The sequence below is a fragment of the Roseixanthobacter glucoisosaccharinicivorans genome (assembly GCF_043195095.2).
In the GTDB taxonomy this organism is placed as follows: Bacteria; Pseudomonadota; Alphaproteobacteria; order Rhizobiales; family Xanthobacteraceae; genus NCEH01.
In genome coordinates, this window is sequence record NZ_CM195538.1 from 3,170,284 (window position 1) to 3,224,621 (window position 54,338).

Genomic DNA, 54,338 nt, shown 5'->3' on the forward strand with positions numbered 1-54,338 from the left:
ACTGTCGGAGGGCACGCCCGTTGCGGCTAAGAGCTTGCTTCACCTTGGCAATCGCGCCGCGGTGGATCAGGCCCTGTCGCGTCTGGCCGAGCGGGGGCAACTGATCCGGGCCGGACGCGGAGTCTACCTCCTGCCGGTTACGAGCCGGTTTGGGACCAGGGCGCCGTCGGTGGAACAGGCCGTCGAGGCGCTCGCCGCCCAGCGCGGCGAGGTTATCGTCTCGAGCGGTGCTGCTGCCGCCAATAGCCTCGGGCTGACCACGCAGGTGCCGGTCCGGTCCGTCTATCTGACGTCGGGGCGCACCCGGAAAATGAGCCTTGGCAAGCAGACCGTCGAGCTTCGCCACGCACCTCGCTGGCAGCTCGCAATGCCGCATCGGCCAGCGGGTCAGGCGGTGCGAGCACTCGCCTGGTTGGGGCCGGAGAAGGCCGAGGCGGCCCTCAAGACCCTGAAACGGAAGCTGCCGCCCGCCGCCTTCAGCGAGCTGGTGGCGGCGGCACCGCAGCTTCCGACCTGGCTCGCGCAAAGCGTGGGAAAGGTCGCGCATGGCTGACGCCTTCCTGCTCCTTCCGGCCGAGGATCGCCGGGAGGCCTTGAGCGTCGCGGCCGACCGTTCGGGCCGACCAGCACACCTTCTGGAGAAGGACGCATGGGTGGTGTGGGCGCTGGCGACGCTCTACGGCTCGCCGCTTGGAGAACATCTCGTCTTCAAGGGCGGCACGTCGCTCTCAAAGGCCTATCAGATCATCCGGCGCTTCTCCGAGGATGTCGATCTGACTTACGACATCCGTGCGCTCGCCCCCGACCTCGTTGGAGACAATGGCGAGGCGCTACCCAGAACGCGAAGCGAGGAAAAGCGCTGGACCAGCGCAGTGCGCGAGCGCCTGCCGCAATGGGTGACCGGGGCCGTTCAGCCGGTCATCGCCGAAGCCCTGGCGAGCGGCCCCCTGTCTGCGGCGATCCGGGTCGATGGCGATAAGCTCTTCATCGACTATGAGGCGACGACGGCAGGGTCAGGCTACGTTGCCCCTAGCGTCATGCTCGAATTCGGCGCCCGCTCAACGGGCGAGCCCGCGAGCCTACGAGATGTCACTTGCGATGCGGCCGGCCTGATCGATGGCGTCGACTTTCCAACGGCTCGGCCGAGGGTCATGCATGCGGAGCGGACCTTCTGGGAGAAGGCGACCGCGATTCACGTCTTCTGCCTTCAGGAACGGCTGCGCGGTGATCGTTTCGCCCGTCACTGGCATGACGTCGTGCGCCTTGATGAAGCCGGCTTTGCGACCGCCGCTTTCGCGGATCGCGAACTGGCCAACGCCGTGGCGCGCCACAAGGCGATGTTCTTCGCCGAGAAGGCCGTAGACCGCTCTCAGATCGACTATGGCGCAGCCGTAAGGGGCGGCTTGCAGCTCGTCCCGGCTGGCGACGGGGCGAGCGCCCTCGCGGAAGACTATGATCGGATGATAGACGATGGGCTCCTCCTCGAGGAAGCCGAACCGTTCGATGTGCTCATGGCGCGCTGCGCCGAAATAGCTGCAAGAGCGAATGGAGCGGCAAACATAGAAGGGGGAGGTTGATGCGGATCAAAGGGGTCGAAATCGAAAACTTCCGACTTCTGCGAGATGTCGCAGTGGGCTTGGAAGATCGCACTACGCTGATCGTAGGACGAAATAATAGCGGGAAGACCTCGATAGCAGAGCTGTTCCGACGACTCCTCGGCGACAAGTCACCCTCATTCAGGGTGGAGGATTTTTCCCTCGGTTGCCACGAGCGCTTCTGGACAGCGTTCGAAGCCTTTCAGGCGGGAGCCTCTGCGCCAGACGTCATTATACTCCTCCCATCGATCAAGGTCACGATCGACATCAGCTATGATGTCAACGCTCCTGATCTCGGCCCGCTGAGCGACTGCATCGTCGATCTCGATCCGAACTGCAGCGAGGCAAGGCTGATCCTCACCTATGGTCCTCGGCCAACCGCGCCGGCAACGCTTTTCGCTGACCTGGCGGTCGGTGAGGATGTTGCGGCCAACCGTTTAACCTTGTTTCGGGCGTTGGGTAGTCGCGTGCCAGGTGCCTACGCGGCGTCATTGGAGGCTGTTGATCCCAATGACCCGACCAATCGAAAGTCGCTGGAGCCGAAAACGCTCACGTCGCTGGTTCGGGGCGGCTTCATCAACGCACAGCGCGGCCTCGACGACGACACGCACCGCGAGCGGGATGTGCTCGGAAAAGTCGTTGAGGTGCTCTTTCAGTCGGCTCTCACCGATCCTGTCGATCCCGAGAAGCGGACGACGGCCGAACAGCTCAAGGCGGCCGTTGAGCAAATTCAGGGTGATCTGCACGCCGGCTTCAACGCGAAGCTCACCTCGCTTCTGCCGACGTTCGACCTGTTCGGCTACCCCGGACTCTCCGATCCCGGCCTCGTTACCGAGACCAGCTTCGACGTCGATAAGCTGCTGAACGATCATACCAGGGTTCGCTACGTCGGCGTCAACGGCATGACTCTGCCCGAAACCTACAATGGGCTCGGCGTGCGCAATTTGGTCTACATGCTACTCCAGCTACTGCGGTTCTTCCGCGAGTATCAGGCCACACCGACGGCCGCTGGCGTGCATTTGATCTTTATCGAGGAACCGGAAGCGCACCTGCATCCTCAGATGCAGGAGGTCTTCATCCGGCAGCTTGATCAGATCACTAGCGCCTTTGTCACTCAACTCAATGAGAACAAGCCCTGGCCGGTCCAGTTCGTCGTAACCACCCACTCTCCGCATATGGCGAACGAAGCGCGCTTCGAGGCCATGCGCTATTTCCTCTCTGTACCGGATGGGGCCGGAATGCGCCGTTCGGTCGTGAAGGATTTGCGTAAGGGCATGGGTGGCGCGACCGAGCCCGATCGCGAATTTCTGCATCAGTATTTGACCTTGACGCGGTGTGATCTCTTCTTCGCCGACAAGGCGGTCCTGATCGAGGGCACGGCAGAGCGGATTCTGCTCCCCGCAATGATCCGCAAGACCGACAGCGAGGCCGCTGGTCAACCGCAGCTCGGAAGCCAGTATCTCACGGTGATGGAGGTCGGCGGCGCCTATGCGCACCGCTTCTTCGATCTCCTATCGTTCCTAGAACTGCGTACTCTCATCATAACGGACATCGATGCAGTGAAGCCGAACGACGGCGGAAAGCGTGTGGCCGTGCCTGTGGCGGAGGGCGTGTTCACCAGCAACGGGTGCCTGAAAACCTTGTTTGGCGACGACGTTTCGCCGGAGGCTCTGCTGGGAAAGACTGCGGCTGAGAAGACAACTGGCATTCGGCGCATCGCCTTTCAGATACCGGAAGACCAGGGCGGACCGTGTGGCCGGAGCTTCGAGGACGCCTTCATCTTGGCCAATCCTGCACGCTTCCTCCTTGGCGACGGCGACCGCGCGCTTGCGGCCTATGCGCTGGCTAGTGACCAGAAGAAGTCTGCCTTCGCGCTGGAGCACGCGATCGAGCAGACTGAATGGAATGTTCCCCGATATATTGCCGAGGGACTGCGCTGGCTGGCGGAAGGAAATCCCGCCCCCGCGGATCCGGTTCCGCTGGTCGCGGTCGAGATCGTTGCTGACGCCGCAGGCGTCGCGGTAAACGTGGCCGAGGTTGGCGACAATGGCTGAGGAAGCGGAAAATCCCGCAGACGCCGCCGGGCGCGTCGCCCTTGAGCGGATGTTCGCTTGTCTCGATGAGGGGCGCAGCTTTCGACTGGAGGCAGGCGCTGGTGCTGGAAAAACCTACTCGCTCGACAAGGCGCTTCGTCGCCTGATCGATCGCCGGGGCTCCGAGCTTCTTCGCCGCGGTCAACAAGTCGGCTGCATCACCTACACCAACGTCGCCAAGGACGAGATCATCTCCCGCATCCAGGCTCATCCGGCGGTGCGCCCTGAAACGATCCACGGCTTTTGCTGGTCCATTCTGCAGGACTTCCAATCAACGCTCCGCGCTCTTGTGCCCGCTCTTGAGGGTTGGGCGGAGCGTCTCGAACCTGTTGGTGGCATCGGAGCGCGCCGAGTCCACTACGAGCTGGGATACCCCAGCGTCGGCGACCAGCAGGTGACACTTCGGCATGACGATGTTCTGGCGCTGATGATGCAGGCGCTTGCCTATCCGAAGTTCCGATCGGTCCTCACGGCGCGTTATCCCATCCTGCTCATCGACGAATACCAGGACACTGACGCCGGTTTCGTCGATGCGATCAAGGCGTGGTTCCTGGACATGGGCCAGGGTCCGCAGCTCGGCCTGTTCGGCGATCACTGGCAAAAGATCTATGGCGAGGGCTGCGGGCTGGTCGAGCACGCAGCGCTGGAAGTGATCGACAAGAACGCGAATTTCCGATCCGCCGACCCGATCGTTCAAGTTCTCAATCGAATGCGACCGGCGCTGCCCCAAATGGTGCGTGATCCCGCTTTGCCAGGCGAAGCGCGCGTGTTTCACACCAACCTCTGGCCCGGGGTTAGACGGACCGGGCAAGGGGGTGGGCACTGGACCGGAGATACAAGCGCCGAGGCCGCAAAGGCGTATTTCGCGCACATCAAGCATCGGCTTGCGGCGGAGGGCTGGGACCTGGCGGTCGGGAAGACGAAGATTCTCATGCTCAGCCACAGCGTCCTCGCTCGAGAACAGGGCTATTCGAGCATTCCGCCAATCTATGGCCAGTTCAACGATCCCTGGCTGAAGAAGGACGATCCTCATATCAAATTTCTGGCCGACCACTTGGAGCCGGCTTGTGCCGCCTTCGAGGCAAAACGCTATGGTGAAATGTTCGGGTGCTTCGGAACCGTGACGCCCAAAATCCACAAGCACGCGGACAAGGTGGCGTGGACGCAGGCCATGACCGCTCTGATAGGGCTGCGAACGTCGGGGACGATCGGCGAGGTCGTCGACTTCATCGCCGCTCAGCCGCACATGCGCCTTCCAGAGCCTGTGGAAGAAGCCGAGCGGCGACTCGCTAATGCCGGCCCCGAGCCGGTGGAAGGAGAGTCGCGTCGCATTACCCAGCTTCGGAAGCTGCGAGCAGTCCCTTATACGGAACTGATCGCCCTCGACCGCTTCATCGATGGGCATACCCCTTTCGCCACCAAGCATGGTGTCAAGGGCGCAGAGTTTGAGAACGTGCTGGTGATCGTCGGTCGCGGATGGAACAAATATAATTTCGGCCAGATGCTGGAATGGATGGAGCCCGGTCCGCCCGCCGACAAGATTGAGTTCTTCGAGAACAATCGCAACCTGTTCTACGTGGCGTGCTCTCGGCCAAAAACCCGGCTGGCTTTACTGTTTACGCAGGTGCTCTCTCAGAATGCGATGGCGCGACTTACGAATTGGTTTGGCGCCGCGAACATTGTAGCCCTCCCTACCGACCCTCAAGCGCCATCCTGAGCGTCACCCCATAAGCTTTTGCGCGTTTCTCCCGAAGCTTGTTTGCGATGGGAGCCCGCTCATGGCAGGTAGCAATGCCGTGGAGAATTCGGGAATCCAGCCCTTTGGCCCTGGTGGTATTGCAGTTGGTATGGGTTCGGAGCCTGACCAGAAAGCTCAATATTTACAATGCGAAATTTAGCCTGTTGACCATCGAGTGGGAATGATTTTTGCCTATCCGGGCGTATCCAAAACTACGCTAGTAGCACGATCTAACTCACTGATAAAAATAAATAATTCTCTCGGCATCTATCGGCGTCTATCGGTGGGCAGAGATCCAAAGCGGCGGCCCGGTTGACGGCCCTTGCCCATATTGATTACGGAGAAATTTGAAAGTACCGTCAGAGCAGATGAGGCTCCTGACGGTACTTTTTCTACACTAAACTGCTGACAATACGCAGACTTTTCCGACGAGAGCCCCCCAAAACCGCGTGACGGTACTTTTTTGGAGGTGGCATATCATGTTTGACGGACGCGGCGCTCAAGGCGCTGAAACCACAAGATAAAATCTACAAAGTGACGGACCGCAACGGCATGTATGTGCGCGTTGCGCCATCGGGCGCGCTCTCGTTCAGGCTGGACTATCGGCTCAACGGACGGCGCGAGACGGTCTACCTGGGCAAATACGGGCGAGATGGAATCTCGCTGGCGCGGGCACGGGAGCTGTGCCTAGACGCACGGCGGGCGATCAGCGAAGGTCGTTCACCGGCCATTGAGAAGCAGCGCGAGAAACGTCGTATCAAGGAGGCGAAGAGCTTCGGCGAGTTCGGCGAAAAGTGGCTGGTGAATGCGTCGATGGCCGACAGCACCCGAGCGATGCGTCGCTCCATCTTTGAACGAGAGCTACTTCCGGTTTGGCGCAACCGTCTGCTTACCGAGATCACGCCGGACGATCTTCGCGCGCAATGCGGCAAAATTGTCGATCGCGGCGCGCCAGCAACGGCGATTCACGTTCGGGACATCCTGAAGCAGATCTACGGCTTCGCGATCTTGCATGGCGAGAAGGTTGCCAATCCGGCCGATGACGTCGGACCAGCATCGATCGCGACGTTCACGCCAAAAGATCGGGCTCTGTCGCCAGCGGAAATTCGAGTGATGTTGAAAGAGCTGGAAAAGGTCGCGACGTTGCCGACGATCCGGCTCGGAATGCGGCTCTTCTTGCTGACGATGGTGCGCAAGAGCGAGTTGCAGGACTCGGTGTGGGATGAGGTCGACTTCGAGAACGCCGTTTGGACGATACCCAAGGAGCGAATGAAGCGCTCGAAGGCGCACAACGTCTATCTGTGCCGCCAGACCCTCGACATCATGATTGCGCTCAAGACCTGCGCTGGAGCAAGCGATTGAGATCGCGAACGACACCGAATACGGCCTCGCCGGATATGTCTATTCGGCGGAGCGAGCGAAGGCACGCGAGGTCGCGATCCGGATCCGTGCCGGGCAGGTCTCGATCAACGGTAGTCCGCTGGACAGGACAGCGCCCTTCGGCGGTTTCAAAATGAGTGGAAACGGACGTGAGTGGGGCGACTATGGCTTCCACGAGTTTCTGGAAGTCAAGGCGATGCCCGGCTGGGCGTAACCGCTTATAGGCCGGTCTCGTCCCAAACGGCCGCGGGTCCGGGCGCATGCGTGCGCCCGGACACTTTTGTTCGGCGACGCGCGTCGGGCTGACGTCGCAAAGGAAGAAGAGAAATGCACGCTACCCACGATATCGACGCGCCTGCCGCGTCCCCGATTACGTTCGATAGTTTCCTTGCAGTCGACATCCGCGTCGGCACGGTCGTGAGCGCCGAGCCGCTTGCGGGCGCGCGGAAGCCCGCGCTGAACTTCGTCATGGATTTCGGTCCTACGATCGGTGAGCGGAAGACGAGTGCGCAGATCACCGAGCGCTATACGCCAGAGGCTATGCTCGGCCGCCAAGTCGCGGCGGTTGTGAATTTTCCGCCGCGCCAGATCGGGAAATTTATGTCGGAGGTTCTGACGCTCGGCTTTGCCGATGCTGAGGGCGCGGTTGTATTGTTCCAGCCCGATAGCCCGGTGCCGAACGGCGGTCGGCTGTTCTGACGGCCCGCCGCATACCTGATGTCGCCGCGGGCCTATCGGAGCGTGTCGAGCGTCAGGGCTTCGTGCAAATGGCTTGGATCAGCGCCGCGCGTCCCTCGCTGAGGTTGCGTCGAAGATTTACGGTCGAGAGACCGAACTCGGGCCCCATCACGGCCTGAAGCCCGAATGCCGGCGGCTTTACGGATTCAGCGCGCTCGCGCTCCCGCTCGAGGAACCAGGTGATGCCGGCCTCGGTGCTGTCGGTCCACGACTCGATGCGGAAGCCTTGCGCGGTTAACTGTTCGCGCATCTCGTCGGCGGTGACGAGGAAGCTCGAGTCCGGCGCGCTCGCCCAAGGAAGCGGAAAATGCAGCGGCTCGACAGAGGCCGCTACGACATCGAACATGGCAAAGCGGCCACCGGGGCGCAGGACGCGGGCGGCCTCGCGGTAGAGCGATGCGCGATCGGCGATGTTCATTGCGTCGTGCTGCGTCCATGCGACGTCGAAGGCATCTGGCGAGAACGGCAGCGAGAGCGCATTGCCGTGTTGGTAGCGGACCTTCCCCTGGAGTCCTGACCGCTCGGCCAGGAAGCTCGCGGCATCGACGAAGGACTGGCTGAGGTCGACACCTTCGACGGTGCAGCCATATTTCTCGGCGAGATAGCGCGACGGTCCGCCGAGGCCAGATCCGATGTCGATCACATAGCTCTCCTCGTTGAGGGAGAGCGCCTCCGCGAGTTCGATGGTCGCCGCCAAACCGCGAGAATGGAATTGGTCGAGAGGGGCAAGGTCCTTGGCAGAAAGCTGCCGATCGCCGAGCCCGCTCGCGTCCAAGGCATTGCCGAGGAATTCGACCAGGCTTGACCGCTCGTAGTAATCAGTCTTCGCTGCTGCATCGTTCATTGCTGTTCTCCTTGACGGTCACTGGGTGGAATATGCGTATGGACATCGGACTTTTACATTGTCGTAAATGCCAATCTTAGGTCCGTTTGCGCCAGAGATGGTGTGGGCAGACGCGAGCGTCCCTGGATGAACGAAGCCCGCCGGCCCGGTTGGGTCGGCGGGCTGATCCGGCATGAAGTCGGGCGCTCGCGGCCGCGAGAGTTAGATTGAGGCCTTCGTATAGCGTTCCGCCGGCGCAGAGCGGGACAACTCCTGGAAAAAGGGCTTGGCGGGACTGCTCGAAAGCATCCCATTGGGCCTTGTCGACCAGAGACGGTGCGGTCGCGAACTCGCCCTGATCGAAGCCGGCAAGAGCAGCATCGACCATAGTCTCCGCCGTCATCACCATTTCCTTGGGAAGGTTCTCGACGGGCATGCCGTTGTTCGCCCAGCTATCGGTCGCGACCACGCCCGGCAGCACCACCTGGATACGGACACCCTTGTCGGAAAGCTCGTTCCTCAGCGACTGGCTGAAGGCAAGGACGAAGGCCTTGGAGGCGCTGTAAACGCCGTTCAGCATTTCGGGGCCGATGGCCACGCCTGAAGAGAGATTGATGATCGAGCCGGAGCCGCGTTCCACAAACTTCGGCGCAGCGGCGTAGGTGAGCCGCATCAGGGCATCGATGTTGACCGTGACGACGTCGCTCATCGCGTCGACGTTGGAGTTGAGCAGCGGGGCGACTGGACCGAGGCCGGCATTTTTGACGAGGAGCGTGATGCGCGCGTCATTGCGCAGGATGTCCTCAATCCGTCCGAGATCGGCACGGTTGGCGAGATCGGCGGCCACGGTTTCGACCTTGCGGCTCGTTTCGCGCGTGATGCGATCCGCGATCGACTTAAGAAGGTCGGCGCGGCGGGCGACGAGGATGAGGTCGTAGCCGCGGCGGGCGAGCCGGTCAGCATAGACCGCACCGATGCCTGCGGAGGCGCCCGTAATCAGCGCGAAGCCCTTGTTGTGCTCAGTCATTCAAATCTCTCTCTTTCATTAGGCGGGAGCATTGGGGCACCTCGCCGAGGTTTCCGGGGAGTTCCCGGCCGCACGGCGACGTGGAAGCCGACAGGTTTGGAGGTTTAAATTCGCAACCTATCGACAAAGTGGGCCTCAAGGTTTAAATTTGCAACTGTGATCGGGTTTGCTTTTGGAGGTTTTTCGTGAAGGGCAGAAGGACAGACCTCAGCCAGAACGCTTGCGCCGCGTCTCGCGCCCTCGAGGTGGTGGGCGATTGGTGGTCGCTGCTCATTGTCCGCGATGCTCTCGTGGGGATGGAGAGGTTCAGCGAGTTCCAAAAAAGCATTGGTCTGGCGAAGAACATCCTGTCGTCGCGGTTGAGGAAGCTGGTTGATGGTGGGGTCCTTCAGCTCGTGCCCGACGATGCGGCGCCGAATCGCCACAGGTATCTCTTGACCGACAAGGGCAAGGCACTGGCGGTGGTGATCACGGCCATCTGGCAGTGGGGCGAAGAAAACTGTTTTGAGCCTGGAGAGTCCGTGCCGTTGCTGATCGATAAGGCTTCGGAACAGCCGCTGGCCAAGCTCGAAATCAAGACGACGGATGGCCGTGTAGTCGAGCCCCGCGATCTGCAAATGGGACTGGTCGAGCGGCGGGCGTCGGCGCCGGCCGACGCATAGTTGTCGCCCCGGGGAGCGCCGCCATGGCCGCGATAGCTGTTCCAATCCATCATGTGTGTCATCGACTATCTCCTTTTTGGGGATTCAAGGCGGCGGCCGGCATCAGCGTAATGTCGGGTCGGTTTGGCGAGGCGCGGTTCGGTTTGGCGAGGCGCGGTAGCGCCCTGCCGAGCTAAGGCCGTCGTCAATGCAGGGCTTGTCGTCGCGGCGCCCACGCGCCGTGGAGGATGTGGGCGAGTTCGCGTCCTTCCGGGAAGAGCTTGCCGCTGTTGCGTGCGCGTGTCGGATAATGATTGGCCCGAGGCGTCTGGAGGATCGTCGGAATGGCGAGAATCCCGATCATCTCGCCAGAGTCGACGGGATCCAGCGGGTCGACCCGGAACGCTTCGGGCGTTGCGAGTCCGTCCTCCGACGCTCCGGCCTTCCAGCCGGTCGCGCGCTCCAGCGCTGGCGGCATGGCCAGCCCCTCCGCCTTCAGGTGCAGAGCTTCGGTCGCGGAGCGGTAAGCTCTGACCGTGAACGGCAGGAATGGATCAGCGCAGTCGAGCGCCGCACCATGGGCCGCGTCGATCCTCCGAGCGACCTCGTCGAAGACGGATTCATGGCTGCAGGCGATCGAGACGAGTCCGATCAACGCATCGCAGGTGCTCACCGGATGGCGGGCCCGCGTCAGCGCACCCTCGTAAAGGCCGACCACCTCCGGCCCAAACGCTGCGGCGGACCGCACCGAGGCGGCTGACAGCCAGAGCGTGCGCTCGCGCGAGAGCGACACGGTCGGAGTCCTTCACCCACGCAACGGTCTTGGCCATGTCCGCAAACCATGGACGCCCGTCCGGCGGGCTCGCCAATAACAGGAGGTGCGCGCATGTCGAAAGGAGGCTGTAGTAGTTCGTCAGCGCCTCACAGCCGCCACGCTTTGCTGTCGGCACCACCCGCAAAGCGCCGTCGCGCAGCGTCTGCACGACATCAATCAGGCGCGTCGCCAGTCGGTAACTGACCACGATGGTAAGCGGCATCCAGTGGGCGATGGCCTCGAATTCCTTGCGGTTCGGAATGCGGGCAGGCTCGAACAATGGTCGCAGGACCGCCTTCGCAGCGCCCAGCATCTGGCTCCAGGCGGCAGAGAGTTCAGCCATGAGGAGCGGCTGTTCGGTGCGAACTTGCTCCAGGGTAATCGAGCGTCCGACCGGGTCGAAGACGGGCGTGGTTCGCCCGTCCGATGCGACCAAAAGGCCGCCGTCCGTCCCGCTGAAGCGAAAGGTGATCGGCTCGTCCGGCTCCGCGACCGCGAATGCACGAAGAGCCGTAACGAGGGCGAGCGATTTCCGCTGGCCGAGAGCCATCCCGAGCGCGACGGCTTCCTGAAGGCTGTAGAGATCAGGCTGGGTCGCCTCGAATGCTGCGATCTGATGCGGCGTGAACATATTCATCGTGCTGCCCGACGGGAACGTGCGTCGAAGCTAGCGCCATGAAGACAACTCCGATATCGTCGCAAATGCCAATTATAATGTCATTCGCGCCATCTACACCGCATCCGTAATGTGCTTGCTTCACCTCAGGTCCGCGCGAAGATCCCGCACGCCTCGTCCCAGACGCTCGCGCAGCAGGGTTCGAAGCGTCGCCCCGTCCACGTATCCGACCTCGGCGGCGATCGCATCGACATCTAGGCCGCTGCCGTGAAGGAGAGCCTGCGCGCGCTCGACCCGCAGGTCCTGGAAATAGGCGAGCGGCGACTTGCCAAGGACGGCCTGGCATCGCCGCTGCAGCGAGCGCGCGCTCGCCCCCAGCGCCTTTGCGGCCTCCTGCAACGAAAAACCCTCCTGCAGGTGTTCGCGAGCCCAGCGTTCGAACTTGAGAATGAGGGGGTCTGCCTGGGCGAGATGGTTCGGAATTATGTAGTAGGCTTGGGATGACCGGATGTCCGCCAAGAGGTAACGCGAGACGAGCGCCGCCAATTCCGGGCTGGCCTGCCGGATGAGCCATAGAGCCAGATCGAGATGACCCATTGCGGCGCCAGCGGTCACACCAATGTCCGACGGCACCAGCATACGGGTCTCGTCGAGCGAAACCTTCGGGTAGCGTTGCCGAAAGAACGGTGCGAGCGACCAGGTCGTCGTCGCCTCCTTCCCGTCGAGAAGGCCGGCGTCCGCGACGAGGAACGTGCCGATGCAGGAGGCGCCAATCTTCGCCCCCTCGGAATGCCATTGCACGAGTTGGGCTTTTGCCTGGCGCACATCCGGCCGCTCGAGCGCGGGCGCCAATGTGGCGGGTGTCGTCACCTTGAGCGCGGGCACGATCACCCAGTCGGGCTTCAGATCGGCGGTGATCGCCTTCACGGGTATGGTCAGGCCTTGCATGGAATGGACCTTGCGGCGGACGCCAACGACGGTGACGTCGAAACGCGGCGCCCCTGACATCAACGCTGCGCCAAGCCCGTTGGCGGTCGAAAACGCGTCCAAGGTGACCGCGAAACCTGAGTCGAAAACCCCTTCCAAAGCGAGCACCGCAATACGCATGTCGTAAATGACCTCAAAGTTGGCGTTTGCGACAATAGCTACATTTCGAGGCTCTGGCTAGGGTCCTTGCAGTCGAACAAAAACTTGCGGCTGGAGGCCCAGTACAAATGACCCGTCCACCAATCCTTATCGCTGGCGCTACCGGACACACCGGACGCGTCGCCACCCAGCTCCTGCTCGAAAAGGGCTTCCCCGTCCGCGCTCTGGTGCACAAAGATGATGAGCGCTCTGCAAGGCTGAAAGACCTCGGCGCAGAAATCTTCGTCGGCGATCTACTCGACCTCCGCGCAGTCCGCCGAGCATTCGATGGAATGAAGCGCGCGTACTTCGTCTATCCGATCCTGCCGGACTTGGTGCAAGCCACGGCGACATTCGCGCAAGCGGCCGTCGAGGCGAAGGCGGAATTCATTGTCAATCTCTCACAGAGAACGGCTCGCGAGGACGCGTTGAGTGATTCAGCGCTTCAGCACTGGCTGGCGGAGCGGGTTCTCGACTGGGCGGGGACGCCGGTGACGCATCTGCGGCCGGTGATCTTCAACGAGTGGCTCTTGTTCATGCAGAAGGGCATTCGCGAAGGCCACTATCGGGTTCCTTTCGGTACGGAGGGCAAGTTCGCGCCGATCTCGACTGAGGATCAGGGGCGCGTCATCGCGGAGGTTCTCGCCGATCCGGAACCGCACGTCGGCAAGACTCACTTGCTGCTGGGACCGGTCGAACTGACGCCGCCCGAGGTGGCAGACATCGTGAGCAAGACCCTCGGCAAGCCGGTGCGCTACGAGCAGATCACCGGCGCGGAATGGGTCAAGGAAGTCTTCAACAGCGACATGGCGTTCGGCGTCCAGCATGTCACCGCGATCGCGGAGATGCACGCGCTCGGACAGATGGCGGGCACCAACGATGTGGTCGAGACGATCACGGGCCGGCGTCCGCAGACCGTCGCGGAGTTCGTCGAACAGCATCGGGCCGCCTTCCAATAAGCCACCTCGGCACGGCAGGCCGACCATCCCCTCTGTTTGATGATGAAAGAGGATCGATAGATGCATGACCTCGTGAAGGCCGCGATCGCGGCGCATGGCGGCCTCGAAGAATGGACCTCGGTTCGCGAGGTGTCCGCCGCTCTCGATGTCTCGGGTCTCGGATTCAAGCAGAGGGGCCCGATCGGCGACGCGGTCGCTGCGCTGCCCATGCGCGTGACGGTCAATACGCGCGACCAACAAGCGCGCTTTGAACCATTCGCCGCCGTAGGCCAGATCGGCAGTTACCAGCCCCATCGAACCGTGATCCACTCGGCCGCCGGGGTGGAGATCGAAGCGCTCGGGAATCCTCGCGATGTGCTGAAAACCATCCCGCTCGGAACGCCATGGACCGCGCCCCAGGTGCTCTATTTCCTGGGCTATTCGATGTGGATGTACTTCACACTGCCGTATTCGTTCTTGGAGAACGGAGTGGTGTGCGAGGAAATCGATCCTTGGCACGAAGGCGCCGAAACCTGGCGCGCCCTGAAGGTCAGCTACCCTTCCTCGTACCCCTCGCATTCCACCGAGCAGGTTCACTACTTCGATGAAACCGGCCTCATGCGGCGTCAGGACTACACAGTCGACGTTCGACAGAACCTCGGTGCCGCACACTATCTGGACGATCATCAGGTCTTTGACGGGTTCGTCTTCCCGACCAGGCGCCGCATCTATGCGCGCGGGGCTGATGGTGTCGCGGCAAAGGACCGACTGCTGATTTCAGCGGACCTGAATGATTTCGAGATCTCCCGTGCGACCCGCTGATTGATAGGAGAAAGCAGAATGAAGAACAGCTTCATCGCGGGCGCTTTTGCACTGATGCTGTGCGCCGTACATCCCGGAACGAGCCGCGCACAGACCGCGATTCCGTCCGTGCCGACCACGAAGATCCTTGCCATCGGGAGTGTTCCCGCTGGCGTGGAAAGAGAAAGAGTTCTCGCGATCTTGCCGGAGGAAGTTCGACAGACGGTCGAGCTCTACTTGGCCGGTAAGATCGACCAATGGTATTCGCCGCAAGGGCGACTGGGCGTGATCTTCGTCTTGAACGTCACAGACGAGGCTGCCGCGCGGGAAATGCTCGACAAGCTTCCGCTCGGCCAAGCCCATCTCATGACGTTCGAGCTGATCCCTGTCGGGCCGCTCAATCCGCTCCGCTGGCTGCCGGGGATGAACCGGGGGCAACCTGGGGGTACAGCGCGTTAGAGCCGGCAAGATAATCCATCTTGCCGAGCGGCACGCCCCGGCTACGCATTAGGCCATAGGCCGTCACGACGTGGAACATGAAGTTCGGCAGAGCGAATTGGAATACATAGTCCGTGGCAGTGAAGGTCATAGGGCGGCGCGCGAACCTCAGTTCGATGATGCGGCCCTCATTGCCGTTAACCTGTTCCGGCGTCACCGAGTTCACGAATGCGATTGTTTTCGCGAGCCTCTGCTTCAACTCGGGGAACGTCACTTCCGTATCCGGAAAGCTTGGAACCTCCATGCCCGCGAGCCGGGCTGCGGCGCCTTTGGCTGTGTCGCTAACGATATAGATTTGACGGGTCAGTGGGAACATATCCGTGGCCAACCGGGTGTCGGCGAGGCTTTCGGGCGAAAGGCCGGACTCGCTTGACCAAGACTCGGCCTTGTCGAGCAATGCGGTTAGATTTCGCATCATGTTCACGAACACAGGTATTGTAGCGTCATAGATTTCGATCGACACGCACTTCTCCTTCCGCGTTCTGAATTTCCATTGGTGGACGCCAGCATTCGGGATCTCCCGCGATGAACGGTGGAGTGCCCGAGTCGCTAGACATTCTCAGCGCGAACGCGCCAAGTCAATGACGTGAATGACCCCAAAGTTGACGTTTACGACAATGGCGCACAACGGGGGCGTTGGTTAGGGTTTCCCTCGTCCACCCCCGATTTCGAAGAGGAGAACACCATGAAAGTTCTGGCTATTGGCGCGATCATCAAGCCCGTTTCCGACGAACAGCGCGCGGAAATTATGCCGAAGGAAGTTCCGCACACCCTGCAGATGTATCTCGACGGCTCGATCGAGCAGTTCTGGTTCCGCCAGGACAAGCCCGGTCCCGTCTTCCTGATGAACGTCGCTTCGATCGAGGAAGCGAAGGCCAAGATCGACGCCATGCCGATCGTCGGCGCCGGCTTCGCCGCCTACGAGTTCATCCCGGTCGGCCCGCTCGCGCCGCTCGGCATGCTCATCCAGGGCAAGTAAGCGCTGGAGGCCCCGTCGACCATGAACAACCCCATCTTGATCGCCGGGGCCACTGGGGCGACCGGCAAGGTCGCCACCCAGCTCCTTCTGAACAAAGGCTTCTCAGTTCGTGCTCTCGTCCATCGGGACGACGCGCGGTCTCAGGCGCTCGCTGACGCGGCGCTGAGATCGTCCTCGGCGATCTGCTCGACTTTCGTGCCGTGAGGCGCGCCTTTGAGGGTGTGAGCCGCGCCTATTTCGTCTTTCCGATCCGGCCGGGCATCGTTCAGGCCACGGCCCATTTCGCGCAGGCGGCGCGCGAGGCGAAGGCGGAATTCATCGTCAATATGTCTCAGAAATCATCGCGCGAGGATTCGAAAAGCGATTCTGCGCTCCAGCATTGGTTGGCGGAGCGCGTGTTCGATTGGGCCGCGACACCGGTAACCCACCTTCGGCCGACCTATTTCGCGGACTGGCTGCTGTATATGCGGAACATGATCCGCGAGGGCCGGATGTCGGTGCCTTTTGGCACCACGGGCCGCCATGCGCCGATCGCCGCGGAGGATCAGGGCGCCGTCATTTCCGCGATCCTCTCTGACCCCCGGGGCCACGAGGGAAAGGTCTACCCACTGTTTGGCCCGGTGGAATTGACGGCCCCGGAGATTGCTTTGGAGGTCGGTCGCGTCCTGGGGCGCGAGGTCCGCTACGAGCAGATCTCCTCGGAGCAATGGGCGCGCGAGGTGACGGGACACGAGATCCCATTCCTCGCCCAGCATCTCCACGAGGTGGCGATCGATCACCAGAATGGCGTCTTCGCCGGCACGAACGACGTCGTCGAGAGGCTCACCGGCCGCCGTCCGATGACGGTCGCCGAGTTCGTTGAGAAGCATCGTGCAGCCCTGAGCTGACCTTTCCGGCTTCGAGCCGACAGGCGGGGCGCTCAGTCCTGCCTGCCGACATTCAATCAGAAAATGGCAACCTCGACGGAAGACCTTTCAAATGGATCGACGACTCCTTGTACTAGCCCTCGGGATGTTCGCGCTCGGAACCGACAGTTTCGTGATGGCGGGCGTGCTCCCTGAAATCGCCCGAGCGTTCGGCGTCAGCATCGGCGCTGCGGGGCAGATGACGACTGTCTATGCCGTAACGATCGCTGTGCTCGCGCCGATCATCGCGGCCATCGCTGCACATGTGCCGCGCAAGCAGTTGCTGCTGATAAGCCTCGCGATCTTCGTGATCGCGAATCTGGGGACAGCGCTCGCTCCCACTTTTGAGGTCGCTTTAGCGACACGCGCTCTAGCCGGCCTTGGAGCGGCGATGTTCGCGCCTACCGCGACGGGTTCGGCCGCCTCAATCGTCGCCCCCGAGCGCAGAGGTTTCGCGCTCGCGCTCGTCGCTACGGGAATGACCGTGTCCACGGCGCTTGGCGCGCCGATCGGAACGTTGATCGGCGGCTTGGCTGACTGGCATTGGACCATGGTGTTAGTGTCCGCGCTTGCCGGCGTCTCGTTCGTGGGCGTGGCGATCTTCTTGTCGCATATTCCTATGCTGCCGCCGATTTCGCTCGCGAAGCGGCTCGCACCGCTCGCGGACGCGCGAATCGGTCTTTCGCTCGCCACGACTTTGCTGTTCTTCAGTGCGGCATTCACCATCTACACCTACTTCGCCGTCGCGTTTGGTCGCGCGATTGCAGGCAATGCCTCGGTTCTTGCGGGGCTACTCGTCGCCTGGGGACTCGCTGGGACGGTCTCGAACCTTGTGGCAGGCCGGCTGAGCGACAGCCTAGGTTCGCGCAGGGTGCTCATCGCGATGATGGTATTGGTGACCGCCAACTTCCTGCTGCTGCGTTGGACCGGCGCCAGCCTTTGGACGGCAATTCCGGCCGTCGTGCTATGGGGGGCTTGCGGCTGGGGAAGCACAATCCCTCAGCAGCACCGCCTTGTTCACATCGCTCCGCACATCGCCCCGATCCTACTTGGTCTATACAGCTCCTTTGTATTCCTGGGCACTACGGTGGCCGGCGTTATCGGTGCGACCGCCATCGAGATCGTGGGTGGCGAAAATCTTGGGTACGTCGCCGCTGCTCTGACCTTCGCCGCGCTCATCGTTTCCGAGCTCGCTGATCGGAAGATCGCTGCCGCTCGCCTCGAGACTCAAAGCGTGGAAGCGGCCGGTTCGACCGTCGGTGGACCGCAGCGCGCCGAAGCCTAGACGATCGTGGAATAGTCAGAAGGAACGCGGGGCGGTTGCGGCTTCCAACGGCTGGGGCCGCCGCCACTCGCGGACAAACATTCGGGCCAAAGGCCTGACCCGCTAAGGCCGGCGCGCCGTGAGAGAGTCGTGGGGCCGGTGGCGGGATTGCTGTTTGAAGGGAATGGGGGCGCGCTCACAAAGATGGTGGGACCGAGCTGTGGTGGAGTGGCTGCAAAGCCATCGGACGACTGTACCGAGAAATTCGGGTGCTTGCTTCGTGTCCGAGACCGCATTTGATCTCCGATACCTGAAGTACGCCTGGCTGGTTGCCGAATATGGCAGCTTCCGGAAGGCTGCGGAGGCGCTCGATGTCTCGCAGTCGACGCTCAGTCGCCGCATCCACATCCTTGAGAGGAGACTGGGAATCTCGTTGTTTGAGCGAGGGAGCGCGGGTTCGCGTCCAACCCTGGTAGGCGAACGGTTCCTCCGCGACGCCTCGGTGGGTGCGATGCACCTCCAGGACGCCGTCAACCACATGGTGCTGACGCGGCGTGGCGAGGCTGGTGAGGTCAGGATCGGCCTGATGGCCTCGCTCGCGGATGGCTTTCTTGCTGAATTGCTCGCCAGCTATCACGCCAGATATCCGAACATCGAGGTCAAGTTCGAGGAAGCGACCTCGCGCGACAGCGCCGCCGGCATCCTCAATGGCAAGCTCGATGCCGCGTTCATACCTGGCGATCCGCGGCTTCCCGGATGCGAAGCCAAGTGCCTTTGGGAGGAACGGATCTACGCGGTGCTCCCGGAGCGGCATCATCTCGCCTCCCTGTCGGAGGTGAGCTGGCACGACATCCGGCACGAGAAGTTCCTCGTGACTGCCGGCGGAGCCGGCCCGGATATCGAGGATCACCTTGTCCGCGAGCTGTCGACGCCGGGCTTCAGGCCGCGCATTCTGGTGCAGCGTGTCGGCCGGGAGAACCTTCTCAACCTCGTGGCGAAAGGCTTCGGGATCACGCTCACGACCCATTCGACGCTTGGGGTTACGTACCCGGGCGCAGCGTTCCGACCTGTTGGCGGCGGCGGCGAAGTGATCCGATCCAGTGTCGTTTGGTCCGAGAGCAACCGGAATCCCGCCCTAAAGCGGCTGCTCGACCTTGCAGCTCAGGTGCAGCGGCGCCGAGTGTCAGCCGTGAAGCCTATCCGATCTGGCTCCTGAACAGATCGCGATTGGATCGGCTTAGCTGCTACCCCTGAGGTCGCGTTTGGCCTTTGCGAAGCCTCGATCGGTCGCGATGAAGCGTTCGATCATCGGCGCTATGAGCTTGGACGGGTCCTGCGCGGGAGAGCCCGTCTGGCGGCCATGGACTTCCGCATAGGCCACCAGGTCACGATGCACGGCAGCGGGTATCTCGACGGTCAGCTTGATTGGCTTGTCGTCGGCAAGCGCGCCGAGGGAGCCCGGATTATTTCACCAGGCATGCACCTCCGAAGTATCCGGAAGATCTTACGGAACACGAGGCAATCCTTTATCGTTTCGTGACTTCGGGGAATTTTAACAGGTGGGAATTCATACGTGGCAAGCGGGAATACACGGTAGATATGAAAGGGCGGGTGATCGTCAACGATCGTTTGGCTCTCATTTCGCTGACCCGCAGGGGTTTGGGGCTCGCTTATGTTGCGGACGCCGAAGCTCGAGAAGACATCGCGTCGGGCAGGCTAGTCTCAATTCTCAGAGATTTCGTCCCCGCGGACTCGGGGCTGTTTTTGTACTTTCCTGCGCGAGCGCAAACCCAGCCTAAACTACGAACATTCATCGACCTTGCCACGAAGCACGCCGCCCGTCGGACGCTTTGAGCTGGTCGCGCGCTGCGTAGCAGTAGCAGAAATTGATGTCGTCCGAGGAGCTTAAAGCTCTCTTCTGAGGTCTTGCGGGATATCTGCCTTGGCGACGACATCGATGCAATTAACTGTGGGACGTCGAGCTGACCGACGTCCCGTGAGTGACTTCCTGCGTCTGCTGCTGTGGCTCCACGCCTCCGACGCTCTCGATCAGGCGGCGAGGAGTGCCCCTTGCCTGGCGAGATGGGCTTGGAAGCGCTCGCCGTAGTCGGAGCCGACGGCGGCGATGACGCTGGGCCGAACTGCGAGGGCAGAGCGCCACGCCGACATGCGTGGCAGTCCGGCGAAAAATGCTTCACCGACACTTTGATCGAGCACATCGAAATACCGGAAGACTGGCGCGGTGACCGCATCGACCATGCTGAAATTCGTCCCCTCAAAGAAGGGGCCGTCACCCAGCTCGCCCTCAAGGCGCTCGAGTCTATCTCGCAATGCCGAGCCCTTCGAAGAAGCTGTGTCATCGTCCTTGGCGTTTAAAAATCCCCATGCCTCGCTCAGCATCGAGGAGATGAATTCGATCCAAGAGCGGTGGCGCGCGCGATCAAGGGGATCGAGGGGGTGAAGCCGCGGCCCTGATTGGCTCTCCTCCAGATACTCACAAATGACCATGCTCTCGAAGAGGACCGCCATGCGGCCGTCATCGCGGGCGACCTTGAGCACCGGCACCTTGCCCATGGGACTGAGCGCTAGAAACCAATCCGGCTTATCAGCCAGATCGATGTTGATCCGCTCGAATGGCACGTCCTTTTCGCCGAGCACGATTGCTGCGCGCTGCACAAAGGGACAAAGCGCATGACTGACGAGGGTGAGTTTGGACATGGTCACACCAGGACCTCCATTGAGGGCAGGAGCGCCCGAACTTCGGGGCGCGCGGGATGCGGCGTGTCAGAGATCGCCCTTGAGGAAGGCGGCGGTCGTCAGGGGGCGGCCGTAGAAGGGCGCGATGTCATTGACGAATGAGGTTTGCTGCTCGCGGGTGAAGGCGGCCGAGGCGTCGTAGATAACGCTGGCGTTGTAGCCGAGGTCATGGGCCTGGCGCAGGGTCGACTCCACGCACAGGTGCAGCGCATAGCCCATCAGGTAGATGTCCTCGATATGGTTGTTGCGCAAATAGCTGTCCAGCGTGGTGCCGCCAAAGGCGCTGCTGCCGGTGCGCTCGCGGATAACATATTCGCCCTCGCGCGGCTCGAAGCCCGGGAATATTTCCGCCTGCTTTCCGAGGAACGATTTGTACTGCGGCATCGTCGCGCGCAGTCCGTATTTTGCTTGACCCAGGACCTTGAAGCTCGGATCGAGCGTCATCGTGACATAGATTACCTCCATGCCGCGGCGATGCGCCTCGTCCAGCACCTTCCTTGCGTTCGCCTTGGATGCGTCGAACTGGGCGCGGTCCTTGAACTGGGCGTTGATGCCGCCGTCCGGCGCCATCCAGTCATTCTGGAATTCGATAAGGACCAATGCGCTCTTGGGCTGCGTTGGAGTGTGGGCGATGGCGGGGGCTGATATGGAGATCATGGCTGCGGTTAATAATCCGATCAGGAATTTGGTCATTGCTCTTCTCTTGAATTGAGGAGGATGAATTTCCAGCTCAGCCATTGAGGGTGCGGCCGCCGTCGACGACGATCTCGGCGCCCAGCGTCCAGCGGGACTCGTCGGAAGCGAGGTAGAGGACCGCATTGGCGACTTCCTCGGGCGTGCCGAAGCGGCCCGCAGGGATGGTCGCGCGAATGTCGCTGTCGACCTGCGCGCGGTAGGCGTCAGGGATGCCGAGCTTGTCGTAGAGCGGCGTTTCGACGGGGCCGGGGCTGACGGCGTTGAAGCGCACGCCGCGTTCCAGCAGTTCGGTCGACAGCGTCTTTGTCATGTTCAGGAAGGCGGCCTTCGTGGCGGCGTACACCGATGAACGGGCAGCTCCCACATGCGCGTTGATCGAAGTGTTGAGCACGACCGACGCCGGGTTGGCGAAAACGGGCAACAGCGCCTGAACGAGGAAATACGGGCCCTTGACGTTGATCGCGAAGGAGCGATCGAACGCCTCCTCGGTCCAGTCCTCGATCGGCTGCCAGACAGATACGCCGGCGTTCAGAAACGCGACATCGAGCTGGCCGAATTCGGCAGCGACCTTTCGAGCCAGGTCGCGCTGCGCTTCCACGTTGGCTGAATCTGCGCTGAGCACGGTGACGTCCGAGCCGAGTTCGATGTGCGCTCTGGCCAGTGTGTCCGGATTGACTCCGGTGACGATGAGACGGGCACCCTCTTCGAGGAAGCGCTTGGCGGTGGCCAGGCCGATGCCGCTCGTGCCGCCAGTGATTAAGATGCGTTTGCCGGAAAGGCGTGACATGCGGGTTCTCCTTAGTCGCGGGAGCCGGCGATGCCGCCCCTCTTCGCGCCTTGAGAGATGGACCTATACGCACATTGGCATAAGACACGCTGATTGCATATTATCCATACGACAGTCGTATAAATGCGGGGTGCGATGGATCGCTTTTTACTCATGCAATGCTTCGCGCGAACGATAGAAATCGGAAGGCCCGCAAAGGGCTGCGTCACCCCTATCCTGATCGGCCTGAGCCCCGGCTGCCGCGGTGTCAGCATCGAAGGAACGCAGCGGCTCAGGCAGCAACGTTGCCTCTTGTCCCAAGAGGCGGAGGCTAACGTCGCATCTGGATGGCCCCTGCTGCCGTCGCCGCTTAAGGCCTCGCGTGGCAGATCGCGGCGAGGCGTTGCCGGAGCCATCGGTGCCCCTGGTCCGCGTCGAGACGCGGGTGCCACATCAAGCTGATGGCCAGCTCGGGCGTGGAGACTGGAAGGTCGAACCCCTGCAGACCTTGCGCAATCGTTTGCCCACCGCATAGGCAGGAGCGCGGCACGAGGGCGACGAGGTCGGACTGACGAGCAATCGTCAGTGCATCAAGAAAGCCCGGTACGACCGTGACGACCCTGCGCTTCACACCGATTTCGTGAAGCGCCTCATCGACCGGACCTGTCCAAGCCCCCCGGCGCGATGCGACGACATGGCCGCAATCGGCGTAACGCTGTGGCGTCATCACCCCGTCGAGCAAGGGGTGCCCCAGCCGGACGGCGCCGATGAAGCGATCGCGCAAGATCACAATGCTGCGCATCTCCGGCGCGGAGGCGCCGGTCGTGCCAATTTCCAAGTCGATCAGCCCCTCCCGTAACGGCGCCGCATCCTTGTCGGGCTTCGGAGCAAAACGGAGTCGGACATGCGGCGCCTCGCGCAGGATCGCTCCAACGATCGCTGGGGCAAACAGCAACACAAAGCCTTCGTTGGCGCGGATCGTGAAGGTTCGGTCAAGAGACCTCAGGTCCAGAACCTCCGCGGGCGGCGTCAGCACCGCACGCGCGTCGCGGGCGAGGAGATGAACGCGCTCGGCCAACTGCTCGGCATGCGGCGTGGGCACCAGCGTGCGCCCTGCCCGCACCAGAAGAGGATCGCCGGTCGTCGCCCGCAGCCGCGCCAGCGTCCGGCTCATGGCGGAAGGGCTGAGACCAAGACGCTTGGCGGCGGAGGTGACGCTGCGCTCCGTGAGCAGGATGTCGAGTGCCGTCAGCAGATTGAGGTCGATGGGGATCATGGCACGATCATACCGTGGACATGTGCGATGTATAGCGTATAGCGCAACAGTACTTTGAATCAGATGCGTCTGGCGCATGTTCTGGACCGCTGCATATTCAGGCGGGCAAAAAGGAATGGATAGCCAGATGAACAGCTTCAACGGTGAGCGACGGAAGACGATCTTGATTGTCGGCGCGTCGCGCGGTCTGGGTCACGCCATGGCGCTAGAGTTCGTGAAGAAGGGCTGGCACGTCGTCGGAACAGTCCGCACAGGCGGCCGGACGGACCTACACGCGCTGGCCGACGCCAATCCGGGTCAAATCATGATCGAGCCGCTGGACATCACCGAGCCAGAGCAAATCTCCGCGGTGCACGAGCGACTGCGCGGACGCGTCCTGGATATCCTGTTCGTCAATTCCGGCATCGCCGATCGAGACGCGAGCATTCCGGCCGTCAAGGCCGAGACCGACGAATTCGTCCAGGTGATGCTGACCAATGCGCTCGGCGTGATGCGCGCAGTCGAAGGCCTTGAGGATCTTGTGGGCGCCGACGGTCTGATCGGCGTCATGTCGTCTGGCCAGGGCAGCATAGCCAACAACACCAGGGGCGGCTTTGAGGTCTATCGCGCAAGCAAGGCCGCGCTCAATCAACTCATGCGGAGCTATGCCGCCCGTCATGCCGACGATCCGCGAGCGACGGTTCTGATGGCGCCGGGTTGGATCCGCACCGGGCTGGGCGGACCGAACGCGACATTCAGCATCGAGGAAACCGTCCCGACCCTGGTCGGGACGCTCCTCGTGCAGCGTGGGAAACCCGGGTTGCGCTTCATCGACCGGTTTGGCGAGACCGTGCCGTGGTGATCAGTTAAGAGACGCAGGTCGGCGTTCGCTCTCGGCCGGCAATCTTCGGCCGGCGCGGTTGCTTCACAGCGCAGCCTTGCCGATCGACGCCCCGCCATCGACGTGAATCGTCTGGCCGGTCACGAACGCGGCCTCGTCGGACAACAAAAATGCAATCGTTGCGGCGATCTCCTCCGGCTTTCCGAAGCGTCGCATGGGGACGCCGGAAAGATACCGCGCCTCTCCCGCGCTGCCGACCGGATTGTTCTGACGGAACAGCTCGGTCTCTGTCGGCCCCGGTGAAACGGCGTTGACGGTGATGCCATGGGAGGCGAGTTCGAGGGCCCAATTCCTGGCAAAACTAACAAGCGCGGCCTTGGCCGCAGCATAGCTGGTACGTTCGACGCTGCCGAGCACTGTCAGACTTGAGATATTGACGATCCGGCCCCAGCCGCGAGCCTTCATGCCAGGCAACGCAGCCTGTGCAGCGATGAGTGCAGGGTGCAGATTGACCCGCATGACCTCTTCAAGGGTCGAGACCGCGATCGCTCCCAGCGGCTCGGCTCGCACCAGTCCGACATTATTGACCACGCTATCAACCGCGCTCCTTTCGACGATGTCGGCAAGCTTCTCGCCGGAGCCCGCCTCGGCGAGGTCGAGCAGGTGAAGCTTTCCGGGAAAGGTGTCGACGCTGTTGCGCGCTACGCCAACGACATCGTGCCCCTGGTTTGCGAGGCGATTGGCCAGCGCAAGGCCGATTCCCTTACTGGCGCCGGTGATCAGGACTCTTCTGTTCATGACAATATCCTTCGGCCCTGCTCTGAGGGAGCAGGGCCCATTGTTCGGTTTCGATCAGGCGGGGAGGCTGGTGGCGCGACGCAGCGCCGGCAGCATGTCTTCCGGCTCGGGACGACGGGTGTAGTCCGGGTTCACCTCGGCATAGAGGATCACGCCATCCTGGCTGACGACGTAGCGAGCGGGCATGGGCAGGGTCCAGCTCGGGTCGCCATTGAAGGCCGGCAGATCGTTCTTCAGCGACGTGTAGAGCTCGATCAGATAGTCCGGCATCTCAAACCGCAGCCCGAAGGCAGCGGCCACATCATTGTGCGGGTCCGACAGGATCGGGAAGGACAGCTTGTTCTGCCGCACCGATTTGCGGCTGTTGACGGGGTTCTGCGGCGAGATCGCCACGAGCTTCGCGCCCAGCGCCTCAAACTGCGGCAGCGCTTCCTGCAGGGCCTGAAGCTCCATATTGCAATAGGGGCACCAAACGCCGCGATAGAAGCTGATGACCAGCGGACCGCGCGCCAATAGATCGGCGGACGATACTGTGTTGCCTTCGGGATCCGAGAGCGTGAAGGCGGGCAGGCGGTCGCCAGCCTTCAGCGCACGCTTGGCCGCACCGGACGCAATCAACGCGGCGGTGGCGCGGCGCATCGTCTCGATCACCGAAGGGGGAACGTTATAGGGCGGCTTGCCTGCTTCGAAATCGGCCTTAAAGGCGTCGAGCTTGGATTGCAGTGTCATGATCGTGCTCCCTTGAGCTGGTGTCTGCAGCGGATGGACAGACGATCAGCCGTTGGCGGCCATGGAGCGGGCAACCTCCGCGGCGCTGATGCCCTCCAGCGCAAGGCCGTAGCCGGCGCCTTCGTCGACGATGCGGCGTAGCTTCTGCGTCAGGGCGATGCGGGTATAGCGGCTGGTCAGCGGCGGAAGGGCAGCCAGCTGCTCGGCAATTTCATGGGCGCGCGATAGCAGGCTCTCGGCCGGCACGATCTCATTCACCGCGCCCCACTCCTTTGCGGTCCGAGCATCGAGCACCTGGCGGGTGAGGATGAAATAGCGGCCGCGAACGCTGCCGATCACCTCCGGCCAAAGCAGGTTGACGCCGTCGCCCGGCACGATACCGAAGTCGAAATGCGGCTTGTCCTGGAAGACTGTCTCGGGTGTTGCCAGCACAATATCGGCAAGCAACGCATATTCCGAGTGCAGGAGGACAGGGCCGTTCAGGGCGGCGATCAGTGGCACCTCGATATCGAGGATGTTCATGAGGACTTTTTTGCCCTCGCGGAAGATCTTGTCGTAGCCGCGCGGAGAGAAGAAATCGAAGCCCTCGGGGCTGATTGCGTCCATGAAGGCGTCGCCTGAGCCGGTGAGGATGACGACATGGTTGTCGGGGTCGGAGCCGATCTGATGGAAGAGATCGACGAACTGCTCATGGGTATGGCCGTTGAAGATCAGCTTGCCACCATCGGTGTGCAACGCGACCTCCAGTACGCCGCTTTCGGAGCGGGTCAGGCGAGCATTGGGGAAGGAATTCTTGTAGGAATTGAAAGTGGACATGGTGGTTCTCCTGTTGGCTTGAACTGGATCGATGTTCGGAAAGGATCAGGCGGCAGGCACGATGGCCTCGACGCGGGCGATGGCGCGCTGGACAGCCGGCCGGGCGGCAACCTCGTCGTACCAGCGGGAAAGGTTCGGGCGGCCATCGAGCGTCAGGCCGGGAAACTGGCGGCGCCACAGCCAGCCGAAATGGGCGATGTCGGCGATTGTGAACTCATCCCCGGCGGCGAAAGCCTGACCAGCCAGGGTCGCATCGAGCAAACCGAGGATACGTTCGGCCTCGCTTGTGAAGCGAGCCTCGGCGATCGGCTGCGGCTCGGGCGACGAGCGCTTGAAGAAGCCAGCATTGCCGAAAGCGGGGCTCAAGCCCGAAGCGTGAAAGAAGATCTGCTCAAAGACACGGGCACGAGCAGCCCCGGTCTGCGGCAGCAGCTTGCCAGTCTTCTCCGCCAGGTAAACGAGGATGGCTGCGCTTTCCGTGAGTACAAACCGCTCGCCGTCCATTTCATCGACCAGTACCGGCACCTTGCCGTTCGGGTTGAGTGCAATAAAGGTCGCATCCCTCTGTTCGCCCTTGCGAACGTTGACCGGTTTCAGCTCATAGGCCACCCCCATTTCTTCTAGCGCGATCAATACCTTGACGCTGTTGGGTGTGGCGAATGCGTGAACCTCGATCATCTCTGCCTCCATCGGACGGGCTGTCGTTGTTGGAGTGAGTTATGACCATTCCTGTCGCGTTGCGGCAGAAGCCTTGAAGCGATATTGTTTATTCCTATGGAGAATAACCAATATGGACAGACTCCAGGCGATGACGGCCTTCGTACGGGTTGTGGAGACGGGTTCCTTCTCGGGAGCGGCCCGGCATATCGGCGTCGGCCAGCCGGCGATCTCGAAGACGATCGCGCAGCTTGAGGATCGGCTGCAGGTGCGGCTGCTGGTGCGTTCGACCCATGGCCTGACGCCGACGGATGCTGGACTTCGCTTCTACGAACGCGCCAAGACGGTGCTCCAGGAGGCAGACGAGGCGGAACTGGAGGCACGGGGCGCGGGAGCAGGCCTGACCGGTCGGCTTCGCGTATCGGCCGCGACCACATTCGCGAGGCTTCTGGTCGTTCCGCGACTGCCCCTCTTCCTCGCCCAGCATCCGGAACTGGAGATCGATATCGTCCTTGACGATCGTGTCATCGACCTCGTTTCAGAAGGCATTGATGTGTCACTGCGGATGGGTCAACTCCCCGACTCCGCGGCGGTGGCGCGGCGGCTGGCGCAAGGGCGTCGATCCGTCATCGCAACGCCCGCTTATCTCGAAAGGGCAGGAACGCCATCAGTGCCGGCAGAACTCGCGCAGCACGAGGCGATCGTTTACAGCCAGCTCGAAAACAGCTGGATGTTTCGCAGGGACGGAACCGAAGTGTCAGTCGCGATCCGTGGCCGTGTCAGAGTCAGTGCGGCGGAAGGCATCCGTGCGGCGGTACTTGCCGACATGGGGTTGACGGTCAACTCGGACTGGATGTTTGCCCCTGAACTGGAAAGCGGCGCCGCCGTTCGCGTGCTGGATGGCTGGGAGCTTCCTCCTGTCGACCTATGGGCGGTCTTTCCAACGGGGCGGCTGGCTAGCACCAAGGCACGCGCATTCGCCGAATTTGTAAAAAGCGGCCCCTTGTAGACCCGTGGCAATGCGTTCGCCCCCTCTGATGCCCGGGCGCCGTGTCCTGTCTGCAGGCGTTGGCCCTTATGCTTGTGCGGAGCCGGCAACATCCTGCGATATGCCCTGTAAGCGCTGCTGCAGGCGCGGCGCGACAAATTCGAGGAAAGCGCGCAATTTCAAAGGCTGCTGCTGGTGCGGGCCATGGACGAGATGAACCGGCATGGGCGGAGGTGCGTGGTCGACCAATATCGGCAAAAGCAGCCCCGCTCGAATGCTTGCCACCGCTTGGTAGGAAAGCAAGCGGGCGATCCCGACGCCCGCGACCGCGCCACCCACGACGCCGTCCGCCGTATTGACCGAGAAGCGCGGGTTGATCGTCACTTGCTGCTGGGCAGTCCCATCGACGAACGACCATTCTCGATAGCGTTGCAGGCCTTCAAAGGCGATGCAGTCGTGATCGGCGAGCGCCGCCGGTGAGTCCGGCTTGCCCCGCCGCGCAAGATAATTCGGGCTGGCGCAGACCACCGATCGGACCTCGCCGACCCTGCGCGCGACCAGACCGCTATCGGGAAGGCGACCGATCCGGACCGCGACATCGACGTGGCTTTCGATGAGATCAATGACGCTGTCGACCAACACCAGCCGCACCGTCACATCGGGATAGGCGGCCAGGAAATCGTGGACAATCGGTGCGACGTTGAGCGCGCCGAAGGCGATCGGCGCTGTCACGAGCAACTCGCCGCGCGGCGCGCGATATTCGCCCGAGGCTGCCCGCTCCGCTTCGGCAAGTTCCTCGAGCACCCGCCGTGCCGAAGCGACATAGGCCGTGCCGGCCTCGGTTAGCAGGAGTTTGCGGCTCGTGCGGACCACCAGCTGTGATCCGAGAAAGGTCTCGAGGTCGGAAACGCGCCGGCTGACCGTGGGAAGTGGAACATTGAGGGACCGGGAGGCAGCGGACAGGCTCCCGCCATCGACGGCCGCGAGCAGCGTGCGCATTGCCTCGAACCTGTCCATGGGGCCTCTCGTTTTGTGGAAGTGAGACTTTCGAATTTACCGCCTGCCCGCGATTTTCGGAAGGGGTTACACCAATTTGCAAGGGCGAGCCGGCCCGTTCAGGAGCCACCAAATGTCACGCATTCCCATTCCGAGCGCTGAAGGTGCTCCCCAAGCATCGCGTGCGCTGCTTGCCGAGGCGGCCCGGCGCCTTGGGGGGCTGCCGAACTTCTTTCGCATTGTGGCGAACAGCCCGTCCGCGCTGGAAGCTTTGGTTGGTTTCTACGGCGCGCTGGAGAAAGGCGCCCTTGATCCCCTCATCCGGGAACGCATCGCGCTCGCCGTGGCGGAAGTGAACGGCAGCGATTATTGCCTGTCCGCACAGACCTATCGGGTCCGCGAGATGCATCTGCTCGACGATACCGAGATCACCGCCAATCGGAATGGCGCCTCCAACGACATCCGGGCCAATGCGGCGGTGAGTTTTGCGGCCAAGCTGGCACGAGGGCGCGGCCAGGTGACGGATACCGACTTCGCCGCAGTGAAAGATGCCGGCTTTTCCGATGCCGAGATCGTGGAGATCGTCGCGCACGTCGCCCTTAACATCTTCGCCGGGACGGCCAACATCGCGCTGCAGACCGACATTGACTTCCCCCACATAGGCGCCCGCAAGGCCGCCTGATTTCCACGACCAGCCAAGCACTTGATGCAGACGGGCGAGCGGCGCCCTTCGCGCAAACCCTAACTCACGCCCATAAACAAGGAAATCCACCATGACCATTCGCTTCAATACTGTCGATGTCGATGGCCTCAAGCTGTTCTACCGCGAGGCTGGCGATGCGAGCCGCCCAACCGTGCTGCTGTTGCATGGCTTTCCGAGCGCGAGCCACATGTTCCGCGACCTGATCCCCGAACTTGCGGACCACTATCATGTCGTCGCCCCCGACCTGCCGGGCTTCGGCATGACCGAGCAGCCGGCCCGAGACCGGTTCTCCTATTCTTTCGAGAACATCACCAATGTCATCGACCGCTTCACCGAGATTCTCGGGCTGAGCAAATTCGCGATCTATGTCTTCGATTACGGCGCCCCGGTGGGTTTTCGCCTCGCAGTCAAGCATCCCGAGCGGATCACCGCGATCGTGACCCAGAATGGCAATACCTATCTCGAGGGCGTGTCCGACGCCTTCGCCCCGGTGCTGGCCTATTGGAACGAGCCGAGCCAGGCCAACCGCGACGCCCTGCGCGGCCTTCTGGCGCCTGAGACGACGCTGTTCCAATACACCCACGGCGTCGACGATCCGAGCAAGGTCTCGCCCGACGGACGTAATCTTGACGACTTCTATCTGGCCCGCGCCGGCAACGACGAAATCCAGCTCGATCTATTGCTCGACTACCAGAAGAACGTTGCGCTCTACGGCACCATCCAGGCCTATCTGCGGGAACATCAGCCGCCGCTGCTGGCGATCTGGGGGAAGAACGACCCGTTCTTCATTCCTCCCGGCGCCGAAGCCTTCAAGCGCGACGTCCCGGCGGCGGATGTCCGCTTCGTCGAGAGCGGCCATTTCGCTCTCGAAACCCATGCCGCCGAGATCGGCGCCGCCATGCGGGCGTTCCTGGCCAAGCATATCGGCTGATGTTCAGCCCGGGCGCCGCCCCTTCGGCGCCCGGCGATCGATGAAATCCGTTTCCAGCCGACACTGCTGACCCAGGACCCAAACGGGGATTTCGAGCGCGCGAAACGGGCTGCAGCAGAACTCGCCGGCAACCACGGCCGCGTCTAACCCAACCAAAGAGGAGAACTGTCATGCAAAGCCATCAAACCGAGGGGGCCGGCATCGCCACCACAGCGCAGGAAGCGGCTGCGGGAGTGATCGCGGCACCCCTCCACTCCATCAACGACACGACGACCTATCACCGGGTGGAAGTGGATGGGGTCGGGGTCTTCTATCGTGAAGCCGGGCCGAAGGACGCGCCCACGCTGGTGTTGCTCCACGGCTTTCCGACTTCGTCGCGCCAGTATGAGACGCTGATCCCGCTCCTGGCGCCGAAGTACCACATCATCGCAGCAGACTATCCGGGCTTCGGCCAGAGCGACGCGCCACCGCCCTCGGCCTACGACTACAGCTTCGATAACCTCGCGGCGACCATGACGCGGTTGCTGGAGCTGCTGGGGATCGACAGCTACGCCCTCTACATCCACGATTACGGTGCACCGGTAGGCCTGCGCATGATGCTGGCCCAGCCGGAGCGGCTGCGGGCGCTCATCACCCAGAACGGCAATGCCTATACCGAAGGGCTCGGACCGAAATGGGCGAGTATTGCCGAGTTCTGGGCCGATCCCGAAGCGCATCCTGAAGTGGTCGACGCCTTTCTTTCCCATGAGGGCACAAAACAGCGCCACATCGCGGGCAGCCGGCACCCCGAACGTTACGACCCCGCACGCTGGACCGACGAATTCGCACATCTGTCGAAACCCGGCCAGCGGGAGATCCAGACAGCGCTGCTCTACGACTACCGCACCAACGTCGCCTCTTATCCTGCCTGGCAGGCCTGGCTCCGCACGCGTCAGCCGCCGACATTGATCGTCTGGGGCGCCAACGATCCGTCCTTCATCGCCGCAGGCGCCGAGGCGTTCAAACGCGACCTCCCGCAAGCCGAGCTTCATCTGCTCGATGCCGGGCATTTCGCGCTCAGCGAACAGAATGACGCGGTGGCACGGGCGATGTTGGCGTTCTTGGAGAGGGTTCTCGCCTGAATGCCGTAGTGGGGCCGACGCCGAAGCGGATTGCTCGCACTGATGCTTTCCCATAGGCGCTCGCCGATTGTTCTTCATCGGCGAGCGCCGCCGACGTCAGAAGCCGACCGTCCAGAGCCTCAGGCGGTTCTCGCAAATATCCGAGTGTTCTACATGAGGTTCGGAAGGAGAAAGTCATGAAGAACACTGGTTTCATCAAAAACCCCGAGGCCGTGGCCGCGCTCTCGCCGGAGCAATACCGCGTAACCCAGGAAAACGGCACGGAACGTCCCTTTAAAAACGCCTATTGGGACAATAAGGAACCGGGCATTTATGTGGATGTGGTCTCCGGCGAGCCGCTTTTCGCATCCGTGAACAAATTCGATAGCCGCTCCGGCTGGCCGAGCTTCACCAAGCCGATCGAAGGCGCGAAAATCGTCGAGCATTCCGACCAGAGCCACGGCATGCGCCGGACCGAAGTCCGCTCCGGCCACGGCGATAGTCATCTCGGCCACCTCTTCCCGGATGGTCCCGCAGCCGAGGGCGGGATGCGCTATTGCATCAACTCGGCGTCATTGCGCTTCATCCATCTCAACGATCTCGATGCGGAAGGTTATGGTGAGTACCGGCGCCTGTTCGAGAACGACGGAAAGGCTTGAACCATGACAGACAAGACACAACGCGCGGTTTTGGCTGGCGGCTGCTTCTGGGGCATGCAGGATCTGATCCGCAGGCAACCGGGTGTTGTCACCACGCGTGTCGGCTATTCGGGGGGCGATGTGGCTCATGCCACCTATCGCAACCATGGCACCCATGCCGAGGCGATCGAGATCATCTTCGATCCCGCTCTGACAAGCTACCGCCAGATCCTGGAATTCTTTTTCCAGATACACGATCCGACTACGAAAAACCGGCAAGGCAACGATGTCGGCGCAAGCTATCGCTCCGCCATCTTCTACACCGATGACGCGCAGAAAGCCGTGGCGCAGGAGACGATAGCCGATGTGGAGGCTTCCGGCCTCTGGCCCGGCAAGGTCGTCACCGAAGTCTCGCCCGTAGGGGATTTCTGGGAGGCCGAGCCGGAGCATCAGGATTATCTGGAGCGCATCCCGAACGGCTATACCTGCCACTTCATCCGGCCGGGCTGGAAGCTGCCGCGCCGCGTCGATGCGGCCTGACTCCCGGACCGGTTGGACCTAAGACCTGATGAGCGCCGGGAGCCCGAAGACCGGCGTCCGGCGCTTCGTCACATAAAGCTCCCAGCTTCACAGGCGGGATCGTCGGTGAACAGAGTTCGCCGCGCTGCGCCCGGTGGATCGGCAGAGCCCCTATGATCGTATCGCCCCCGTGGGTCCAAACCGCTCCGTGCGCACGGTGCCGGCCATATGGCCCATCGCGATGAGATGCGCGGCAATCGTTTCGACGAATGCCGATGGCCCGCAGACATAGACGTCGGGATTGCCGGCAGGGAGGAATTTCCGCCGGGTGAGCATGACCCGGCCGATCCTGCTTCGCTCTCCGGTCCATCCCGAAGGGGCGTGGCGGGTCAATGTGTGGGTGAGCGTGAAGTTGGGGAGTTGGGCAGCGAGCTGATCGAGTTCCGCGCGATAGATGATCTGGTCGACGCTGCGCGAGGAATAAAGCAGCCGGGCCGGCTCCGTCGCGCCGGCCGCGGCGCGCGAGCGCAGCATCGACATCAGCGGCACGATGCCAGAGCCGCCCGCGATCAGAAGCAATCCATAATCATGCTCGGCGGACCAGGCGAAATAGCGTCCGATAGGTCCGCGGATCTCAATCTGGTCACCGACCCGCAGTTCCTCATGGAGGAAGCCTGAGACCTCTCCATCGGGCACGGCTTCGATGGTCAACTCGACCAGCGGCCCCCCACCGGCGGCGGACGCAATCGAATAGCTGCGCTGGGCGACATAGCCATCCTCGGCGGTGAGGCGCAGGTCGACATGTTGTCCCCCGAGATGGCCGGGCCAGCCGGGAACGTGGAAGCTGAAGGTCTTCACCGTCGGCGTCTCGTCGCGGATCGCCGTAACCGTTGCGACGCGCCATTGCGCGGCGGCCGTTGCCGCGTCGATCATCCGTCGCCCTCATAGCGCTGCTCGCGCCACGGATCGCCGCGCAGATGATAGCCCTGCGATTCCCAGAATCCTGGCGTGTCCGCCTCGCGAAAGGCGAGGCGCCGGACCCATTTCGCGCTTTTCCAGAAATAGAGATGTGGCACCAGCAGCCGGGCCGGGCCGCCGTGCGAGGGAAGCAGCGGCAGATCGTCGAAATGGGTCGCGATCATCGCGCGCGCGTCGATCAGATCGGGGAGGAGCAGGTTGGTCGTGTATCCGCCGTCGCAATGGGCCATCAGGAAACCGGTCGGCGCGGCATCCAGGCCGACGGCGCGCAGGAGGTCGTCGATGGTAACCCCGCGCCAGCGCGTATCGAACTTGGACCATTTGGTCACGCAGTGAATGTCCGCTGTGATTTCGGTCTGCGGCAGGGCCTCGAACTGCTCCCAATTCCAGCGGCCGAGCAGCGCCCCGCGATGCTGAAGGGCAAGGCTCCAGCGATCGAGCTGGGTATTTTGCGTGGGTCCGGCCGTCAGCACGGGGAACTCCGGCGTCAGGAATTGGCCCGGCGGCAAGCGCAGGCGATCGGCCTCGCCGCCGCGGCGCTTGCCCTTGAAGCCTCTGGTGACAAGCATTCAATCCTCCTCGTCGGATCGCCGGATGCAGGATCCGACGACCTATGGCGTCGAAATGATCGCGGCAAGGGACTTGGCCTTGCGGGCAAAGCGGCGGGAGACGATACCTAATGGGGGCGCGCCGTCCGGCCGCCTCCGACGCCCTTTGGGAAAAGGTCCGCCGCGATTCGAGGACAGATCTGAAATGCGCTGCGAAACCGTGGAAATGCGGGCCGATGGCCTGATCATCAGCCCATCGGCTGAACGGAACAAGGGGCCCATCGCTGAGATTCTCATGCGCCTGTTACCGGCGCAGGGCGAGGTGCTGGAAGTGAGCAGCGGCACCGGGCAGCATGTTCTTCACTTCGCCCAAGCGATGCCGCATATCCGCTGGCAGCCGACCGAGCGCGATCCCGGCTCGCTGGAAACGATCGCGACCCGGCTTCAGCAAACCCCCATGCCCAACGTGGCGGCGCCCTGCCCCCTCGACGTTCACGATGCGGTCTGGCCCGTCGAGACCGTGGCGGGCGTGGTCTGCATCAACATGATCCACATCGCTCCGCCCTCTGCGACAGGCGCCTTGTTGCACGGCGCAGGCCGGGTCCTCCCGCAAGGTGGCCTCCTGTTTCTCTACGGGCCCTACCGCCGCGCCGGACAACATACCTCGCCCGGCAACGAGGCCTTCGACGCGCGTCTGCGGGCGGAAAATCCGCAATGGGGCATCCGCAATCTTGAAGATGTGGTGCTGCTTGCGCGGGAAGCAGGTTTCGATCTGGAGCAGGTCCACGACATGCCCGCGAACAATCTTTCGGTGGTTTTTCGCAAGCGCTGAAGCACGCGGAAGGGAGGAGCGCCGGAGAGCTACCGGCAAACGAGCGGCTATGCCGCTCGCGCCAGCACGCCCGCTCGGCCTTGAGGGCCGGACTGGTGCGGACGGCGGGACTCGAACCCGCACGCCTTGCGGCGCAAGATTTTAAGTCTCGTGCGTCTACCGATTCCGCCACGTCCGCCTTCAGCTGCGCGGACCTTATGCGAGAGATTGCGCGCCGACAACCGCTGCCATGCAGCGCGGGCGATTCAGGCGCGGCCTTCCAGCTGCTCGGTGGTGACTGGCGTGATGGCGACCGACTCGCCGCAGCCGCAGGCCGAGGTCTGGTTCGGATTGTTGAACACGAACTGGGCCGACATCTTGTCGGTCTTATAATCCATCTCGGTGCCCAGCAAAAACAGGATCGCCTTGGGATCGACGATCACTTTCACGCCCTTGTCCTCCACCACCTCGTCGCGCGGTGTGATTTCCGGCGCATAATCAAGGGTGTAGGACATGCCGGCGCAACCGCCGTTCTTGACGCCCACGCGCACGGCTTCGGCCGGCGGCTCCGAGCGCGCCATGATCTGGCGAATGCGTTCGGCGGCGGCATCGGTGATGCGCATGACGGGCGGGCGGGGACGCAGGGCAGCCATTCTTCACAACTCCGAACCACGCCGGTTCAAGGCCGGCGGATAAGTGCATCTAAAATGGGGTAGCCCGACGCTCCCGGCAAGGGCCGTGCACGCAGGGGCCGCATGCGCCATGCAACCGAAATCGTGCCCACGCGTTCAGCTTGGCAATAGGAGCACGAGCATGGCGGTACGCGCGACGGCGGCGGGGGCGGTGGAGGAAGGCGAGGAGCACACCCTGGAGGAGGACGCGCCCAAGGATCTCTCCGCGCAGGAGCATGCGCAGGTGGAGGAGCATCGCAACCTGCGCCCGCTGGCGGTCTATGAGGTGATCCGCCGCGAAGGCGTGGACGAATTGCGCCGGCCGCTGGCGAGCCTGTGGTGGTCGGGGCTCGCGGCCGGGCTTTCCATCGGCTTCTCTGTGGTCGCCGAAGCCGCCCTGCATGCCCATCTGCCCGACGCGCCCTGGCGGGCGATCATCGAGAGCATCGGCTATTCGCTCGGCTTCCTGATCGTAATTCTCGGGCGTTACCAGCTCTTTACGGAAATCACGCTCACCGCCGTCCTGCCCGTTCTGGCGGAGCCCACGCGCAGCGCGCTGGCGGCACTGGCGCGTATCTGGGGCGTGGTGTTCGCCGCCAATATGGTGGGCACGGCGATCTTCGCCATCCTGCTCTCCACCCGCTTGATCCTGCCGACGGAGATCGACGAAGCGATCCTCTCGCTCTCGCGGGAGCTGGCAACCCTCACCCCCACCGATGCGCTGGTGCGCGGCATCGTTGCGGGCTGGCTGGTGGCGACCGTGGCTTGGCTGCTGCCGAGCGCGGAGCATTCCCGCGTCATCATCATCGTTGCGCTCACGGGGCTGATCTCGCTGCTCCAGTTGTCCCATGTGGTTTCGGGCTCGGTTGAGATTTTCTACCTCGCGGCGCTGGGCGAAATCGGGATCGGCAGGGTGCTGGGTGGCTTCATCCTGCCCTTGCTGGTGGGCAATGTGATCGGCGGCGCGGCCCTGTTCGCCTTGCTCGCCTACGGGCAGGTGAAGGACGAGATGAAGGAGGACGGACCCACGGAAAGTCCCGCCGACGCTGGGGCGCAGGGGCCTGTCCAAGCCGGGGAAAGGCGCGCGGCAAAGCGGCCCGCGAAGACGGCCGGAACGCGGGCCGCGCGCCCCAAACCGTAAAAATGTTTCACGTGAAACAATAACTTAGAGTAGACGAACAGTGGTTTGGTGACGCTTCTCCGCGCCATTGCGGCAGACCAAACCGGCCTTTAACCCGAATATTCACCCTGTTCTTCGGCGCGGAGGAGTTGGCAGGCCGGGCGCGCCCTGGCGTCAATAATTCGGCCACAGGCCAGGGGTCGCGAGTTCCAGCAGCGCGCCGTCGGGATCGCGGAAATAGAGGCTCACGCCGCCCTTGGGCCAGACCATCTCCCCTTCGATGGGGATGGCATGGCGCGCGAGATGGGTGCGCCAGCCGGCCAGCGTGTCGGCGGCGATGGCGATGGCGACATGGGCGCGGCCCGAGGCGTCATGGGGCGGAATGGTGCCGCCCGGCAAGCTCACGGTCTCGCTCGCCGCGCCACGCTTGAACAGCAGCAGCACCGTGCCGCCGAGGGCATAAGCGCGGAACCGGGCGTCGGCCAGCATGGGGGAAAGGCCGAGCACGCCTTCATAGAAGGCAGCGGCGCGCGCCAGATCCGCCACATAAAGGCCGGTCTCCAGGACTGGCCCCAGAGGAGGCGCCACAGGAGGGACAACGGGTGGCGCGGTCGTTTCGCCGGCCACCACAATTCACCAGAGATTGAGAGTGGCGCGGGCTTCTTCCGACATGCGGCCCTGGTCCCAGGGCGGGTCGAAGGTGATTTCCACCGTGACGCCGCCGACGCCTTCCACCGTGTTCACGGCGTTCTCCACCATGCCCGGCAGTTCGGCCGCGGAGGGGCAATTGGGCGTGGTCAGCGTCATCTCGACCGCCACCGAGCGGTCGTCGGCGATGTCCACCTTGTAGATCAGCCCCAGCTCGTAAATGTCGACCGGGATTTCGGGATCATAGACGGTCTTCATGGCCGCGACGATGTCGTCGGTGAGACGCGCCAGTTCGGCTTCCGGAATCGTGGATTTGATTTCCGGGGCGTTCGGGGTGTCGTTTAGCGCCGTTTCCGTCATGCGAACAGATCCTGCGCCTTCAGCAAGGCCGCCGCAAGGCGGTCCACATCGGCGCGCGTGTTGTAGAGAGCCAGGGAGGCCCGGCAGGTGGCCGTGGTTTCATATCGGGCCAGAAGCGGCTGAGCGCAATGGGTTCCCGCGCGCACCGCGACGCCGTAGCGGTCCAGCACGGTCGCAACGTCATGGGGATGGGCATTCTTCATCTCGAACGAGATGATGGCGCCCTTGTTCGCCGCCGTGCCGATGATGCGCAGGCTGTTCATGGCGCCGAGCACCTCGTGGGCATAGGCGGAGAGTTCCCGTTCGTGTGCCTCGATGCGCTCGCGGCCGAGCGAAGTCATATAATCCAGCGCCGCGCCGAGGCCGATGGCCTGGACGATGGGCGGGGTGCCGGCCTCGAAGCGGTGTGGCGGCGCGGCGTAGGTCACGCGATCCTCGCTCACCTCCCGGATCATCTCCCCGCCGCCCTCATAGGGTGGCATCTGGGCGAGCAGGTCGAGCTTGCCGTAGAGAATGCCGATGCCGGTGGGGCCATAGAGCTTGTGGCCGGTGATGGCGAAGAAATCGACATCCAGGTCGCGCACGTCCACCGGCATGTGGACCGCGCTCTGGCACCCATCCACCACCACTTTCGCGCCCACCGCATGGGCGGCGCGGGCGATCTCCTTGATGGGCGTCACCGTGCCGAGCACGTTCGACATCTGGGTGATGGCGACGATCTTGGTGCGCGGCGTCAAAAGCTGTTCGAACGCCTCGAAGTCGAACGAACCGTCCTCGCGCACCGGCGCCCATTTGATGATGGCGCCCTTGCGCTCGCGGAGGAAATTCCACGGCACGATATTGGAATGGTGCTCCATGATGGAGAGCACGATCTCGTCACCCGCCTCAATCGACTGGCCGAGGGAGCTGGCCACCGTGTTCAGCGAACCGGTGCCGGAGCGGGTGAAGATGATTTCGTCGATGCTGGCGGCATTGAAGAAGGCGCGAATGGTCTCGCGCGCCGCCTCATAGGCTTCCGTCGCCGCATTGGCGAGATAATGCAGCCCGCGATGGACGTTGGAATATTCGAACTCATAGGCGTGCCGCATCCGGTCCAGCACCTGCACCGGCTTCTGGGCCGAGGCGGCATTGTCCAGATAGGACAGCGGATGGCCGTTCACCTCCATCGAGAGGGCGCGGAAATCCGCGCGCACCGTCTCGACGTCATAAGTGCCGTTGGCCACTGCGGGATGCGTCTTCGTCATGGATATACCCTTGCCGGATGCCCCCCTCTCCCGCGTGCGGGGAAGGGTCGGGGTGGGGGCCTGCCCGGCGACATCCTGTCGATCCCGAACCTGTGCCGCACCTTCCCCCTCCCTAACCCTCCCCCGCGAGCGGGAGAGGGGACCTATAGAACCCTCACCCTCCCCCACGCGCGGGAGGGAATTCACCGTTCTTCCGTAAGCGGCGCGGAGGGACCGATTGCCCCCTCTCCCGCTTGCGGGGGAGGGTTGGGGTGGGGCTGTCTCGGATGGACTCCTGCCGGTCCCGAACCCGCCGCACCTTCCCCCTCCCTAACCCTCCCCCGCAAGCGGGAGAGGGGACCTATAGAACCTTCACCCTCCCCCGCACGCGGGAGAGGAAATTCACCGCTCTTCCGTAAGCGGCGCGGAGGGACCGATTGCCCCCTCTCCCGCTTGCGGGGGAGGGTTGGGGTGGGGGCTGTCTCGGATGGACTCCTGCCGGTCCCGAACCCGCCGCACCTTCCCCCTCCCTAACCCTCCCCCGCAAGCGGGAGAGGGGACCTATAGAACCTTCACCCTCCCCCGCACGCGGGAGAGGAAATTCACCGCTCTTCCGTAAGCGGCGCGGAGGGACCGATTGCCCCCTCTCCCGCTTGCGGGGGAGGGTTGGGGTGGGGGCTTGCCCGGCGACGTACTGGCCGCGCCAATGAAGAACCGCACCTTCCCCCTCCCTAACCCTCCCCCGCAAGCGGGAGAGGGGACTTCGCGACCGTTACGCTCGGGCGGAGAGGGAACCAGGCCCAGCTCAGCCCGCCCGCGTCTTCAGCCAAGCCTCGGCGCGGGCGATCAGGCTGTCGCGCAGATCGTCATTTTCCACGAATTCCAGCGCCTCGCCCACGAACGCCTGGATCAGCATGGCCTCGGCTTCCTTCGCCGGAATGCCGCGCGCCTTGAGATAGAACAGCAGGTCCTCGTCGAGATCGCCCGCCGTCGCGCCGTGGCCGCACTGCACATCGTCGGCGAAGATCTCAAGCTCGGGCTTGTTGTCCATCTCGGCGGTCTCGCCGAGCAGCAGCGCCTGGCTCATCATGCGCCCGTCGGTCTTCTGCGCGTCCGGGCGCACCACGATCTTGCCCTGGAACACGCCGTGGCTCTCGTCCGCCAGCACGGTCTTGAACAATTCGCGGCTCTCGCAATGGGCCACCGCATGGTCCAGCAGAAGCGTCACGTCCGCATGCTGGCGCCCCTTCAGCAAGGTGACGCCGCGCAGGCCCGCCTGTGAGCCGGTGCCCGAGAAGCGCCCGTAGACGCTGAGCCGCGCCGCCTGGGCGCCCGAGGTGAGGCCGAACGTGTGGAACCGCACGTCCCGGCCGATATCGGCCATGAAGGTGCCGAGATGCAGCGCCTTGTCGCCCTCCTCCTGGAGGCGGACGTAATCGAGATGGCTCTCGTCGCCGGCGAACACCTCGATGGCATCGTTCGCCTGATAGGACACGCCGTCGCGGCCCTGGAAGCTCTCGATCAGCGTGACGGCGGCGCCCACGCCCACATCCAGCAGGCTGCGGGAATAGGTGGCGGCCGGATCGTCCAGGGTGAACACGTGGGCGATATGGAGCGGCCGCGCGATCTTCGCGCCGTCCGCCACATGGATCACCACGCCCTCGCCCAGGAAGGCGGTGTTGAGCGCGAGCGCGCCGTCATAGCGCTGCGGCGCCAGCGTGCCGAGCTTCTCCACCGCGCCATGCCCCTTGGCGATGGCGCTGCCGAGCGGCATGACGGACAGGCCGGGCTCAAGGCCGACCAGGTCCGAATGCTGGCGATCCAGCACGCCATTGACGAACAGGATGCGGCGCGCGCCGGGGAAGGTGACGGCGCGCAGATGCCCTTCGGCTGCGGCGCTGTCGGAGATCTGCGTGACCGGGGCGAAGGCCTCGCGCAGCAAAGCGCGCAGGTCGGTATATTTCCACTCCTCCACCCGGCGATGCGGCAAGCCGTTCTCGCGGAACGACGCGAGCGCGGCTTCGCGCACTTCGCCGAGGCGGGCGGCGAGCGGGCCGCTCAAGGCGTCCTGCGCCACGCGCGCGTCCAGGGTGACGAGCAATTGGTCTTCGGCGGCCGTTCGGACCGGCTGGTTATGGATGGTCATGATCCGATCCTCACGCCGCGTCCTGGCCGTAGCCGGCATAGCCGGAGGCTTCCAGCTCGTGCGCCAGTTCCTTGCCGCCGGTCCGCACGATGCGCCCCTTGTGCATCACGTGCACCACGTCCGGCACGATATGGTCCAGCAGGCGCTGGTAATGGGTGATGACGACCATGCCGCGCTCGGGGGAGCGCAGGGCGTTGACGCCCTCGGACACCACCTTCAGCGCGTCGATGTCGAGCCCGGAATCGGTCTCGTCGAGGATGCAGACCTTCGGCTGGAGCAAGGTCATCTGCAGGATTTCGTTGCGCTTCTTCTCGCCGCCGGAGAAACCCACGTTCACCCCGCGCCGGAGCATCTCCTGGCTGATGCCGAGATGGCCGGCCTTCTCCTTCACCAGGCGCAGGAACTCGGGGGTGGAAAGCTCTTCTTCCCCGCGCGCCTTGCGCTGCGCGTTCAGCGCCGTGCGCAGGAAGGTCATGGTGGCGACGCCGGGGATCTCGATGGGATATTGGAACGCCAGGAACAGGCCGGCGGAGGCGCGCTCTTCCGGCGCCATGTCCAGCAGGTCCAGCCCGTCCAGCAGCGCTTCGCCGGCGGTGACCTCATAGTCAGGCTTGCCGGCAAGGACATAGGAGAGCGTGGACTTGCCGGAGCCGTTCGGCCCCATGATGGCGTGCACTTCGCCGGCCTTCACGGTCAGGTCGAGGCCCTTGAGGATCTCGTTGTCGTCGATGCGGGCGTGCAGATTCTTGATTTCGAGCAAAGCCATGTTCAGTTCCATTCGTCAGACTGCGGCGGCCGGAATCCGCGCGGCGTCTTTGGCCTCACGCGGAACGGCGCCGCGACATTTCATGTCGGGCGGCGGGCCGCGCCCCGCATCGGGGGCACGGCGACGGGCGGGCTGTTCGGCGGGCCTCAGCCCACCGAGCCTTCCAGGCTCACGGAAATGAGCTTCTGCGCCTCCACGGCGAACTCCATGGGCAGCTGCTGGAGCACGTCCTTCACGAAGCCGTTGACGATCAGCGCCACCGCCTCTTCCTGCGAGAGACCCCGCTGGAGGCAATAGAACATCTGGTCCTCGGAGATCTTCGAGGTGGTGGCCTCGTGCTCGAACACCGCGCTGGAATTCTTCGCTTCGATATAGGGCACGGTGTGCGCCCCGCACTTGTTGCCGATCAGCAGCGAGTCGCAGTTCGTGAAATTGCGGGAATTGGTGGCCCGGCGATGGGCCGTCACCTGCCCGCGATAGGTGTTCTCCGAATGGCCGGCGGCGATGCCCTTGGAGATGATGCGGCTCGACGTGTTCTTGCCGAGGTGGATCATCTTCGTGCCGCTGTCCACCTGCTGGTAGCCGTTGGAAATGGCGATGGAATAGAATTCGCCCTGGCTGTTGTCGCCACGCAGGATGCAGCTCGGATATTTCCAGGTGATCGCCGAACCGGTTTCCACCTGGGTCCAGGAGATCTTGGAATTGTCGCCCCGGCAATCGCCGCGCTTGGTGACGAAATTATAGATGCCGCCCTTGCCATCCTTGTCGCCGGGATACCAGTTCTGGACGGTGGAATATTTGATCTCGGCATCCTTCAGCGCCACCAGCTCGACCACGGCGGCATGAAGCTGGTTCTCGTCGCGCTGCGGGGCGGTGCAGCCTTCCAGATAGCTCACATAGGCGCCTTCGTCGGCGATGATGAGGGTGCGCTCGAACTGCCCGGTGTTCCGCTCGTTGATGCGGAAATAGGTGCTGAGCTCCATGGGGCAGCGCACGCCCTTGGGGATGTAGACGAACGAGCCGTCGGAGAACACGGCGGTGTTCAGCGTGGCGTAGAAATTGTCCGACACCGGCACGACCGAGCCGAGATACTGCTTCACCAGCTCGGGATGCTCGCGGATGGCTTCCGAGATGGAGCAGAAGATCACGCCCGCCTTGGCGAGTTCCGCCTTGAAGGTGGTGGCCACCGACACGCTGTCGAACACCGCGTCCACGGCGATGCGCGGCGCGCTGCTCTCGATGCCCAGCAGCGCCTCGCGCTCGCGCAGCGGGATGCCGAGCTTGTCGTAGGTGGCCAGAATCTCCGGGTCGATCTCGTCCAGCGACTTCGGCTTGGCCTTAGGCTGGGAGTAATAATAATAATCCTGGAAATCAATCTTGGGATAGCTGACCCGCGCCCAGGTGGGCTCTTCCATGGTCAGCCAGCGCCGATAGGCGTCAAGGCGCCATTCCAGCATCCATTCCGGCTCGTTCTTCTTGGCCGAGATATAGCGGACGGTGTCTTCGCTCAGACCCTTCGGGGCCTTCTCGCTCTCGATATCGGTGACGAAGCCGTATTTGTACTGGTCGACGTCAATGGACCGAACGCGTTCGACGGTCTCCTGAACAGCAGGCATCTTCTCTTCTCCTCTCCCGCGCGGGGTCAAGGCCCGCGGGTCAAGTCCTTCGGCGAGGGGATGGCGCTGCCCTGAAGGCGGCTGCCATCCTGTTCCCGCCACGCTGTGCTTGGAGCATTTCCAGATCTAAAAAGTCGAGAAACTTTTTCTGGAATTACTCTAAGCCGCCCGTTCCGGGCGATTCCTGACGCGCGGTACCGTGCGGCCGATGGCCGCCAGCGCCGCGTCGATATCTTCATTCGTGCTCGACCAGCCGAGCGACAGGCGGATCGCGCCGCGCGCTTCGTCTTCCGCGAGCCCCATGGCTTTGAGCACATGGGACGCACCAACCTTGCCCGAGGAGCAGGCGGAACCCGCGCTCACCGATAGATGGGCAAGATCGAGGGCGATCACCAGGGTTTCGGCCTTGATGCCAGGGATTATAACACAAACCGTGTTGGGCAGGCGCGCGACGTTCGCCCCCAGCACGACCGCATCTGGCAGTTGCGCCAGGAGCCCCGCTTCCAGGCGATCACGCAGGGCGGCAATCCGCGCGCCCTCCCATTCAAGCTCCCCCTGGGCCGTGCGCGCCGCCGCGCCGAAGCCCGCGAGGGCGGCGACATTCTCCGTGCCGGCGCGCCGGCCGCGCTCCTGCCCACCGCCGGCGATCAGCGGCTGGCGCACGACATTGTCGCCATGCCCCGCCACCAGCGCACCCGCGCCTTGGGGACCGCCCATCTTGTGGGAAGACAAGGTGAGGAAATCCGCGCCCAGTGCCGCGATGTCGAGTGCGATGCGCCCGGCGCCCTGCACCGCGTCGCAATGCAGAACCGCGCCCCGCGCATGGGCGAGCGCCGCCGCTTCCGCCACCGGCTGGAGAATGCCGGTCTCGTTATTGGCCAGCATCAGGGAGACCAGGGCCTGTCGCCCGGCTGCGGCATGGCGTGCCAGCGCGGCATCCAGGGCATCGAGATCGACCCGGCCGTCGCCACCCAGAGGGAGGATTTCGACGTGCTCGGGGGCGAAGCGATGGCCTTGCAGCACAGAAGGATGCTCTCCCGCACCCACCAGCAGGACGTCGCAGGTCACCCGCCGCCCGCGCACCTCGAGCGCGGGATGGAGCGCCAGCGCATTGGCCTCGCTCGCCCCGGAGGTAAAGACGATGCCGCGCGGATCGGCGCCCGTGAGCGCGGCAATCTCCCGGCGCGCCTGTTCCACGCGCTGGCGCGCGGCGCGCCCGTCCGCATGGATGGAGGAGGCGTTGCCGCCCCGGTCGAGCGCATCGAGCATCGCCGCGCGCGCCTGCGGCCGCAACGGCGAGGTGGCATTGTGATCCAGAAAGACCCGTGCCGCCGGCGCCGCGCTCATGGCCGCGCCCTCGCGCGCCCCGTCACGGCCAACGCCAAGCCGCGTCCCGGTGCTGCGGCAGAGCGCGCACCTTGGACCAAAGGCTTGCAATTGGGCATCGTCTCATCCATATGTCAGACTTCATCCGTCTCTGCCCCGCAGCGTTGTTATCATCGCGCGGCCGGAAGGGATAAATTAGAATTATTCTAAATAGATAGGGCGGCGTCCAGGCCAAGTCAAGACGTCCTCGCGAAGACGTCTTTGGGCAGGTTCGTGTTTCGGCCCGGCCGAAAAGCATCTGTCCCGCCTTTGCTGCTGCCCGCCGAGAGGTTGCGGACGTCCATGCCAGAAGTCATCTTCACCGGCGAGAAGGGGCGGCTTGAGGGTCGCTATCAGCCCGCAAAGACCCGCAATTCCCCCATCGGGATCATTCTTCATCCGCACCCGCAGTTCGGCGGCACGATGAACAATCCCGTCGTGTACAATCTTTACTATCAGTTCGTGAACCGTGGCTTCTCCGTGCTGCGCTTCAATTTCCGGGGCGTTGGGCGCAGCCAGGGCTCGTTCGACCATGGCCCGGGCGAACTCTCCGACGCCGCCGCCGCGCTCGACTGGGCGCAGTCGGTGAACCCGGATGCGCGCGCCTGCTGGATCGCCGGCGTGTCGTTCGGCGCCTGGATCGGCATGCAGCTTCTGATGCGCCGGCCGGAGGTGGAAGGCTTCATCTCCATCGCCGCGCCCGCGAACCTGTTCGACTTCTCCTTCCTGGCCCCCTGCCCCTCCTCCGGCCTGTTCGTTCATGGCGACAAGGACGCGGTGGTGCCGACCACGGCGGTCGCAACCCTCGTGGAAAAGCTGAAGACCCAGAAGGGCATCGTGATCGAGCAGCAGATCGTGCCCGGCGCCAACCACTTCTTCGACGGCAAGACCGACGAGCTGATGAACGTGGTCGGCACCTATCTGGACAAGCGCCTCCCCGGCGCCCGCACCAGCGCCGCCTGAGGCTTTCGCCGCCGCGCTGCTGGTCTCCCAAAGCCCCCTCCCCTGCCGGCTTCGCGAAGCCCCCTCCCCAGCCCTCCCCCGCAAGCGGGAGAGGGAGCTATGGACAGGGGGTGTGAACAGTCTCTCTTCTCGCGCATCATGCGTTCCCTCTCCCGCTTGCGGGGGAGGGTTAGGGAGGGGGAAAGTTCGGGGAGGTCAGGGGAACCTGCGCAGAACGCCCCTTCCCCTCGTCCGGCGAAAACACCACCCCGCCCGTGAGCGGCTCCGGCGCCCCCGTGGTGGAGGGAAACGTCAGCGGCAGCCCGCGCAGGCTGCGCACCGCAAGAAATCCGAACGCATGCGCCTCCAGCGCATCGGCGGACCAGCCAACGGCCTCCGCCGGCACCACCGGGACACCCAGCCGCGCTTCCAGCATCGCCATCAAGGTGGGATTGCGCGCCCCGCCGCCACCGACGATCCAGCGCTCCGGCGGCACCGGCAGCCTGGGGACGATGGCGGCGACCGAGGCCGCCGTGATCGCGGCAAGCGTCGCCGCGCCATCTTCGGTCCGATAGCCGTCGAGCTTCACCCGCTCCGCCACGAAGGCGCGAAATTCGTTGCGATCCAGGGATTTGGGCGGCGGCAGCGCGAAGAAGGGATGGGCGAGCACGCGCGCGACCGCATCGCCATCCGCCACCCCCGCCGCCGATAACAGCCCGTCCGCATCATAGGAGATGCCGGTACGGGCGAGCACGAAATCATCCAGCAGCGCATTCCCGGGGCCGGTGTCGCAAGCGATGGGATCGGCGGCGCCGTCGATCACCGTGACATTCGCCACCCCGCCGATATTGAGCACCGCCACAGGGCCGGCCAGATCGAGCGCCCGCACCAGGGCCTGGTGGAAGACCGGCACCAGCGGCGCCCCCTGCCCGCCGGCCGCCACATCCGCCGCGCGGAAATCGCCCACCACCTTCACCCCCAGCGCGTTTGCGAGCGCTTGGCCAAGGCCGATCTGCAAGGTGAGGCGCGCATGGGGCCGGTGCAGAAGGGTCTGGCCGTGGAAGCCCACAACCTCCACGTCGCCTGGCGCGAGGCGCATCTGGTCCAGCAGGCCGCGCACGGCCTCGGCGTGAAGCGCGGTGATGCGCGCTTCCGCCTGCGCCAATACGCCCGGACGCGCGTCGCGGGAATTCACGCCGCGCGCATCGCTCATCGCCTGTTCCAGCAGCGCGCGCATTTCCGGGGCATAGGGATAGGTCGCGGACGGCCCGAGCCAGAACACGCGCACGCCGTCGGTTTCAATCAAAGCGGCGTCGATGCCGTCCATGGACGTGCCGCTCATCAGCCCCAGAGCCCGCATGCGCTTCCCCCCGATGCAATCGCGCGTGAGACCTGTTACACCAGCCGCCTTTCCAAAGCCTGTTGTGCGGATCTCAATGACTGCCTTTCGCTCCGATTTCCTGCGCGTGCTCTCCGAGCGCGGCTATATCCACCAGTGTTCCGATGCCGAGCGCCTGGATGCCAAGGCCAGCGAAGGGCCGATCACCGCTTATATCGGCTTCGACGCGACGGCTTCCTCCCTCCATGCGGGGCATCTGCTCTCCATCATGATGCTGCGCACGCTCCAGCGCACGGGGCACAATCCCATCGCGCTCATGGGCGGCGGCACCACCAAGATCGGCGACCCGTCCGGCAAGGACGAAGCCCGCAAGATGCTCACCGACGCGCAGATCGACGCCAACATCGGCTCGATCCGCAAGGTGTTCGAGCGCTTCCTGGATTTCGGCGCCGGCGCGAAGATGGAGAACAACGCGACCTGGCTCGACGAGCTGAAATACATCCCGCTGCTGCGGGAAGTCGGGCCGCACTTCACCATCAACCGCATGCTGACGTTCGATTCGGTGAAGCTGCGCCTGGAGCGCGAGCAGCCGCTGACCTTCCTCGAATTCAATTACATGATCCTGCAGGCCTATGATTTCGTGGAGCTGAACAAGCGCCACGGCTGCATTTTGCAGATGGGCGGCTCGGACCAATGGGGCAATATCGTCAACGGCATGGAGCTGGGCCGCCGCATGCACGGCGCAGACCTGTTCGCGCTCACGACTCCCCTGCTCACCACCTCCTCCGGCGCCAAGATGGGCAAGACCGCCGGCGGCGCCGTGTGGCTCGATGCCGACCTGCTGAGCCCGTACGAGTATTGGCAATATTGGCGCAATGCCGGGGATGCGGACGTGGTGCGCTTCCTCAAGCTGTTCACTGAATTGCCGCTGGACGAGATCGCCCGCCTCGGCGGGCTCGAGGGCCAGGAGATCAATGTGGCGAAGGAAGTTCTCGCCACCGAGGCTACGGCCCTGCTGCACGGCCGCGCCGCCGCCGAGGAAGCCAAGGCCACCGCCCGCAGCACGTTCGAGGACGGCGCGCTGGCGATGAACCTGCCGAGCATCGACATCGCCATGGCCCAGCTTAACGCCGGGCTTGCCGTCGCGGCCGCATTCCTCGCCGCCGGCCTCGTCGCGTCCACCAGCGAGGCGCGCCGGCAGATCAAGGGCGGCGGGCTGAAGGTGAATGACGCAACCGTCACCGACGAAAAGGCCGTGCTCGGCGCGGGGGACCTGACGACGGAAGGCGTCATCAAGCTCTCGCTCGGCAAGAAGAAGCACGTGCTCCTGCGCCCGGTATGAGCAGGCGGTGCGCGAATGTGGCCGACCAATAAAAAAGGCCCCCTTCCGGGGGCCTTTTCATGACTGGAGACGCGATCAGCGCTTCCAGCGACCTTCGTACTTGAATTCCGGGGCGCCCTTGAGCTGATCCTTGGTGGTGTTCATCACCGCCGTCCACTTCTTGTCGTTCTCGGAATAGGCGACCTTCACGGCAGTCGGCTTGACCACCACATAGTGCTCGCCCATGCCCAGGAAGCCGCCGACGGAAATGATGTAGCCGGCAAGATTGCCCTGCGACAGCACCAGATCCTTGATCTCGCCGACCGTCTCGTTCTGGCCGTTGACGACATTCAGCCCGAGGAGGTTATAGCTGAGAACGTCGGTCGGCTTCGCAGCTACGAAAGTGTCGGACTGAACGGCGACAGCACTCTGCGCCATCACAGAGCTGACGGGCGCTGCGATCAGGGAAACGGCGGTCAGGGCGAGTAGGACTTTGCGCATTATTATTGCTCCTGCATCAGATTGCATGACAGGAACGCCAATCTGCACAATAGGTTCCCAGCCGATAAACGCAGGCTTGAGCGTAAAGCGTCTAAAAAACCTGAAAAGCGGGCACTTTACGCCAGGTAATTACTGAACGTTACCGGCATCACCGCACCGGAGGCGTATCGCTGGAATCGCGGAATTCGAACATCTTCCGCAGGAAGCCCGGCGCCACGGCGGACAGGGGATTGACCCGCAAGGTCGGCCCGCTCATGGGCCCCGTGACCTCGAACGTCACGCCCACCAGCCCCTCGTTCGGCCCTCCGCCCAGCAGCATGCCGATCACCGGCACCTTGCTGAACAGATTGTTCAGCCCATAGGCGGGCACATAGGTGCCGCGCATGGAAATGCGCTCGGCGGCGAAATCAATGGTGCCGTCCACGGTCACGCCCGCGACCGGCCCCCAGATCGCCCCCTCGCGGATGGTGACGCTGCCCGGCGTGCGGATGAATTTGGCCTGCGCCTTCTGGAACACCGCCGTGCCCGGCTCCTGCCGGCCGGTGGAATCGCGGGCGGCCGCGCTCAGGCTTTCGAGGCCCGGCTCGCCGCGCACCACGAAATCACGGATGTTGACCGTGCCTTCCTGGGGCGAGCTGTCGCCGCGCGGCGGGTCCACCACCACCCACATGTCGCCGCCCTCGATCTTGGGATAGATCTCCAGGAAGCGCAGCACCGCGCCAGCATCCGACGTGCGCAGGAACAGGGCTCGGCGGCCGGCGTCGGTGTTGCGGATCTCGCCGGCGACATTGCCCTCGCGGCCCACCTTCGCGCTCAGGGAGAAGTTGCGCAGCTCCACCCCGCGCCGGCTCACCGTCAGGTCCATCTGGCGCAGAACCTCGCCATTATTGCCGGTGAGCGCACCGATCTTCGCCTCCACATCCACATCCTGGTTGCGCTGCGGCTTGCCGGTCTTGGGGTCCTTGGGGGCGGAGGGGCTGCCGACGAGGCTTTTCATGATGCCGCGCGCATCCACCACGTCGCCGGTAATGCGCACCCGCAGCACGTCGCCGGAGCGGTCCGCCTTCAGGCTGGCGCGGTCGCCGTCGGAAAGCTGGAAGGTGGGAAAATTGGCGGCGTTCACGTCGCCATTGTCCGCCAGCTCCAGCGAACCCTTGATGAGCGTGCCGGACCCATCGAGCACCAGTTCGTTGATCTTGATGCGCGTGCCGGTGTCGATGGTGGAGAACCGCGCCTTCAGCGGCCGGCCCGCCGGCTTGGACAGGCCGGGGATGAGATCGGAAATCCGCGCCGCCGTCAGGTCCAGCTCGATATTGGCCTTGGTCTCGTTATTATTGGTGGTTCCCACCAGTTTCAGCAGCACCGGCCCCGACACCGCCGTGAGGCCGATGCCGATCTTGCTGCGCGCGGAATCGTCCAGCGTGGCGTTGACGCGCAGGTCCGCGTCGGCCTGGTCCTTCTTCTTCTCATATTCGAAAGTCGCGGGCGCGCCGGCAAGCTTGCCGTCGCCGCGCAGCAGGATGCCGGCGGGGGTCGCGAAGACCGACACCGTCGCCCCCTCCATGCGCTGGCCGGCGAAGACATTGTCGACGCCGAAATCGGTCAGAGTCGCCTCGACCGAATAATCGGTGTCCGCCGGGTCGGCCACCTTGCGGAAATGGATGTTGATCTGCACCAGCGCAGACAGGCGGCCGCGCGTGGTGGCGGCATCATAGGCGGTTCCCGCCGGTCCCTTCAGCGCGTCCATGCCCAGCACTTCGATGCCGGCATCCGCCGGGCCGTCGATCCGCACGCGGATCTGGCTGCGTGGCTCGCGGGGGAAATAATCCGGCATGAAGAACACGCCGTCGGTCATGGCCAGCTTGCGGTTGCCGGGCGTCACCACCGTGCCTTCCGGCAGGTTCACACGCACCGTGCGGCCGGTGACCACCACATTGAGCTTGGCATCGCGGATCGGCGGCAGGCCCTTGAGCGCCTGGATGGTGAAGCCGCTGCCGCTCATTTCCAGATGCACCGCATCCTCGGGCAGCGGGATTTCCTTCTGCCCGATGAGGTCCAGCGGCATGTTCACGACGATGGTCGAGCCATCTATCGTCCCGCCGGTGACATTCTCCAGCACGAATGTGCGCGCCGGCGGAGCGATGGACACCGGCCAGAAGCGGCGCACCGTGCTGGATGGCATGCGCGAGCCCGCCGCATTCAGCTTGATGGCCGGCACGTCGATGCCGAAATCCACCATGCCGGAGAAGCTGAGGCCGCCGGCGGCGCTGGCGAGCGCGCCGCGCTCGAACAGCAATTGCTTGTTGGGCGGGGTGTAGCGCCCGACCACGTCCACCGATGTCATCACCAAAGGCGGATCGGGCATTTCCGGACCTGCGAACACCACTTCGCGCTGCCGCAAGGTGTAAGGCCAGTCCTGCTCGGCGGACGCGGGCACCTTCACTTCGCCCTGCAAGGCCACCTTGTTGGCATTCTTGCTCGCGACCAATTGGTCGATCGCCACCACCCGGCGCTGCGGATCCAGCGTCAGCGCCAGTTCGGCGCCATCGAGGGTGAAGCGCTCCAGAACGTCCTCGCCATTGCCGATCTGCCCGGCGCCGAGCTGCACCTTGGCATTGGCGGCGCGCACATTGCCGTCGAGCGCGAGGCGGGCGTTGAGCGAGGCGGACAGCGGCATGTCCATGTAGAAGCGCCGCCAATCCTGGCTGAAGGCCTGCACCAAGTCGCGCGTGGAAACATCCTTGAGGTCGAGCATCACCGTGCGTTCGCGATCGGCGACCGGGCCGATGGTGGCGACCAGGGTGGCGGTGCTGTGTGGGCTCTTCACCGTGAAGGTCAGCACCACGCCGCCATGGGAGGGGCGCGCGAGGCGGATCGAGATGTCGTCGAACGTCACCTTGCGGCCGCTCGCCTCGTTCTGCACCACGAGCGTGCCGTCCTTGAGGCCCACGTCCTCGAGCGCCCCGCCGTCGAGCCCGCCGCGCTCCAGCTGCTCCAGCCATTGGGCGAGGCCCTTGAGCACCAGCGGATCCGACACCGGTGTGCGCGTCGCGCCCGAGGCGGCGGCCGCCGCCGGGGCCTGTGCGCCAGCGGCGGGTTGCGCGCCTGGCGCCGCGCCAGCGGAGGGCGGTGCGGGCGTCGCCGCGGTGAGGGGCGGCACCAGCGGTTCGCCGGTCGGTGTCGTGGTGATCGCCTTCGCGCCCTTGCCGGTGGCGACCGCGACCGAGCCGGACGCGGCGATTTTCACGGTCATTTCCGCGCCGATCAGGTCGATCCGCCGCGCGCGCGGCGAAAGCGTCAGGAGGCTGCCTTCCAGTTCCACCTCGGCGCTCGGGGCGCTGGCGACAAGTTCATTGCCGGGGCCGGTGACGCGGATGTCGTGCACGATGACCACCGTGCGCCCCTCCTCGATGGTTTCCATCGTGGTGGAGCCGATCTTGACCTTATAATTGGAGCCGAGCCGCTCCTCGATGGCGCGCTCGATATAGGGCGTGGCGAGATTCGCGGTGACAACCCCTTGCGAGATGAGCGCGTACGCCGTGAGCGCCGCGATGCCACCGACGGCGAACACGCCCACCAGCAGCCACATGACCAGACGCGCGGCGCGGCTGCGGGGCACGAGCGCGCCGGCGATGCCTTGCAGGCGCGACCGCCGCACATGCCGTTCCCCCGGCTTGAGCTGCCTCGCGTTTTCGCTCATCCCTATGCAACCCTCCGCGTGCCGACTGGCGCCCCCGCGCCCGCATGGTGCGGCGCCAGAATGTACGATCCTGTTTTCCAGGCAAGGGCATCTGGCTCAGGCGGTAAGACACCGACACGTCGAAAGGAAGGCACTTGACCGAAATTCCCCCACAGGGCGCCCCCGCCCCCGCCTTCACCCTGCCCCGCGACGGCGGCGGCACCATTTCGCTGGGCGACTTCTCGGGTCGCAAGCTGGTGCTCTATTTCTATCCCAAGGCTGATACCCCGGGATGCACCAAGGAAGCCATTGCCTTCAACGCCCTGCGAGCCGAATTCGCGCAGGCGGACACGGCCATTCTCGGGGTTTCGGCCGATCCGGTTGGCAAGCAGGACAAGTTCAAGACCAAGTACGACCTGGAAATTCCCCTCGGCTCGGACGAGAGCACGGCCATGCTCACGGCTTATGGCGTGTGGGGAGAAAAGAGCATGTATGGCCGAAAATACATGGGGATAGAGCGCGTCACCCTGCTCATCGACCGCGACGGCACCATCGCCCGGGTCTGGCCGAAGGTCAAAGTCGCCGGCCACGCGGAAGAGGTGCTGGAAGCCGCGAAGGCGTTGGCTTAACGGTTGCCAAAGCAAGAGCGGCGCCATCCCGATGGCGCCGCTGCGCGCTCACTCCACGTCTTCGATCTGATCCGGCCCGCCGCCATAGGCGCGCTGGGCCAGCGCTGCTTCCATGAAGGGGTCGAGGTCGCCGTCCAGCACTTCCTGCGGCGTGCCCGAGGTGACGCCGGTGCGCAGGTCCTTCACCAGCTGGTAGGGCTGGAGCACGTAGGAGCGGATCTGGTGGCCCCAGCCGATATCGGTCTTGGCCGCCTGCTCCGCGATCGCCTCGGCCTCGCGCCTCTTCAGCTCCAGATCATAGAGCTTGGCGCGCAGCATGTTCCAGGCGGTGGCGCGATTCTTGTGCTGGGACCGGTCGCCCTCGCTCACCACCGCGATGCCGGTGGGAATGTGGGTGAGGCGGACCGCCGATTCGGTCTTGTTCACGTGCTGGCCGCCGGCGCCGCCGGAGCGCATGGTATCAACCCGCACATCGGCTTCCTTGATGTCCACCACGATGCGGTCATCCAC

General features: G+C 63.8%; 55 protein-coding genes, 1 tRNA gene and 4 pseudogenes (2 of these 60 only partly in view). 29 read left to right on the forward strand and 31 right to left on the reverse strand.

What is annotated here, in order from left to right:
- The 7 genes and pseudogenes from V5F78_RS14740 to V5F78_RS14770 form a co-directional block, all read left to right on the forward strand.
- On the forward strand, positions 1 to 553 hold the 3' portion of the coding sequence (locus tag V5F78_RS14740; RefSeq protein WP_151690319.1) for a DUF6088 family protein. 41 nt of this gene lie to the left of the window's left edge; only the last 553 of its 594 coding nucleotides appear in the window; the start codon falls outside the window, past its left edge; the stop codon is at positions 551 to 553.
- A complete protein-coding gene (locus V5F78_RS14745) occupies positions 546 to 1,577 on the forward strand; it encodes a nucleotidyl transferase AbiEii/AbiGii toxin family protein (protein WP_394071310.1) in 1,032 nt (343 codons plus the stop codon). Before V5F78_RS14740 ends, V5F78_RS14745 begins: the two co-directional genes overlap by 8 nt.
- Positions 1,577 to 3,649 (forward strand): ATP-dependent nuclease, encoded by a 2,073-nt coding sequence (locus V5F78_RS14750; protein WP_394071309.1) that lies wholly within the window; start codon positions 1,577 to 1,579, stop codon positions 3,647 to 3,649. The genes V5F78_RS14745 and V5F78_RS14750 overlap by 1 nt, the downstream gene beginning before the upstream one ends.
- Positions 3,642 to 5,405: a UvrD-helicase domain-containing protein gene (locus V5F78_RS14755; RefSeq protein WP_394071308.1), complete on the forward strand. Its 1,764-nt coding sequence runs from the start codon at positions 3,642 to 3,644 to the stop codon at positions 5,403 to 5,405. The genes V5F78_RS14750 and V5F78_RS14755 overlap by 8 nt, the downstream gene beginning before the upstream one ends.
- Before the next feature lie 504 nt (positions 5,406 to 5,909).
- Positions 5,910 to 6,782 (forward strand): annotated as a pseudogene (locus tag V5F78_RS14760) (tyrosine-type recombinase/integrase); the annotation flags it as partial.
- Positions 6,778 to 7,020, forward strand: a pseudogene (locus tag V5F78_RS14765) (aldehyde dehydrogenase family protein); the annotation flags it as partial. The pseudogenes V5F78_RS14760 and V5F78_RS14765, both read left to right, overlap by 5 nt.
- A 113-nt stretch (positions 7,021 to 7,133) precedes the next feature.
- Entirely contained in the window at positions 7,134 to 7,505 is a 372-nt protein-coding gene (locus V5F78_RS14770) for a tRNA-binding protein (RefSeq protein ID WP_394071307.1), read from the forward strand.
- Between the two features lie 52 nt (positions 7,506 to 7,557).
- On the opposite strand, the gene V5F78_RS14775 is transcribed toward V5F78_RS14770, so the two are convergent.
- Positions 7,558 to 8,388 (reverse strand): class I SAM-dependent methyltransferase, encoded by an 831-nt coding sequence (locus V5F78_RS14775; protein ID WP_394071306.1) that lies wholly within the window; start codon positions 8,386 to 8,388, stop codon positions 7,558 to 7,560.
- 201 nt (positions 8,389 to 8,589) lie between these two features.
- Positions 8,590 to 9,394: pseudogene (locus V5F78_RS14780) on the reverse strand (SDR family NAD(P)-dependent oxidoreductase).
- 185 nt (positions 9,395 to 9,579) lie between these two features.
- Here V5F78_RS14780 and V5F78_RS14785 point away from each other — a divergent pair.
- Positions 9,580 to 10,056 (forward strand): winged helix-turn-helix transcriptional regulator, encoded by a 477-nt coding sequence (locus V5F78_RS14785; RefSeq protein ID WP_394071305.1) that lies wholly within the window; start codon positions 9,580 to 9,582, stop codon positions 10,054 to 10,056.
- Positions 10,057 to 10,240: 184 nt separating this feature from the next.
- On the opposite strand, the gene V5F78_RS14790 is transcribed toward V5F78_RS14785, so the two are convergent.
- The 3 genes from V5F78_RS14790 to V5F78_RS14800 all read right to left on the reverse strand — a co-directional run bounded on the left by V5F78_RS14790 (position 10,241) and on the right by V5F78_RS14800 (position 12,572).
- On the reverse strand, positions 10,241 to 10,690 hold the full coding sequence (locus tag V5F78_RS14790; protein WP_394071304.1) for a hypothetical protein: 450 nt from the start codon (positions 10,688 to 10,690) through the stop codon (positions 10,241 to 10,243).
- Entirely contained in the window at positions 10,656 to 11,486 is an 831-nt protein-coding gene (locus V5F78_RS14795; RefSeq protein WP_394071303.1) for a hypothetical protein, read from the reverse strand. The genes V5F78_RS14790 and V5F78_RS14795 overlap by 35 nt, the downstream gene beginning before the upstream one ends.
- Before the next feature lie 120 nt (positions 11,487 to 11,606).
- A complete protein-coding gene (locus V5F78_RS14800; RefSeq protein WP_394071302.1) occupies positions 11,607 to 12,572 on the reverse strand; it encodes a GlxA family transcriptional regulator in 966 nt (321 codons plus the stop codon).
- A 107-nt stretch (positions 12,573 to 12,679) separates the two neighbouring features.
- On the opposite strand from V5F78_RS14800, the gene V5F78_RS14805 reads away from it, so the two are divergent.
- From V5F78_RS14805 to V5F78_RS14815, 3 genes are read left to right on the forward strand one after another with little or no spacing between them, the layout of a single operon-like run.
- The gene (locus tag V5F78_RS14805) at positions 12,680 to 13,549 is read left to right on the forward strand and encodes an NmrA family NAD(P)-binding protein (RefSeq protein ID WP_394071301.1); all 870 of its coding nucleotides are present in this window, start codon (positions 12,680 to 12,682) and stop codon (positions 13,547 to 13,549) included.
- 60 nt (positions 13,550 to 13,609) lie between these two features.
- Positions 13,610 to 14,350, forward strand: a complete 741-nt coding sequence (locus V5F78_RS14810; RefSeq protein ID WP_394071300.1) for a hypothetical protein — start codon at positions 13,610 to 13,612, stop codon at positions 14,348 to 14,350.
- Between the two features lie 18 nt (positions 14,351 to 14,368).
- Positions 14,369 to 14,788 carry a hypothetical protein gene (locus V5F78_RS14815; RefSeq protein WP_394071299.1) on the forward strand — a complete coding sequence of 140 codons (420 nt, stop codon included), beginning with the start codon at positions 14,369 to 14,371 and terminating at the stop codon, positions 14,786 to 14,788.
- Here the strand turns inward: V5F78_RS14815 and V5F78_RS14820 are convergent.
- Entirely contained in the window at positions 14,727 to 15,290 is a 564-nt protein-coding gene (locus V5F78_RS14820; protein WP_394071298.1) for a DUF1993 domain-containing protein, read from the reverse strand. The genes V5F78_RS14815 and V5F78_RS14820 overlap by 62 nt on opposite strands.
- Before the next feature lie 222 nt (positions 15,291 to 15,512).
- Here V5F78_RS14820 and V5F78_RS14825 point away from each other — a divergent pair, with 222 nt between their 5' ends.
- The 5 genes from V5F78_RS14825 (at position 15,513) to V5F78_RS14845 (ending at position 19,191) form a co-directional block, all read left to right on the forward strand.
- Positions 15,513 to 15,806, forward strand: coding sequence for a hypothetical protein (locus V5F78_RS14825; RefSeq protein ID WP_394071297.1), 294 nt, complete (start codon positions 15,513 to 15,515; stop codon positions 15,804 to 15,806).
- 21 nt (positions 15,807 to 15,827) lie between these two features.
- Complete coding sequence (locus V5F78_RS14830; RefSeq protein ID WP_394071296.1) at positions 15,828 to 16,010, forward strand: NmrA family NAD(P)-binding protein; 183 nt, start codon at positions 15,828 to 15,830, stop codon at positions 16,008 to 16,010.
- Positions 16,007 to 16,693, forward strand: a complete 687-nt coding sequence (locus V5F78_RS14835) for an NmrA family NAD(P)-binding protein (RefSeq protein WP_394071295.1) — start codon at positions 16,007 to 16,009, stop codon at positions 16,691 to 16,693. Before V5F78_RS14830 ends, V5F78_RS14835 begins: the two co-directional genes overlap by 4 nt.
- Positions 16,694 to 16,784: 91 nt before the next feature.
- A complete protein-coding gene (locus V5F78_RS14840) occupies positions 16,785 to 17,996 on the forward strand; it encodes an MFS transporter (protein ID WP_394071294.1) in 1,212 nt (403 codons plus the stop codon).
- Between the two features lie 259 nt (positions 17,997 to 18,255).
- Positions 18,256 to 19,191 (forward strand): LysR family transcriptional regulator, encoded by a 936-nt coding sequence (locus tag V5F78_RS14845; RefSeq protein ID WP_394071293.1) that lies wholly within the window; start codon positions 18,256 to 18,258, stop codon positions 19,189 to 19,191.
- A 21-nt stretch (positions 19,192 to 19,212) separates the two neighbouring features.
- Here V5F78_RS14845 and V5F78_RS14850 read toward each other — a convergent pair.
- A pseudogene (locus V5F78_RS14850) lies at positions 19,213 to 19,428 on the reverse strand (DUF2274 domain-containing protein); the annotation flags it as partial.
- Between V5F78_RS14850 and V5F78_RS14855 the strand changes: the two are divergent.
- A complete protein-coding gene (locus V5F78_RS14855) occupies positions 19,401 to 19,829 on the forward strand; it encodes a LysR substrate-binding domain-containing protein (protein ID WP_394071292.1) in 429 nt (142 codons plus the stop codon). The pseudogene V5F78_RS14850 and the gene V5F78_RS14855 sit on opposite strands and share 28 nt — an antisense overlap.
- A gap of 195 nt (positions 19,830 to 20,024) precedes the next feature.
- Here V5F78_RS14855 and V5F78_RS14860 read toward each other — a convergent pair whose 3' ends face one another.
- The 4 genes from V5F78_RS14860 to V5F78_RS14875 form a co-directional block, all read right to left on the reverse strand.
- Positions 20,025 to 20,693, reverse strand: a complete 669-nt coding sequence (locus V5F78_RS14860) for a glutathione S-transferase family protein (protein ID WP_394071291.1) — start codon at positions 20,691 to 20,693, stop codon at positions 20,025 to 20,027.
- Between the two features lie 66 nt (positions 20,694 to 20,759).
- Positions 20,760 to 21,425 carry a cysteine hydrolase family protein gene (locus V5F78_RS14865; protein ID WP_394071290.1) on the reverse strand — a complete coding sequence of 222 codons (666 nt, stop codon included), beginning with the start codon at positions 21,423 to 21,425 and terminating at the stop codon, positions 20,760 to 20,762.
- A 37-nt stretch (positions 21,426 to 21,462) separates the two neighbouring features.
- A complete protein-coding gene (locus V5F78_RS14870; protein WP_394071289.1) occupies positions 21,463 to 22,215 on the reverse strand; it encodes an SDR family oxidoreductase in 753 nt (250 codons plus the stop codon).
- Positions 22,216 to 22,564: 349 nt separating this feature from the next.
- Positions 22,565 to 23,470: a LysR family transcriptional regulator gene (locus tag V5F78_RS14875; protein ID WP_394071288.1), complete on the reverse strand. Its 906-nt coding sequence runs from the start codon at positions 23,468 to 23,470 to the stop codon at positions 22,565 to 22,567.
- Between the two features lie 127 nt (positions 23,471 to 23,597).
- Here V5F78_RS14875 and V5F78_RS14880 point away from each other — a divergent pair, with 127 nt between their 5' ends.
- Positions 23,598 to 24,311, forward strand: a complete 714-nt coding sequence (locus tag V5F78_RS14880) for an SDR family NAD(P)-dependent oxidoreductase (protein ID WP_394071287.1) — start codon at positions 23,598 to 23,600, stop codon at positions 24,309 to 24,311.
- Between the two features lie 63 nt (positions 24,312 to 24,374).
- On the opposite strand, the gene V5F78_RS14885 is transcribed toward V5F78_RS14880, so the two are convergent.
- Genes V5F78_RS14885 through V5F78_RS14900 form a run of 4 tightly spaced genes read right to left on the reverse strand, consistent with a single transcriptional unit; the run spans position 24,375 to position 27,311 of the window.
- A complete protein-coding gene (locus V5F78_RS14885) occupies positions 24,375 to 25,088 on the reverse strand; it encodes an SDR family oxidoreductase (RefSeq protein ID WP_394071286.1) in 714 nt (237 codons plus the stop codon).
- Between the two features lie 54 nt (positions 25,089 to 25,142).
- Positions 25,143 to 25,817 (reverse strand): peroxiredoxin-like family protein, encoded by a 675-nt coding sequence (locus V5F78_RS14890; RefSeq protein WP_394071285.1) that lies wholly within the window; start codon positions 25,815 to 25,817, stop codon positions 25,143 to 25,145.
- Positions 25,818 to 25,862: 45 nt separating this feature from the next.
- The gene (locus V5F78_RS14895) at positions 25,863 to 26,633 is read right to left on the reverse strand and encodes an enoyl-CoA hydratase/isomerase family protein (protein ID WP_394071284.1); all 771 of its coding nucleotides are present in this window, start codon (positions 26,631 to 26,633) and stop codon (positions 25,863 to 25,865) included.
- 45 nt (positions 26,634 to 26,678) lie between these two features.
- Positions 26,679 to 27,311: a glutathione S-transferase family protein gene (locus V5F78_RS14900; RefSeq protein WP_394071283.1), complete on the reverse strand. Its 633-nt coding sequence runs from the start codon at positions 27,309 to 27,311 to the stop codon at positions 26,679 to 26,681.
- Positions 27,312 to 27,423: 112 nt separating this feature from the next.
- On the opposite strand from V5F78_RS14900, the gene V5F78_RS14905 reads away from it, so the two are divergent.
- Complete coding sequence (locus V5F78_RS14905; protein WP_394071282.1) at positions 27,424 to 28,299, forward strand: LysR family transcriptional regulator; 876 nt, start codon at positions 27,424 to 27,426, stop codon at positions 28,297 to 28,299.
- A 66-nt stretch (positions 28,300 to 28,365) separates the two neighbouring features.
- Here the strand turns inward: V5F78_RS14905 and V5F78_RS14910 are convergent, their stop codons facing one another.
- Positions 28,366 to 29,295: a LysR family transcriptional regulator gene (locus tag V5F78_RS14910; protein WP_394071281.1), complete on the reverse strand. Its 930-nt coding sequence runs from the start codon at positions 29,293 to 29,295 to the stop codon at positions 28,366 to 28,368.
- 112 nt (positions 29,296 to 29,407) lie between these two features.
- Here V5F78_RS14910 and V5F78_RS14915 point away from each other — a divergent pair, with 112 nt between their 5' ends.
- The 5 genes from V5F78_RS14915 (at position 29,408) to msrA (ending at position 33,186) form a co-directional block, all read left to right on the forward strand.
- On the forward strand, positions 29,408 to 29,956 hold the full coding sequence (locus V5F78_RS14915; RefSeq protein ID WP_394071394.1) for a carboxymuconolactone decarboxylase family protein: 549 nt from the start codon (positions 29,408 to 29,410) through the stop codon (positions 29,954 to 29,956).
- A gap of 91 nt (positions 29,957 to 30,047) precedes the next feature.
- Positions 30,048 to 30,908 (forward strand): alpha/beta fold hydrolase, encoded by an 861-nt coding sequence (locus tag V5F78_RS14920; RefSeq protein ID WP_394071280.1) that lies wholly within the window; start codon positions 30,048 to 30,050, stop codon positions 30,906 to 30,908.
- Between the two features lie 170 nt (positions 30,909 to 31,078).
- On the forward strand, positions 31,079 to 32,029 hold the full coding sequence (locus V5F78_RS14925) for an alpha/beta fold hydrolase (protein ID WP_394071279.1): 951 nt from the start codon (positions 31,079 to 31,081) through the stop codon (positions 32,027 to 32,029).
- Between the two features lie 176 nt (positions 32,030 to 32,205).
- Positions 32,206 to 32,667: a peptide-methionine (R)-S-oxide reductase MsrB gene (gene msrB, locus V5F78_RS14930; RefSeq protein WP_394071278.1), complete on the forward strand. Its 462-nt coding sequence runs from the start codon at positions 32,206 to 32,208 to the stop codon at positions 32,665 to 32,667.
- Positions 32,668 to 32,670: 3 nt separating this feature from the next.
- On the forward strand, positions 32,671 to 33,186 hold the full coding sequence (msrA, locus tag V5F78_RS14935; RefSeq protein ID WP_394071277.1) for a peptide-methionine (S)-S-oxide reductase MsrA: 516 nt from the start codon (positions 32,671 to 32,673) through the stop codon (positions 33,184 to 33,186).
- A gap of 150 nt (positions 33,187 to 33,336) precedes the next feature.
- Here msrA and V5F78_RS14940 read toward each other — a convergent pair whose 3' ends face one another.
- Both V5F78_RS14940 and V5F78_RS14945 read right to left on the reverse strand, forming a co-directional pair.
- Entirely contained in the window at positions 33,337 to 34,098 is a 762-nt protein-coding gene (locus V5F78_RS14940; protein ID WP_394071276.1) for a ferredoxin reductase, read from the reverse strand.
- Positions 34,095 to 34,712 (reverse strand): sulfite oxidase-like oxidoreductase, encoded by a 618-nt coding sequence (locus tag V5F78_RS14945; protein WP_394071275.1) that lies wholly within the window; start codon positions 34,710 to 34,712, stop codon positions 34,095 to 34,097. Before V5F78_RS14945 ends, V5F78_RS14940 begins: the two co-directional genes overlap by 4 nt.
- A gap of 25 nt (positions 34,713 to 34,737) precedes the next feature.
- Between V5F78_RS14945 and V5F78_RS14950 the strand changes: the two genes are divergently transcribed.
- Positions 34,738 to 35,523, forward strand: a complete 786-nt coding sequence (locus tag V5F78_RS14950) for a DUF938 domain-containing protein (protein WP_394071274.1) — start codon at positions 34,738 to 34,740, stop codon at positions 35,521 to 35,523.
- Positions 35,524 to 35,616: 93 nt separating this feature from the next.
- Here V5F78_RS14950 and V5F78_RS14955 read toward each other — a convergent pair.
- Positions 35,617 to 35,701, reverse strand: a tRNA-Leu gene (locus tag V5F78_RS14955).
- 67 nt (positions 35,702 to 35,768) lie between these two features.
- The gene (locus V5F78_RS14960) at positions 35,769 to 36,155 is read right to left on the reverse strand and encodes a HesB/IscA family protein (RefSeq protein WP_394071273.1); all 387 of its coding nucleotides are present in this window, start codon (positions 36,153 to 36,155) and stop codon (positions 35,769 to 35,771) included.
- Positions 36,156 to 36,315: 160 nt separating this feature from the next.
- On the opposite strand from V5F78_RS14960, the gene V5F78_RS14965 reads away from it, so the two are divergent.
- Positions 36,316 to 37,314, forward strand: a complete 999-nt coding sequence (locus V5F78_RS14965; protein WP_394071272.1) for a formate/nitrite transporter family protein — start codon at positions 36,316 to 36,318, stop codon at positions 37,312 to 37,314.
- Between the two features lie 153 nt (positions 37,315 to 37,467).
- Here V5F78_RS14965 and V5F78_RS14970 read toward each other — a convergent pair whose 3' ends face one another.
- From V5F78_RS14970 to V5F78_RS15000, 7 genes are all read right to left on the reverse strand, one after another.
- A complete protein-coding gene (locus V5F78_RS14970) occupies positions 37,468 to 37,920 on the reverse strand; it encodes a VOC family protein (protein WP_394071271.1) in 453 nt (150 codons plus the stop codon).
- Positions 37,921 to 37,926: 6 nt separating this feature from the next.
- Positions 37,927 to 38,301, reverse strand: a complete 375-nt coding sequence (locus V5F78_RS14975) for an SUF system Fe-S cluster assembly protein (protein WP_394044124.1) — start codon at positions 38,299 to 38,301, stop codon at positions 37,927 to 37,929.
- Positions 38,298 to 39,545, reverse strand: a complete 1,248-nt coding sequence (locus V5F78_RS14980; protein ID WP_394071270.1) for a cysteine desulfurase — start codon at positions 39,543 to 39,545, stop codon at positions 38,298 to 38,300. Before V5F78_RS14980 ends, V5F78_RS14975 begins: the two co-directional genes overlap by 4 nt.
- Positions 39,546 to 40,329: 784 nt before the next feature.
- Positions 40,330 to 41,670 carry a Fe-S cluster assembly protein SufD gene (gene sufD, locus V5F78_RS14985; protein WP_394071269.1) on the reverse strand — a complete coding sequence of 447 codons (1,341 nt, stop codon included), beginning with the start codon at positions 41,668 to 41,670 and terminating at the stop codon, positions 40,330 to 40,332.
- Between the two features lie 10 nt (positions 41,671 to 41,680).
- Entirely contained in the window at positions 41,681 to 42,436 is a 756-nt protein-coding gene (gene sufC, locus V5F78_RS14990) for a Fe-S cluster assembly ATPase SufC (protein ID WP_394044127.1), read from the reverse strand.
- Between the two features lie 146 nt (positions 42,437 to 42,582).
- Complete coding sequence (gene sufB, locus V5F78_RS14995) at positions 42,583 to 44,052, reverse strand: Fe-S cluster assembly protein SufB (RefSeq protein ID WP_394071268.1); 1,470 nt, start codon at positions 44,050 to 44,052, stop codon at positions 42,583 to 42,585.
- Positions 44,053 to 44,211: 159 nt separating this feature from the next.
- Positions 44,212 to 45,399 carry a cysteine desulfurase family protein gene (locus tag V5F78_RS15000; RefSeq protein ID WP_394071267.1) on the reverse strand — a complete coding sequence of 396 codons (1,188 nt, stop codon included), beginning with the start codon at positions 45,397 to 45,399 and terminating at the stop codon, positions 44,212 to 44,214.
- 321 nt (positions 45,400 to 45,720) lie between these two features.
- Here V5F78_RS15000 and V5F78_RS15005 point away from each other — a divergent pair, with 321 nt between their 5' ends.
- Positions 45,721 to 46,380, forward strand: coding sequence for an alpha/beta hydrolase (locus tag V5F78_RS15005; RefSeq protein WP_394071266.1), 660 nt, complete (start codon positions 45,721 to 45,723; stop codon positions 46,378 to 46,380).
- Positions 46,381 to 46,549: 169 nt separating this feature from the next.
- Here the strand turns inward: V5F78_RS15005 and V5F78_RS15010 are convergent, their stop codons facing one another.
- Positions 46,550 to 47,719, reverse strand: a complete 1,170-nt coding sequence (locus V5F78_RS15010; RefSeq protein WP_394071265.1) for an anhydro-N-acetylmuramic acid kinase — start codon at positions 47,717 to 47,719, stop codon at positions 46,550 to 46,552.
- Between the two features lie 76 nt (positions 47,720 to 47,795).
- Here V5F78_RS15010 and tyrS point away from each other — a divergent pair, with 76 nt between their 5' ends.
- Positions 47,796 to 49,040, forward strand: coding sequence for a tyrosine--tRNA ligase (gene tyrS, locus V5F78_RS15015; RefSeq protein ID WP_394071264.1), 1,245 nt, complete (start codon positions 47,796 to 47,798; stop codon positions 49,038 to 49,040).
- 75 nt (positions 49,041 to 49,115) lie between these two features.
- On the opposite strand, the gene V5F78_RS15020 is transcribed toward tyrS, so the two are convergent.
- On the reverse strand, positions 49,116 to 49,520 hold the full coding sequence (locus V5F78_RS15020) for a PRC-barrel domain-containing protein (protein WP_394071263.1): 405 nt from the start codon (positions 49,518 to 49,520) through the stop codon (positions 49,116 to 49,118).
- Between the two features lie 148 nt (positions 49,521 to 49,668).
- On the reverse strand, positions 49,669 to 53,220 hold the full coding sequence (locus tag V5F78_RS15025; protein ID WP_394071262.1) for a YhdP family protein: 3,552 nt from the start codon (positions 53,218 to 53,220) through the stop codon (positions 49,669 to 49,671).
- Between the two features lie 134 nt (positions 53,221 to 53,354).
- On the opposite strand from V5F78_RS15025, the gene V5F78_RS15030 reads away from it, so the two are divergent.
- Entirely contained in the window at positions 53,355 to 53,828 is a 474-nt protein-coding gene (locus V5F78_RS15030) for a peroxiredoxin (RefSeq protein WP_394071261.1), read from the forward strand.
- 48 nt (positions 53,829 to 53,876) lie between these two features.
- Here the strand turns inward: V5F78_RS15030 and prfB are convergent, their stop codons facing one another.
- Positions 53,877 to 54,338 carry the end of a peptide chain release factor 2 gene (prfB, locus tag V5F78_RS15035; protein WP_394071260.1) on the reverse strand. Its footprint extends 669 nt past the window's final position, so the window shows 462 of its 1,131 coding nt (coding positions 670-1,131); the start codon falls outside the window, past its right edge — the gene reads right to left on this strand; it ends in the stop codon at positions 53,877 to 53,879.

What these genes read in the sequence shown, in the direction of transcription:
- V5F78_RS14745 (WP_394071310.1), top strand. Translation starts at nt 546, where the DNA reads ATGGCTGACGCCTTCCTGCTCCTTCCGGCCGAGGATCGCCGGGAGGCC.
- V5F78_RS14750 (WP_394071309.1), top strand. Translation starts at nt 1,577, where the DNA reads ATGCGGATCAAAGGGGTCGAAATCGAAAACTTCCGACTTCTGCGAGAT.
- V5F78_RS14755 (WP_394071308.1), top strand. Translation starts at nt 3,642, where the DNA reads ATGGCTGAGGAAGCGGAAAATCCCGCAGACGCCGCCGGGCGCGTCGCC.
- V5F78_RS14770 (WP_394071307.1), top strand. Translation starts at nt 7,134, where the DNA reads ATGCACGCTACCCACGATATCGACGCGCCTGCCGCGTCCCCGATTACG.
- V5F78_RS14775 (WP_394071306.1), bottom strand. Translation starts at nt 8,388, where the DNA reads ATGAACGATGCAGCAGCGAAGACTGATTACTACGAGCGGTCAAGCCTG.
- V5F78_RS14795 (WP_394071303.1), bottom strand. Translation starts at nt 11,486, where the DNA reads ATGAATATGTTCACGCCGCATCAGATCGCAGCATTCGAGGCGACCCAG.
- V5F78_RS14800 (WP_394071302.1), bottom strand. Translation starts at nt 12,572, where the DNA reads ATGCGTATTGCGGTGCTCGCTTTGGAAGGGGTTTTCGACTCAGGTTTC.
- V5F78_RS14805 (WP_394071301.1), top strand. Translation starts at nt 12,680, where the DNA reads ATGACCCGTCCACCAATCCTTATCGCTGGCGCTACCGGACACACCGGA.
- V5F78_RS14810 (WP_394071300.1), top strand. Translation starts at nt 13,610, where the DNA reads ATGCATGACCTCGTGAAGGCCGCGATCGCGGCGCATGGCGGCCTCGAA.
- V5F78_RS14815 (WP_394071299.1), top strand. Translation starts at nt 14,369, where the DNA reads ATGAAGAACAGCTTCATCGCGGGCGCTTTTGCACTGATGCTGTGCGCC.
- V5F78_RS14825 (WP_394071297.1), top strand. Translation starts at nt 15,513, where the DNA reads ATGAAAGTTCTGGCTATTGGCGCGATCATCAAGCCCGTTTCCGACGAA.
- V5F78_RS14830 (WP_394071296.1), top strand. Translation starts at nt 15,828, where the DNA reads ATGAACAACCCCATCTTGATCGCCGGGGCCACTGGGGCGACCGGCAAG.
- V5F78_RS14840 (WP_394071294.1), top strand. Translation starts at nt 16,785, where the DNA reads ATGGATCGACGACTCCTTGTACTAGCCCTCGGGATGTTCGCGCTCGGA.
- V5F78_RS14860 (WP_394071291.1), bottom strand. Translation starts at nt 20,693, where the DNA reads ATGTCCAAACTCACCCTCGTCAGTCATGCGCTTTGTCCCTTTGTGCAG.
- V5F78_RS14865 (WP_394071290.1), bottom strand. Translation starts at nt 21,425, where the DNA reads ATGACCAAATTCCTGATCGGATTATTAACCGCAGCCATGATCTCCATA.
- V5F78_RS14870 (WP_394071289.1), bottom strand. Translation starts at nt 22,215, where the DNA reads ATGTCACGCCTTTCCGGCAAACGCATCTTAATCACTGGCGGCACGAGC.
- V5F78_RS14875 (WP_394071288.1), bottom strand. Translation starts at nt 23,470, where the DNA reads ATGATCCCCATCGACCTCAATCTGCTGACGGCACTCGACATCCTGCTC.
- V5F78_RS14880 (WP_394071287.1), top strand. Translation starts at nt 23,598, where the DNA reads ATGAACAGCTTCAACGGTGAGCGACGGAAGACGATCTTGATTGTCGGC.
- V5F78_RS14885 (WP_394071286.1), bottom strand. Translation starts at nt 25,088, where the DNA reads ATGAACAGAAGAGTCCTGATCACCGGCGCCAGTAAGGGAATCGGCCTT.
- V5F78_RS14890 (WP_394071285.1), bottom strand. Translation starts at nt 25,817, where the DNA reads ATGACACTGCAATCCAAGCTCGACGCCTTTAAGGCCGATTTCGAAGCA.
- V5F78_RS14895 (WP_394071284.1), bottom strand. Translation starts at nt 26,633, where the DNA reads ATGTCCACTTTCAATTCCTACAAGAATTCCTTCCCCAATGCTCGCCTG.
- V5F78_RS14900 (WP_394071283.1), bottom strand. Translation starts at nt 27,311, where the DNA reads ATGATCGAGGTTCACGCATTCGCCACACCCAACAGCGTCAAGGTATTG.
- V5F78_RS14905 (WP_394071282.1), top strand. Translation starts at nt 27,424, where the DNA reads ATGGACAGACTCCAGGCGATGACGGCCTTCGTACGGGTTGTGGAGACG.
- V5F78_RS14910 (WP_394071281.1), bottom strand. Translation starts at nt 29,295, where the DNA reads ATGGACAGGTTCGAGGCAATGCGCACGCTGCTCGCGGCCGTCGATGGC.
- V5F78_RS14915 (WP_394071394.1), top strand. Translation starts at nt 29,408, where the DNA reads ATGTCACGCATTCCCATTCCGAGCGCTGAAGGTGCTCCCCAAGCATCG.
- V5F78_RS14920 (WP_394071280.1), top strand. Translation starts at nt 30,048, where the DNA reads ATGACCATTCGCTTCAATACTGTCGATGTCGATGGCCTCAAGCTGTTC.
- V5F78_RS14925 (WP_394071279.1), top strand. Translation starts at nt 31,079, where the DNA reads ATGCAAAGCCATCAAACCGAGGGGGCCGGCATCGCCACCACAGCGCAG.
- msrB (WP_394071278.1), top strand. Translation starts at nt 32,206, where the DNA reads ATGAAGAACACTGGTTTCATCAAAAACCCCGAGGCCGTGGCCGCGCTC.
- msrA (WP_394071277.1), top strand. Translation starts at nt 32,671, where the DNA reads ATGACAGACAAGACACAACGCGCGGTTTTGGCTGGCGGCTGCTTCTGG.
- V5F78_RS14940 (WP_394071276.1), bottom strand. Translation starts at nt 34,098, where the DNA reads ATGATCGACGCGGCAACGGCCGCCGCGCAATGGCGCGTCGCAACGGTT.
- V5F78_RS14945 (WP_394071275.1), bottom strand. Translation starts at nt 34,712, where the DNA reads ATGCTTGTCACCAGAGGCTTCAAGGGCAAGCGCCGCGGCGGCGAGGCC.
- V5F78_RS14950 (WP_394071274.1), top strand. Translation starts at nt 34,738, where the DNA reads ATGCAGGATCCGACGACCTATGGCGTCGAAATGATCGCGGCAAGGGAC.
- V5F78_RS14960 (WP_394071273.1), bottom strand. Translation starts at nt 36,155, where the DNA reads ATGGCTGCCCTGCGTCCCCGCCCGCCCGTCATGCGCATCACCGATGCC.
- V5F78_RS14965 (WP_394071272.1), top strand. Translation starts at nt 36,316, where the DNA reads ATGGCGGTACGCGCGACGGCGGCGGGGGCGGTGGAGGAAGGCGAGGAG.
- V5F78_RS14975 (WP_394044124.1), bottom strand. Translation starts at nt 38,301, where the DNA reads ATGACGGAAACGGCGCTAAACGACACCCCGAACGCCCCGGAAATCAAA.
- V5F78_RS14980 (WP_394071270.1), bottom strand. Translation starts at nt 39,545, where the DNA reads ATGACGAAGACGCATCCCGCAGTGGCCAACGGCACTTATGACGTCGAG.
- sufD (WP_394071269.1), bottom strand. Translation starts at nt 41,670, where the DNA reads ATGACCATCCATAACCAGCCGGTCCGAACGGCCGCCGAAGACCAATTG.
- sufC (WP_394044127.1), bottom strand. Translation starts at nt 42,436, where the DNA reads ATGGCTTTGCTCGAAATCAAGAATCTGCACGCCCGCATCGACGACAAC.
- sufB (WP_394071268.1), bottom strand. Translation starts at nt 44,052, where the DNA reads ATGCCTGCTGTTCAGGAGACCGTCGAACGCGTTCGGTCCATTGACGTC.
- V5F78_RS15000 (WP_394071267.1), bottom strand. Translation starts at nt 45,399, where the DNA reads ATGAGCGCGGCGCCGGCGGCACGGGTCTTTCTGGATCACAATGCCACC.
- V5F78_RS15005 (WP_394071266.1), top strand. Translation starts at nt 45,721, where the DNA reads ATGCCAGAAGTCATCTTCACCGGCGAGAAGGGGCGGCTTGAGGGTCGC.
- V5F78_RS15010 (WP_394071265.1), bottom strand. Translation starts at nt 47,719, where the DNA reads ATGCGGGCTCTGGGGCTGATGAGCGGCACGTCCATGGACGGCATCGAC.
- tyrS (WP_394071264.1), top strand. Translation starts at nt 47,796, where the DNA reads ATGACTGCCTTTCGCTCCGATTTCCTGCGCGTGCTCTCCGAGCGCGGC.
- V5F78_RS15020 (WP_394071263.1), bottom strand. Translation starts at nt 49,520, where the DNA reads ATGCGCAAAGTCCTACTCGCCCTGACCGCCGTTTCCCTGATCGCAGCG.
- V5F78_RS15025 (WP_394071262.1), bottom strand. Translation starts at nt 53,220, where the DNA reads ATGAGCGAAAACGCGAGGCAGCTCAAGCCGGGGGAACGGCATGTGCGG.